Annotated in this window: 55 protein-coding genes (2 of these 55 only partly in view); 22 read left to right on the top strand and 33 right to left on the bottom strand. The window is 68.6% G+C overall.

Going from position 1 to position 56191, the window contains the following annotated elements:
* From CUR96_RS13175 to CUR96_RS13165, 3 genes are all read right to left on the bottom strand, one after another.
* Positions 1–97, bottom strand: partial view of a lipase maturation factor family protein gene (locus CUR96_RS13175; protein ID WP_102193744.1) — the 5' portion only. 1370 nt of this gene lie to the left of the window's left edge; only the first 97 of its 1467 coding nucleotides appear in the window; its start codon is at positions 95–97; its stop codon lies off the left edge, out of view.
* A 97-nt stretch (positions 98–194) separates the two neighbouring features.
* Positions 195–2702 carry an ABC transporter permease gene (locus tag CUR96_RS13170; protein ID WP_102194009.1) on the bottom strand — a complete coding sequence of 836 codons (2508 nt, stop codon included), beginning with the start codon at positions 2700–2702 and terminating at the stop codon, positions 195–197.
* Positions 2702–3472, bottom strand: a complete 771-nt coding sequence (locus tag CUR96_RS13165; RefSeq protein ID WP_102193743.1) for an ABC transporter ATP-binding protein — start codon at positions 3470–3472, stop codon at positions 2702–2704. Before CUR96_RS13165 ends, CUR96_RS13170 begins: the two co-directional genes overlap by 1 nt.
* A 108-nt stretch (positions 3473–3580) precedes the next feature.
* On the opposite strand from CUR96_RS13165, the gene CUR96_RS13160 reads away from it, so the two are divergent.
* Both CUR96_RS13160 and CUR96_RS13155 read left to right on the top strand, forming a co-directional pair.
* Positions 3581–4813, top strand: a complete 1233-nt coding sequence (locus tag CUR96_RS13160) for a sensor histidine kinase (protein WP_180969029.1) — start codon at positions 3581–3583, stop codon at positions 4811–4813.
* The gene (locus CUR96_RS13155) at positions 4801–5439 is read left to right on the top strand and encodes a response regulator (RefSeq protein WP_102193741.1); all 639 of its coding nucleotides are present in this window, start codon (positions 4801–4803) and stop codon (positions 5437–5439) included. Before CUR96_RS13160 ends, CUR96_RS13155 begins: the two co-directional genes overlap by 13 nt.
* 32 nt (positions 5440–5471) lie before the next feature.
* Here the strand turns inward: CUR96_RS13155 and CUR96_RS13150 are convergent, their stop codons facing one another.
* The 5 genes from CUR96_RS13150 to CUR96_RS13130 all read right to left on the bottom strand — a co-directional run bounded on the left by CUR96_RS13150 (position 5472) and on the right by CUR96_RS13130 (position 11293).
* A complete protein-coding gene (locus CUR96_RS13150) occupies positions 5472–6398 on the bottom strand; it encodes a glycine betaine ABC transporter substrate-binding protein (protein WP_102193740.1) in 927 nt (308 codons plus the stop codon).
* Positions 6391–7341, bottom strand: coding sequence for an ABC transporter permease (locus tag CUR96_RS13145; RefSeq protein WP_102193739.1), 951 nt, complete (start codon positions 7339–7341; stop codon positions 6391–6393). Before CUR96_RS13145 ends, CUR96_RS13150 begins: the two co-directional genes overlap by 8 nt.
* Positions 7338–8654, bottom strand: a complete 1317-nt coding sequence (locus CUR96_RS13140) for a quaternary amine ABC transporter ATP-binding protein (protein WP_102193738.1) — start codon at positions 8652–8654, stop codon at positions 7338–7340. Before CUR96_RS13140 ends, CUR96_RS13145 begins: the two co-directional genes overlap by 4 nt.
* A gap of 348 nt (positions 8655–9002) precedes the next feature.
* Positions 9003–10217: a class I SAM-dependent methyltransferase gene (locus tag CUR96_RS18625; protein ID WP_180969028.1), complete on the bottom strand. Its 1215-nt coding sequence runs from the start codon at positions 10215–10217 to the stop codon at positions 9003–9005.
* Positions 10218–10246: 29 nt separating this feature from the next.
* A complete protein-coding gene (locus tag CUR96_RS13130) occupies positions 10247–11293 on the bottom strand; it encodes a LacI family DNA-binding transcriptional regulator (protein ID WP_102194007.1) in 1047 nt (348 codons plus the stop codon).
* A 426-nt stretch (positions 11294–11719) separates the two neighbouring features.
* Here CUR96_RS13130 and CUR96_RS13120 point away from each other — a divergent pair, with 426 nt between their 5' ends.
* The 4 genes from CUR96_RS13120 to CUR96_RS13105 all read left to right on the top strand — a co-directional run bounded on the left by CUR96_RS13120 (position 11720) and on the right by CUR96_RS13105 (position 14652).
* On the top strand, positions 11720–12100 hold the full coding sequence (locus CUR96_RS13120) for a GntR family transcriptional regulator (RefSeq protein WP_102193736.1): 381 nt from the start codon (positions 11720–11722) through the stop codon (positions 12098–12100).
* Positions 12097–12990 carry an ABC transporter ATP-binding protein gene (locus CUR96_RS13115; protein WP_102193735.1) on the top strand — a complete coding sequence of 298 codons (894 nt, stop codon included), beginning with the start codon at positions 12097–12099 and terminating at the stop codon, positions 12988–12990. The genes CUR96_RS13120 and CUR96_RS13115 overlap by 4 nt, the downstream gene beginning before the upstream one ends.
* Complete coding sequence (locus tag CUR96_RS13110) at positions 12990–13676, top strand: hypothetical protein (protein WP_102193734.1); 687 nt, start codon at positions 12990–12992, stop codon at positions 13674–13676. Before CUR96_RS13115 ends, CUR96_RS13110 begins: the two co-directional genes overlap by 1 nt.
* A gap of 175 nt (positions 13677–13851) precedes the next feature.
* Complete coding sequence (locus CUR96_RS13105) at positions 13852–14652, top strand: MerR family transcriptional regulator (RefSeq protein ID WP_102193733.1); 801 nt, start codon at positions 13852–13854, stop codon at positions 14650–14652.
* Between the two features lie 194 nt (positions 14653–14846).
* Here CUR96_RS13105 and CUR96_RS13100 read toward each other — a convergent pair whose 3' ends face one another.
* Positions 14847–15458 (bottom strand): hypothetical protein, encoded by a 612-nt coding sequence (locus tag CUR96_RS13100; protein WP_102193732.1) that lies wholly within the window; start codon positions 15456–15458, stop codon positions 14847–14849.
* Positions 15459–15752: 294 nt separating this feature from the next.
* On the opposite strand from CUR96_RS13100, the gene CUR96_RS13095 reads away from it, so the two are divergent.
* Positions 15753–16298 (top strand): hypothetical protein, encoded by a 546-nt coding sequence (locus CUR96_RS13095; protein WP_102193731.1) that lies wholly within the window; start codon positions 15753–15755, stop codon positions 16296–16298.
* Positions 16299–16302: 4 nt separating this feature from the next.
* On the opposite strand, the gene CUR96_RS13090 is transcribed toward CUR96_RS13095, so the two are convergent.
* From CUR96_RS13090 to CUR96_RS13060, 7 genes are all read right to left on the bottom strand, one after another.
* Positions 16303–18831 (bottom strand): LuxR C-terminal-related transcriptional regulator, encoded by a 2529-nt coding sequence (locus CUR96_RS13090; protein WP_180969027.1) that lies wholly within the window; start codon positions 18829–18831, stop codon positions 16303–16305.
* 74 nt (positions 18832–18905) lie between these two features.
* Positions 18906–19682, bottom strand: coding sequence for a DeoR/GlpR family DNA-binding transcription regulator (locus CUR96_RS13085; RefSeq protein WP_102193729.1), 777 nt, complete (start codon positions 19680–19682; stop codon positions 18906–18908).
* A 34-nt stretch (positions 19683–19716) separates the two neighbouring features.
* On the bottom strand, positions 19717–20571 hold the full coding sequence (locus CUR96_RS13080) for a class II fructose-bisphosphate aldolase (RefSeq protein ID WP_102193728.1): 855 nt from the start codon (positions 20569–20571) through the stop codon (positions 19717–19719).
* Positions 20568–21596, bottom strand: coding sequence for a 1-phosphofructokinase family hexose kinase (locus CUR96_RS13075; RefSeq protein WP_102193727.1), 1029 nt, complete (start codon positions 21594–21596; stop codon positions 20568–20570). The genes CUR96_RS13080 and CUR96_RS13075 overlap by 4 nt, the downstream gene beginning before the upstream one ends.
* Positions 21593–22579: an ROK family protein gene (locus CUR96_RS13070; RefSeq protein ID WP_102194006.1), complete on the bottom strand. Its 987-nt coding sequence runs from the start codon at positions 22577–22579 to the stop codon at positions 21593–21595. The genes CUR96_RS13075 and CUR96_RS13070 overlap by 4 nt, the downstream gene beginning before the upstream one ends.
* A 12-nt stretch (positions 22580–22591) precedes the next feature.
* Positions 22592–23488: an SIS domain-containing protein gene (locus CUR96_RS13065; RefSeq protein WP_102193726.1), complete on the bottom strand. Its 897-nt coding sequence runs from the start codon at positions 23486–23488 to the stop codon at positions 22592–22594.
* Positions 23489–23594: 106 nt separating this feature from the next.
* On the bottom strand, positions 23595–24569 hold the full coding sequence (locus CUR96_RS13060; protein WP_180969026.1) for an N-acetylglucosamine kinase: 975 nt from the start codon (positions 24567–24569) through the stop codon (positions 23595–23597).
* A gap of 185 nt (positions 24570–24754) precedes the next feature.
* On the opposite strand from CUR96_RS13060, the gene CUR96_RS13055 reads away from it, so the two are divergent.
* From CUR96_RS13055 to CUR96_RS13040, 4 genes are all read left to right on the top strand, one after another.
* Positions 24755–25504: a sugar isomerase domain-containing protein gene (locus CUR96_RS13055; protein WP_102193724.1), complete on the top strand. Its 750-nt coding sequence runs from the start codon at positions 24755–24757 to the stop codon at positions 25502–25504.
* 61 nt (positions 25505–25565) lie between these two features.
* A complete protein-coding gene (gene ngcE / locus CUR96_RS13050; RefSeq protein ID WP_102193723.1) occupies positions 25566–26981 on the top strand; it encodes an N-acetylglucosamine/diacetylchitobiose ABC transporter substrate-binding protein in 1416 nt (471 codons plus the stop codon).
* 26 nt (positions 26982–27007) lie between these two features.
* Positions 27008–27997, top strand: coding sequence for a carbohydrate ABC transporter permease (locus CUR96_RS13045; RefSeq protein ID WP_102193722.1), 990 nt, complete (start codon positions 27008–27010; stop codon positions 27995–27997).
* Positions 27994–28908 carry a carbohydrate ABC transporter permease gene (locus tag CUR96_RS13040; RefSeq protein ID WP_102193721.1) on the top strand — a complete coding sequence of 305 codons (915 nt, stop codon included), beginning with the start codon at positions 27994–27996 and terminating at the stop codon, positions 28906–28908. Before CUR96_RS13045 ends, CUR96_RS13040 begins: the two co-directional genes overlap by 4 nt.
* Positions 28909–28962: 54 nt before the next feature.
* Here the strand turns inward: CUR96_RS13040 and CUR96_RS13035 are convergent, their stop codons facing one another.
* From CUR96_RS13035 to CUR96_RS13020, 4 genes are all read right to left on the bottom strand, one after another.
* On the bottom strand, positions 28963–29532 hold the full coding sequence (locus CUR96_RS13035) for a dihydrofolate reductase family protein (protein WP_102193720.1): 570 nt from the start codon (positions 29530–29532) through the stop codon (positions 28963–28965).
* A complete protein-coding gene (locus CUR96_RS13030) occupies positions 29532–30023 on the bottom strand; it encodes an SRPBCC family protein (RefSeq protein WP_102193719.1) in 492 nt (163 codons plus the stop codon). Before CUR96_RS13030 ends, CUR96_RS13035 begins: the two co-directional genes overlap by 1 nt.
* Positions 30016–30354, bottom strand: a complete 339-nt coding sequence (locus CUR96_RS13025) for an ArsR/SmtB family transcription factor (protein WP_102193718.1) — start codon at positions 30352–30354, stop codon at positions 30016–30018. Before CUR96_RS13025 ends, CUR96_RS13030 begins: the two co-directional genes overlap by 8 nt.
* A 100-nt stretch (positions 30355–30454) precedes the next feature.
* The gene (locus CUR96_RS13020) at positions 30455–30754 is read right to left on the bottom strand and encodes a chorismate mutase (RefSeq protein ID WP_102193717.1); all 300 of its coding nucleotides are present in this window, start codon (positions 30752–30754) and stop codon (positions 30455–30457) included.
* A 62-nt stretch (positions 30755–30816) separates the two neighbouring features.
* On the opposite strand from CUR96_RS13020, the gene CUR96_RS13015 reads away from it, so the two are divergent.
* Complete coding sequence (locus tag CUR96_RS13015; RefSeq protein ID WP_219721986.1) at positions 30817–32025, top strand: AI-2E family transporter; 1209 nt, start codon at positions 30817–30819, stop codon at positions 32023–32025.
* Here CUR96_RS13015 and CUR96_RS13010 read toward each other — a convergent pair.
* The 8 genes from CUR96_RS13010 to CUR96_RS12975 form a co-directional block, all read right to left on the bottom strand.
* A complete protein-coding gene (locus CUR96_RS13010) occupies positions 32022–32387 on the bottom strand; it encodes a hypothetical protein (protein ID WP_102193716.1) in 366 nt (121 codons plus the stop codon). The two genes, CUR96_RS13015 and CUR96_RS13010, sit on opposite strands and share 4 nt — an antisense overlap.
* A gap of 101 nt (positions 32388–32488) precedes the next feature.
* Entirely contained in the window at positions 32489–33409 is a 921-nt protein-coding gene (locus CUR96_RS13005; RefSeq protein ID WP_102193715.1) for a glycine betaine ABC transporter substrate-binding protein, read from the bottom strand.
* Between the two features lie 50 nt (positions 33410–33459).
* A complete protein-coding gene (locus tag CUR96_RS13000; RefSeq protein ID WP_102194004.1) occupies positions 33460–34185 on the bottom strand; it encodes an ABC transporter permease in 726 nt (241 codons plus the stop codon).
* The gene (locus tag CUR96_RS12995; RefSeq protein WP_102193714.1) at positions 34182–34862 is read right to left on the bottom strand and encodes an ABC transporter permease; all 681 of its coding nucleotides are present in this window, start codon (positions 34860–34862) and stop codon (positions 34182–34184) included. Before CUR96_RS12995 ends, CUR96_RS13000 begins: the two co-directional genes overlap by 4 nt.
* Positions 34859–35689, bottom strand: a complete 831-nt coding sequence (locus CUR96_RS12990) for an ABC transporter ATP-binding protein (RefSeq protein ID WP_102193713.1) — start codon at positions 35687–35689, stop codon at positions 34859–34861. The genes CUR96_RS12995 and CUR96_RS12990 overlap by 4 nt, the downstream gene beginning before the upstream one ends.
* A 206-nt stretch (positions 35690–35895) precedes the next feature.
* Positions 35896–37320 (bottom strand): dihydrolipoyl dehydrogenase family protein, encoded by a 1425-nt coding sequence (locus tag CUR96_RS12985; RefSeq protein WP_102193712.1) that lies wholly within the window; start codon positions 37318–37320, stop codon positions 35896–35898.
* Positions 37321–37526: 206 nt separating this feature from the next.
* Positions 37527–38630 (bottom strand): lactonase family protein, encoded by a 1104-nt coding sequence (locus CUR96_RS12980; protein WP_102193711.1) that lies wholly within the window; start codon positions 38628–38630, stop codon positions 37527–37529.
* Positions 38631–38641: 11 nt separating this feature from the next.
* A complete protein-coding gene (locus CUR96_RS12975; RefSeq protein WP_102193710.1) occupies positions 38642–39928 on the bottom strand; it encodes an adenylosuccinate synthase in 1287 nt (428 codons plus the stop codon).
* A gap of 203 nt (positions 39929–40131) precedes the next feature.
* On the opposite strand from CUR96_RS12975, the gene CUR96_RS12970 reads away from it, so the two are divergent.
* Positions 40132–41061 (top strand): DMT family transporter, encoded by a 930-nt coding sequence (locus CUR96_RS12970; RefSeq protein ID WP_102193709.1) that lies wholly within the window; start codon positions 40132–40134, stop codon positions 41059–41061.
* A gap of 12 nt (positions 41062–41073) precedes the next feature.
* Here CUR96_RS12970 and CUR96_RS12965 read toward each other — a convergent pair whose 3' ends face one another.
* The 4 genes from CUR96_RS12965 to CUR96_RS12950 all read right to left on the bottom strand — a co-directional run bounded on the left by CUR96_RS12965 (position 41074) and on the right by CUR96_RS12950 (position 46072).
* On the bottom strand, positions 41074–42501 hold the full coding sequence (locus CUR96_RS12965) for a mechanosensitive ion channel family protein (RefSeq protein ID WP_102193708.1): 1428 nt from the start codon (positions 42499–42501) through the stop codon (positions 41074–41076).
* A gap of 1 nt (position 42502) precedes the next feature.
* On the bottom strand, positions 42503–44659 hold the full coding sequence (locus CUR96_RS12960; RefSeq protein WP_102193707.1) for an adenylate/guanylate cyclase domain-containing protein: 2157 nt from the start codon (positions 44657–44659) through the stop codon (positions 42503–42505).
* Between the two features lie 100 nt (positions 44660–44759).
* On the bottom strand, positions 44760–45548 hold the full coding sequence (locus CUR96_RS12955; protein ID WP_102193706.1) for an alpha/beta fold hydrolase: 789 nt from the start codon (positions 45546–45548) through the stop codon (positions 44760–44762).
* Entirely contained in the window at positions 45545–46072 is a 528-nt protein-coding gene (locus CUR96_RS12950) for a PadR family transcriptional regulator (RefSeq protein ID WP_102193705.1), read from the bottom strand. Before CUR96_RS12950 ends, CUR96_RS12955 begins: the two co-directional genes overlap by 4 nt.
* 167 nt (positions 46073–46239) lie before the next feature.
* On the opposite strand from CUR96_RS12950, the gene CUR96_RS12945 reads away from it, so the two are divergent.
* From CUR96_RS12945 to manA, 9 genes are all read left to right on the top strand, one after another.
* Positions 46240–47367, top strand: a complete 1128-nt coding sequence (locus CUR96_RS12945) for an AAA family ATPase (protein WP_245861251.1) — start codon at positions 46240–46242, stop codon at positions 47365–47367.
* A gap of 5 nt (positions 47368–47372) precedes the next feature.
* The gene (locus CUR96_RS12940) at positions 47373–48278 is read left to right on the top strand and encodes a DUF58 domain-containing protein (RefSeq protein WP_102193704.1); all 906 of its coding nucleotides are present in this window, start codon (positions 47373–47375) and stop codon (positions 48276–48278) included.
* The gene (locus CUR96_RS12935; protein ID WP_102193703.1) at positions 48265–48756 is read left to right on the top strand and encodes a hypothetical protein; all 492 of its coding nucleotides are present in this window, start codon (positions 48265–48267) and stop codon (positions 48754–48756) included. The genes CUR96_RS12940 and CUR96_RS12935 overlap by 14 nt, the downstream gene beginning before the upstream one ends.
* Positions 48747–49733 (top strand): VWA domain-containing protein, encoded by a 987-nt coding sequence (locus tag CUR96_RS12930; RefSeq protein WP_245861249.1) that lies wholly within the window; start codon positions 48747–48749, stop codon positions 49731–49733. Before CUR96_RS12935 ends, CUR96_RS12930 begins: the two co-directional genes overlap by 10 nt.
* On the top strand, positions 49730–50743 hold the full coding sequence (locus CUR96_RS12925; protein ID WP_102193702.1) for a vWA domain-containing protein: 1014 nt from the start codon (positions 49730–49732) through the stop codon (positions 50741–50743). Before CUR96_RS12930 ends, CUR96_RS12925 begins: the two co-directional genes overlap by 4 nt.
* A complete protein-coding gene (locus CUR96_RS12920; protein WP_102193701.1) occupies positions 50740–51504 on the top strand; it encodes a tetratricopeptide repeat protein in 765 nt (254 codons plus the stop codon). Before CUR96_RS12925 ends, CUR96_RS12920 begins: the two co-directional genes overlap by 4 nt.
* The gene (locus CUR96_RS12915) at positions 51498–52607 is read left to right on the top strand and encodes a hypothetical protein (protein ID WP_102193700.1); all 1110 of its coding nucleotides are present in this window, start codon (positions 51498–51500) and stop codon (positions 52605–52607) included. The genes CUR96_RS12920 and CUR96_RS12915 overlap by 7 nt, the downstream gene beginning before the upstream one ends.
* A 262-nt stretch (positions 52608–52869) precedes the next feature.
* Positions 52870–53814: an N-acetylglucosamine kinase gene (locus CUR96_RS12910; RefSeq protein WP_102193699.1), complete on the top strand. Its 945-nt coding sequence runs from the start codon at positions 52870–52872 to the stop codon at positions 53812–53814.
* Positions 53811–54962, top strand: coding sequence for a mannose-6-phosphate isomerase, class I (gene manA, locus CUR96_RS12905; RefSeq protein WP_219721985.1), 1152 nt, complete (start codon positions 53811–53813; stop codon positions 54960–54962). Before CUR96_RS12910 ends, manA begins: the two co-directional genes overlap by 4 nt.
* Positions 54963–55004: 42 nt before the next feature.
* Here the strand turns inward: manA and CUR96_RS12900 are convergent, their stop codons facing one another.
* On the bottom strand, positions 55005–56191 hold the 3' portion of the coding sequence (locus CUR96_RS12900) for an HNH endonuclease signature motif containing protein (RefSeq protein ID WP_180969025.1). 238 nt of this gene lie beyond the right edge of the window; 1187 of the gene's 1425 nt are visible here — the last part of the coding sequence; its start codon lies off the right edge, out of view — the gene reads right to left on this strand; it ends in the stop codon at positions 55005–55007.

The raw sequence follows: 56191 nt of genomic DNA, 5'->3' as shown, positions 1-56191 counted from the left end.
TCAGCGTGGAAACGAACGCGACGAGGTACAGCGCGGCGATGCCCCGCTGGAGCACCTCGCGCGCGAACCCGAAATCGACAGCGGCGAACCCGTCCACGGCGCCAGGCTACGCGTCGGGGCGCGGAAGGCGCGAGGGGGTTGCGCGGAGGGCGCCGCGGCCGGAGCCACGACGCCCTCCGATGGTTCCGGGAGCGCTACTGCCGCGAACCGATCTCCTCCACCGGGCGCATGCGCATCGCCGAGCGGGTCGCCACGGCCAGCGACACGAGAGCCAGCGCACACATCGAGCCGATCACGATCACCGAGGGCAGCAGCGGCAGCGCCGGGATGGGCTGCCCGGTGATGCCCATGCTCATGCCGACCAGCGGCGGCACGGCGATCGCGACACCGAACACCAGCGCGAGGACCGCGAGGATCAGCGCCTCGGTTCGCATCATGCCTCGCACCTGACGACGGGATGCTCCGATGAGCTGCAGGAGCGCGAACTCCCGCGAGCGCTCCCCGGTCGCCATCATCAGCGTGTTCACCACGGCGATCGCGATGTACCCGAGGATCACGATCAGTGCCACGGCGTTCACCCATCCCTGCTGCGAGCGCACCTGGGCGCCGGCCGCTTCGGCGCCGCTTCCGCCGGTCACGGCGAAACCTGCATCCGTCAACGCGGTCCGCACCGCCTCGACGTCGCCGTCGACGTCGACCAGGGCGAACCCGCTCAGCCCGCCGGTGGTGTGCGGGCGAACCGCGTCGCCCGCCATCGTCACATCCCCGAACCCCAGACCGCGTTCGTAGATCGCGACGACCTCCGCCTCGAGGGGCGCCCCGTCGCCGAAGTGCCCCACGAGCGTGTCTCCGACGTCGAGCCCGAGCGTCTGTCGCGCATCGGTGCTGAGAGCGACCTCGCCGGCACCGGCGAGCTCGTCGAGCGAGCCCTCCTGCACCCGGAGATCCATGGTGGCCGGTGCGGTCCGGGGGTCGATCCCCTGCAGCACGAAGTCCGAGCTGGTGATCTGGTCGTCGCCGAACTCGGGATGATCCAGAACCGCCTGGCTCACGGTGACCGGGTTCACCGCGACGACACCGGACTGCGCGGCGATCGCCTCGATGCCGGCCTCCGACAGCCCGCCCGGCGCACCCAGCCGCAGCTCGGCGATCACGCCGGCTTGGGTCTGCGCGTTCGCCTCGCCGGCGATCATCGCCGGGGCTCCGAGCTGCACGAGTCCCAGCGAGATGCCGAGCGCGATGGGCGTGATGGCCGACGCGAACCGCCGTGCATTCACGGTGCCGTTCGCCGATGCGAGGAAGCCGCCGGCCGACGTGCGCCGCAGGACCACTCCGATACCGCGCACCGTGTGGGTCACCAGCACGGGTCCGAGCAGCGCCAGCGCGATGATCAGGATGATCGACGCACCCGCCGCTGCGCCCGCGGCGCTCTGGCCGCGGATGACCAGGGGAACCGTCGAGATCGACAACCCGGCGGCGGCGAACACGATGCCCGTGATCGTGCGGCCGAGGCTGATCGTCGCCGGCCCGGTGGCGGCCTCGCGCAACGCCTCGATCGGATCGATGCGCGCCGGACGACTGGCGGCGATGCGCGCCGCACCCCACGCCGCGCCGAGAACGAGCAGCACCGCGACCGCCGCGGGGATCGGGCTGACCGCGAGCGCGAAGTCGCCGGGGATGACGCCGGCCTGCACGAAGGCGCTCTGCAGCGTCGTGGCGAAGAAGTAGCCCGGCACGATGCCGATCGCTGCGGCGAGCGCCGAGACGGTGAGCACCTCACGGGCGACGAGCCGATGCACCTGCGCCGAACTCGCCCCGACGGCACGGAGCAGCGCGAAATCGCGACGGCGCGACTGCACCGAGAGCGAGAGCGTGCCCGAGACGATGAACATCGCCACCAGCAGGCAGGTGCCGGCGAACGCCGAGCCGATGGCCACGAGCGACGACCGGGCGGCGCCGGAGTCGAGGAACTCGACGTCACCACGACCATCGCCCGTGCGCGCGGCGAGTTCGGGGAACCGCTCGGAGATCGTCTGCGCGAGCGTCTGGGGCGAGGTGCCTTCGGCGGCGAAGACTCCCAGGGCCTGGGCTGCGCCGCCGTGGGGATCGAGCTGCGCGATCCGCGCTTCACTGAGGAACACGTGCCCGATACGGATGATCTCGGCCGGCGCATCCGCGACGCCGACGACCCGGTACTCCGCCGGGTCTCCGCCGTGCGAGAGCGTCAGCACATCGCCGAGCGCACCGGTGTCCGGCCCCGTCACCACGACCTCGTCACGTGCTGTCGGCGCCCTCCCCTCGCCGATCTCGTACCCGGTCAGCGCCGATGACGACCAGGGGTGAGCCTGCACCGGTCCGTCATCCGCGACCAACCCGACCGTGACGTCGGCGACCACGGCGTCGACGCCGGGCAGCGCAGACAGGTACGATGCCGCATCCGCCGGCAGCGGCGCTCGCTCGAGAAGCGGCACCGGAAGATCCTCGACCACGGCGACCGATTGACTGCCGCCGACGATCACGTCGGCGTTCGTGTATCTCTCCGGTGCGAGGCCCCCGCGCATCCCGGATTCGACGAGCACCCCGAGACCGGTGATGAGCGCCGTCGCGACGAGGATCGACACGGCGACGCCGATGAAGCTCCCCGGGCTGTGCCGCAGGTCTGCGCGTACCAGGCGGCCGAAGCCGAACGGTGCGCCGGCCATCACCATTCCCCCAGAGCGCTCATGCGGTCGGTGATCTGCGAGACGGTCGCCCCGTCGAGGTGTCCGGCGAACGCACCGTCGGCGAGGAAGATCACCCGATCGGCATGCGAGGCGACGACGGGGTCGTGCGTGACCACGACGACCGTCTGATCCAGTTCGCGCGCCGTGTGCGCGAGCAGATCCAGCACCTGCTTCCCCGAACGGGAATCGAGGGCGCCCGTCGGCTCGTCTCCGAAGACGACGTGGGGCCTGGTGACGAGGGCGCGCGCGATCGCCACCCGCTGCTGCTGACCGCCGGACAGTTCCGACGGACGACGGAGGCGGCGGTCGGCGAGGCCGACGGAGTCGAGGAGGAAGTCCAGCCATCGCCGCTCCACGGTTCGGCCGGCGAGCAGCAGTGGCAGCGTGATGTTCTCCTCGACCGTCAACGCGGGGAGGAGGTTGTAGGCCTGGAAGACGAAGCCCACGTGGTCGCGGCGGAACGTCGTCAGTGCCTTCTTCCGCATGCCGGAGATCTCGGTGCCGCCGAGGCGCACCGTGCCCGTGCTCGGGGTGTCGAGCCCCGCGGCGCAGTGCAGCAGGGTGCTCTTGCCGGAACCGGACGGCCCCATGATCGCCGTGAAGGTGCCGCGCCCGAGGGTGAGGCTGACGCCACGGAGTGCGGTGACGGCGTTCGGGCCGGAGCCGTACTTCTTGACGACGGATTCGAGACGCAGCGCCTCGGTGGATTGCGGCATCGCAGGGGCGGCGCCGGGAAGAAGTGAAGTCATGCTTCGACGTTAGGGAGCGTGCCGTCGACGGCCCATCCAGCAGGGCACCGGATGAATGGTGGTGCTGGCTATACCGTGCGCCGGCAGACGCTGCGGCAGACTTGCATGATGACTGGACGATTGCGGCGCTGGCTGCGCGACTGGCGCTTCATCGCCGTCGAAGCCGCCGCATCCGTCGTCTCCGTCATCCTCTTCTGCCTCGGCCTCGTCCTGGTGCCGCTCATGCTGATCACGGGCGGTGTGCTCCTGACGCCGGAGGCGGTGAAGGCGCTGCGGTGGTGGAGCGACATCGCGCGCCGCCGTATCGGCCGGCGCCGGGCAGAGACGATCCGCGGCTCCGCGGCTGTGCTTCCGCCCGGCTCGACCATCGATGCCCGGCTGCGGTTCGCGTTCTCGCGCGAAGCCGGCCGTGACGCGCTCTGGCTGAGCGTGCACGCGCTTCCGGTGCTGTTCCTGTCGCTCGTGACGGTGCTGATCCCGTTCGGCATCGTCAACTCGCTGGTGGTCATGTTCTACTGGCCGCTCGCCCCCGCCGACGATCCGGCCACCTCGCCGTATCCGGTGACGTCGTGGGAACTGGCAGCGACCATGCCGCTCGTCGCCCTCGCCTACGCCGTCATCTCGTGGTGGCTGATCCCGGCGGTCGCGCGGCTGCTCAGCTGGATCTCGGCCAGACTGCTCAACGCGCCCCCGAACACGGTGCTCGCCGAACGCGTGGATGCGCTGACCCTCAGTCGCGCCGCGGCCCTCGACGCCCATGCGGCCGAGTTGCGTCGCATCGAGCGCGACCTCCATGACGGAGCGCAGAACCGGCTCGTCAGTGTCGTCATGATGCTCGGCATCGCCGAACGGGCGCTCGAGACGGGAACAGGTGAGGCTCTCGGGCCGATCCTGCGGGCGCAGGATGCCGCCTCCGATGCACTGGCAGGGCTGCGTCGTACGGTGCACGACATCTACCCGCCCATCCTCGACGAGCTGGGGCTCGAGGGCGCGCTCGGGTCCCTCGCCGGGCGCAGCGTCGTGCCGTGCACCCTCGAACTCGACGACGTCCGCCGGGTACCCGCCGCCGTCGAATCGGCGAGCTACTTCATCGTCGCCGAGGCGCTCACGAACGTGAACAAGTACAGTTCCGCGGCGCACGTCGTCGTGCGAGTGGCGCTCGACCGGGATCGGCTGCAGATCATCGTCGAAGACGACGGTGTGGGCGGAGCCGTGGAACGGCCCGGTGGCGGCTTCGCCGGCATCCGTCGTCGGATCGCGGCATTCGAGGGCACGATGGATCTCACGAGTCCCGCTGGCGGACCGACGACCTTGAAGACGGAGCTGCCATGCGGATCGTGATCGCCGAAGACGACACTCTGCTGCGCGAGGGGCTCGCACTGCTCCTGCGCAGCGAGGGTTTCGAGGTCATCGCCACGGTGGACAACGGGGACGACTTCCTCGCGCATCTCGATGAGGCGGATGCGGCGGTGCTCGACGTGCGGATGCCGCCGACGTTCACCAGTGAGGGCCTCAAGGCCGCAGCCGAGGCCCGGCGCAGGCGACCGGGGTTCCCGGTGCTGGTGCTGTCGGCCTACGTGGAGGACCGGTATGCCGGCGAGCTGCTCGCCGAAGGCGCCGATGGCCTGGGCTACCTGCTGAAGGAACGGGTCGGCAAGGTGGCTTCCTTCGTCGACGCGCTGCGCCGGGTGTCAGCGGGCGGGACCGTGATGGACCCCGAGGTCATCTCGCAGCTGATGAGCCGGCGCCGCGCCGACGACCCGGTGCAGTCCCTCACGCCGCGCGAGCGCGAGGTGCTCGCTCTGATGGCCGAGGGGCTCGACAACACCACGATCGCCGGACGTCTCTTCGTCACCGAGACGGCCGTGAGCAAGCACATCGGCAACATCTTCGCCAAGCTCGGTCTCGCCTCCAGCGACAGCGGCCATCGCCGTGTGCTGGCCGTGCTCGCGTATCTGCGGAGCTGAGGGATCCTTCCTCAGCTCCGCAGATCGGGGTGTCAGTCGCTGACGACCCACTCGAACTGGTCGCCGTACTCGTCGAGCCAGGCGTCGACGGCATCCGCTTCCTTGCCCTCGCCGAACTCGTTGACCACGAGGTCCTCGAGTGCGCCGTACTGCTCGTCGTCGAGCTTGATCTTCTCGATCAGCTCAGCGGCCTCGGGGAACTCTTCGGCGAAGCCTGTTGCGCCGAGGAAGTGGAGCCCTTCGGCCTCACCCATCGCGCCCTTCGGGTCTTCGAGGTCCTTGATCGGGAAGGCGTCGTTCGCCCAGAAGGGACGCCACAGCGTGACGACGATGTCCTCCTGCTTCTCGGTCGCCGCCTTCAGCTCGGTGAGCATGGCCGCAGTCGACGAGGTCACGAGCGTGTACTCGCCGTCGAGGCCGTATGCCGAGATCATCTCGCCCGCCTGCGCCGTGAGCCCTGCACCCGGCTCGATGCCGATGATCTTGCCGTCGAAGTCGCCGCCTCGGCCGGCGAGGTCCTCGATCGAGTCGATGTCCGAGTACTCGGGAACCGCGATCGTGAGCTTGGCGTTGTCGTAGTACGTGCCGAGATCCTCGATCGAGTCGCCGTACTTCTCGATGTACTCGGCGTGGGTGAGCTCCGGCCAGGCCGACGGGTAGAGGTCGACGTCTCCCTGGGCGAGCCCCGCGTACAGGGGACCCGCCTCGGTGAGCGTCTTCATCTCGACGTCGTAGCCGAGCTTCTCGAGCTGATCCTGCATCAGGTACGCGGTGCTGAGCCCGTCGGTCCAGCTCGGGAGGTACCCCAGCGTGATCGTGCCCTTGTCGCCGGTCGCGTCGGTCGTGCCGCCACCGGTGAGGGCGCTGGTGCCGCCGGCGCCGTCGGTCGCGCACCCGGCCAGAGCGAGGGATGCCGCGGCGCCGAGCGCCGCGATGCTGATGAGTCTGTTCTTACGCATTCTGCAGCTCCTTCTCTTCGACGTGCACCGCAGGCGCGTCGGCCAGCAGAGCGGATGCCGCGGTCGCGCGCTGCGCGGAGCGCCGCCGGGCGAGCATCCCGAGCAGCGAGCCCGGGTTCCTGCCCAGCGATCCGAGCGCAGCGGTGACGCGATCGAGGAAGACGGCGATGAGCACGACGCCCAGCCCCGCCTCGACGCCCTTGGCGATGTTCACGGTCGAGATCGCTTCGACGACCATCTTGCCGAGGCCGTCGGCGCCCGCCATTCCGGCGATCACGGCCATCGACAGGGCGAGCATGATGACCTGGTTGACGCCGGCGAGGATCGTCGGCATCGCGAGCGGGAGCTGGATGCCGCGCAGGATCTGTCCCGGCTTCGCGCCGAACGCCTGACCCGCCTCGACGGTCTCCGAGTCCACACCGCGGATGCCGAGCTCGGTGAGCCGGACGCCCGGGGGAAGGGCGAAGATGACCGTCGCGACGAGTCCGGGGACCACGCCGATGCTGAAGAACACGATCGCGGGGATCAGGTACACGAAGGCGGGCATCGTCTGCATGAAGTCGAGGATCGGCTTCAGCACGGTGCGCACGGTCGAGTTGCGCGCAGACCAGATGCCGAGCGGAATCGCGATGAGTACCGCGACCACTGCAGCGACGAGCACCAGGGCGAGCGTCTGCATGGCCGGAACCCAGAGGCCCATCGCGACGATGAGCCCGAAGGAGATCACCGTTCCGATGGCCAACTGCCACGATCGCACCAGCCACGCGATGAGCGCCGCGACGATGATGACGACGAAGAAGTACGGCAGCAGGAGCAGGTACGTGAGCCCCTCGACGAGGAAGGTCACGACGAAGGAGACGACGTCGAGAAGACCGTCGAGGTTGTCCTTGATCCAGTCGACGGCGGATTCGACCCAGGTGCCGATCGGGAGATGGAAGTTCATCGGGCCACCTCCTCGTTCGCGGACGGGGCTCCGGCGGCGGTCGCCGGCTCAGCTGTCCAGCCGTCATCGAGCACGGCGTCGATCTCGGCCTGCGGCATCGGGAACAGCGGGAGCGTGAGCTCGCCGGTCGCTCCGGGCCCAGGGCCGAGGGCGGCGAGCAGGGTGACGCGGGGGATGACTCCGACCAGGCGCCCCTCGGCGTTCGTCACCGCGAGCGGCACCGGAGACTCGACCGACGGAATGAAGAGGTTCATCAGGACCTCGTCCTCCTGCACGGCCTGCGGCACGGGTTTGATGATCGATTCGAGCGTCGTCACTCCCTTGCGGACGAGCTTGACGGCATCCCGGTCGGTGACGATGCCGACCAGCTGCCGGTCGCGATCCACGACGTACGTCGCGGACATGTAGGCATCCCGCATCTGGCGTAGCGCCGTGCGCGGACCGGCGGTCGCCGCGACGACGGGGCGCGGGCGCTCCATCACGTTCGCGGCCGTGAGCACACGGGCACGGTCGACGTCCTGCACGAACTGCTCGACATAGTCGTTCGCCGGGTCGGTGAGGATGTCTTCTGGGGTGCCGATCTGCACGATGCGGCCGTCGCGCATCACGGCGATCCGGTCGCCGAGGAACATGGCCTCGTTGAGGTCGTGGGTGATGAACACGATGGTCTTCTGCAGCTTCTGCTGCAGTTCGAGCAGCTGCTCCTGCATCTCGCGGCGGATCAGGGGATCGAGGGCGCTGAAGGCTTCGTCCATGAGCAGGATGTCGCTGTCGGCGGCGAGGGCGCGGGCGATGCCGACGCGCTGCTGCATGCCACCGGACAGTTCACTGGGAAGCTTGTCGCCCTGGCCGGCCAGGCCGACGAGGGTCAGGATCTCCTCGGCCTTCGCCAGCCGCTCGACCCTGGGCATTCCCTTGAGCTCGAGCGGGTAGGCGACGTTCGCGGCCACGGTGCGGTGCGGCAGCAGGGCGAAATGCTGGAAGACCATCGAGATGCGGTCGCGACGGATCTCACGCAGACGCGACGTCGGGATGCCGGTGATGGCGTCGCCGTTCACGATGACGGATCCGTCTGTGGCCTCGTGCAGGCCGTTGAGCATACGGATGATGGTGGACTTGCCGGAGCCGGACAGACCCATGATCACGAAGATCTCACCGCGGTTCACGGTGAAGCTCGCGTCGATGACGGCGGCGGTTCCCACGTCCGCGATGTCGGAACGGCTCTCGCCGGATTTCAGCCGGCGGACGGCCTGGTTCGGATTCTTCCCGAACACTTTGAACAGATGGCGCGCTTCAAGTGCGGTTTCGGACACGTTTCCCCTGCGGCTCGCTGATGTGCGAGCCTGCTTCGGTCACGCCCGGGTGACGTTCACATGGCCGTTTCGACAGTGCTGCACTGGCGGCGCGGGCGGCAGATTTCGGATCCACCGCAAAGAACATCGACCGTACGCCCGCGCCTCTTCGTAGTACAGAATTCGAAAGAAGGACGCGGCCGCGGACTGGTCTGGGACCGTTCGGCCCACAGTCCAACGTAACTAAATGGCCGATCAGGGGCAAATCCTGGTCGCGAGAAGGGTGTGTAAAGGGCAGGTGAGCGCGCGAAACGCGGGATTCTGAGTCCGGTCGGATCCGCGGCCGGATCGGGCGGAATCGGAGCCGGGTCAGCGACGAACGCTGCGCGTCACCGTGAACTTCGGAGTGCGGTGGACCTGCTCGGTCGGACCGACGATCTTCGTGAGCTCGCCCTTGTATCCGAGGGACGAGTTGTACACGGTCCAGAGCTCGCCGCCGGGTCGGAGCAGACGGGCGGACGCTTCGAACAGGCGCGTCGCAGCGCCGGTGTGGACGCTGTTGCCGAGGTGGAACGGCGGGTTGAGCAGCACGATGTCGGCGCTGGCGTCGGCGAGCTCGGAGCCGGCGTCGTCGTGGGTCACGGTCACGCGGTCCTCGATTCCGTTCGCGGAGACCGTCGCTCGTGCCGATGCGACGGCCGCGGCCGAGCGGTCGGTGGCGATCACGCGGGCGTCGGGGTGGGCGAGCGCGTAGGCGACGGCGAGCGCGCCGGTGCCGCAGCCGAGGTCGATGACGGTCGGTGCTTCCCGCGAGGTGTTCACAACTCCGGAGAAATCCGCCGATTCGGTCGGTTCCGGCGCTATTTCGACCCGATTCGGGTCGTTCTTCCGGAGTTGTGAACGCGCGAGCAGGGGCAACTGCTCCAGCAGCACCCGCGTGCCGATGTCGAGGCGGGCTCCGGCGAAGGCGCCACCGTGGGCGATGAGGATGAGCCCGTCGTGGTCGGCACGCACCGGGAACGGCGATTCTGCCGGAACCTCGCGCGGCTCGCTCGCGACGATGAGCCGTGACTTCCGCTCGGCGCGCTCAGCCTGCACCTGCGCGAAACTGCGGCCGAGCACGTCGTTCTGCGCCAGCGTCATGTGCTTGACGCGGCCTCCGGCGAGCAGCACGACGTCGAGAGCAGCCCAGCGCGCCACGGCATCCGCGAACTCCTCGAGTTCGGCGAGTGCCTTCGGCAACTGCAGGAGCACCAGCCGGGCACCGCTCAGCAGTGAACCGTCGAGTTCGTGCCCATGGAAGCCGTCGAGCCCCGTCTCCCCCGCGTTGCGCTCGAGCGCGCGCCGGCCGGTGGCGAGGTCCTGATGAACGCGGATGCCGCGGAGCCCGGCACCCGCCAACGCGAGCGTGATCGCGCCGTAGCCGTCACCGATCACGACGATCTCCGCGCCGCCGATCCTGCGTTCCGCGGCGAGCGCGAGCGCCCGGTCCACGAGCAACTCGTCGGTGGCGTCCCACGCCTGCAGGTTCTCCGCCTCGACATCGGGCCAGCGGCGCAAGCGGCTGTAGGGGAATTCCGGCACCAGCCCACTGTACGCGGCGCCTCGCCGACCTACTCGACCGGAGCCGGAGGGCGCGTGGAGTCGCGGGTCACCAGCCGGGTCGTGAGCACCTGAGAGGCAGGCATGGGGTCGTTCCGCATCATCGCGAGCAGGGCCGCCGCCGCCGCTTCGCCCTTCGCGTCGATGTCCTGATGCACCGTGGTCAGCGCCGGCGAAACGCGTGCGGCGAGCGGACTGTCGTCGAATCCGACGATCGACAGGTCTTCCGGCACGCGGATGCCTCTGGCTCTGGCCTGCTCCATCACTTCGAGCGCGCCGAGGTCGGACCACGCCAGCACAGCCGTCGGCGCTGCATCGAGCATCCGACCGATCCGCGACTTCAGGATCTCGTCGATCGCCAGGCTCGGCGTACCGACGATGCGCGGGGTGATGCCCGCCTCAGTCAGCGCGCGAATCCAGCCGTCCAGACGTCCGGCGGCGGTCGACGACGCCGTGGCCATCACGCTCTCCGACGGCGGCTCGTCGTCCGCATCGACCGTGGGCACGACGATCGCGATGTCGGAATGCCCCAGTTCGCTCAGGTGCTGCGCCGCTTCGTAGGCGCCCGCGCTGTTGTCGAGCGAAATGCTCGGCATTCCGGTGACCGGCGCCCCTTCGACCGTCACGATCGGCAGGCGGCGCTCCGTCAAGGCCGTGACCGCTTTCGTCCTCGGCGTGCAGGAGTAGATGATCGCACCGTCCATCGCGACGTCCCTGGCGGGAACGACACCGTCGTGGGAGGAGGAATGCAGCAGGACGAGCGAGTAGCCCGCATCGCCGAGTGATCCGGCCACTGCGCGGACGAAACCGACCGCGACCTCGTCCGTGAACGCATCACGGGGCGAGTTGGTCAGCACCATGCCGACGACTCCCGTGCGGCCCGAGGCCAGCGCGCGCGCCGCGGGATCGGGACCGGAGTAGCCCAGCTCCTGCGCGGCATCCAGAATCCTGGCTCGAAGATCGGCGGAGAGCTGATCCGGGCGTGAGAACGCGTTCGAAACCGTCATCCGGCTCACGCCGACATGCTCGGCTATCGTCTGCAGCGTCACGCGCGCCATCACGTCCACCTCCGCCATCATTCTGCCCGACCGTTTCCCTATGCGCGGTCGGAGACGACGGTGGCGCAGCTCGGGCGAGGCGGCTCGATGAGTTCGGCAATACGTCGCAGTCCGCGAGCGAGCGCCTCTCGGACCCGCCGCATCGCGACCGCGCGGCGTTGCGCCGCGTACCGGCGATCCCGGGCAGTCAAAGCCTCCCGTCGCTGCTGGTCGTGAGGGTCGAGCGTCTCTGCGAGGCGCTCCGCCGAGACAAGCGCGGAGATCGTCGAGTGGTCCATTATCGTTCCCTTCTGTATCGGTATAGAACGACGTTACTGTACCGGTACAGAATCGTCAAGGGCGACCTGGGTGCTGATCGGGTTGACACGCATCCAGGTTCTATGGTTACCTACTCGAGTAAGTAACCCACTAACCCGCGGAGGACACGTGATCGAAGAAGGCAAACCCCTCTTCCTCCAGATCGCCGAACAGATCGAGGACTCGATCCTCGACGGTTCGCTCGCCGAGGAGGCCCAGGCGCCCTCGACGAACGAGCTCGCCGCGTTCTACCGCATCAACCCCGCAACCGCAGCGAAGGGAGTCGCCGTGCTCACCGACAAGGGAGTGATCTACAAGCGCCGAGGCATCGGCATGTTCGTCGCCGAGGGAGCACGCACTCTGCTGCTCGGCGAACGGCGAGAGGCCTTCGCCGACCGCTTCATCGACCCGCTCCTCGCCGAAGCGCGCACGCTCGGCCTCGACGTCTCCGACCTCGCCACTCTGCTGCAGGAGCGTTCCACCACCACAGAAGGGAAGAACCCCGCATGACCACCGTCATCGAGGTGCAGAACCTCACCAAGCGATACAAGGACAAGCGCGCGCTCGACAACGTCTCGCTCACCGTCGAGGGCGGTGCGATCTACGGCCTCCTCGGCCGCAACGGCGCCGGCAAGACGACGCTGATGTCGATCCTCACGGCGCAGAACTTCGCCAGCTCCGGATCGGTGAAGGTGTTCGGTCAGCACCCGTACGAGAACACGCACGTGCTGAGCCGGCTCTGCTTCGTGCGCGAGAGCCAGAAGTACCCCGAGGACGCGACTCCGAAGGTGGCGATCGGCTCGGCCGCTTTGTTCTTCCCGAACTGGGACCAGGACTTCGCCGACCAGCTCATCGAGGACTTCCAGTTGCCGATGAAGCAGCGGATCAAGAAGCTCTCTCGAGGGCAGCTCTCCGCCGTCGGCGTGATCATCGGCCTCGCATCGCGGGCCGAGATCACCTTCTTCGACGAGCCGTACCTCGGCCTCGACGCGGTCGCCCGGCAGATCTTCTATGACCGCCTGCTCGCGGACTACTCTGAGTATCCGCGCACCATCATCCTGTCGTCGCACCTGATCGACGAGGTCTCCAACCTCATCGAGAAGGTGATCGTCATCGACAACGGACGCATCATCCTCGACGAGGACACGGATGCCGTGCGCGACCGCGCCGTCACGATCGTCGGCGAAGCCGCGAAGGTCGACGCCTGGTCGGCCGGCCGCGAGGTGCTGCACCGTGAAGCGCTCGGCCGGGTGGCATCCGTCACCGTCCTCGGCGCGCTGTCCGCCGAAGAACGAGCCGCGGTGAGCGATGAAGGTCTCGACCTCGCGCCCGTCTCGCTCCAGCAACTGATCGTGCGCCTGACCCAGTCGGGCGCGACCATCTCCGAGGGGGTCCGCTGATGCTTCGCACTCTGAAAGTCATCCGCCTGCAGCTCATCAACAAGCAGACGTACATCTGGGTTCCGCTGATGATCGTCGGCGGCTCGCTGCTCATCTCGATCCTCATCTCCGCGATGATCCCGATCGACGAGCCCAAGTACGGCGGCGGCAGCCAGGCTCCGCTCTGGTACTTCCTGTTCGTCGGCATCCAAGCCCTGACGATGACGTTCCCGTTCTCGCAGGCGCTGAGCATCACCCGCCGGGAGTTCTACCTCGGCACGCTGATCACCGCGGCGCTCACCAGCGCGATCCTCGGTGCGATCTTCATCGTCGGCGGCCTGATCGAACTGGCGACCAACGGCTGGGGCGTCAACGGGTGGTTCTTCCACCTGCCGTGGGTCTGGGAAGCGGGGCCGCTCGCGGCTGGATTCGTGTACGCCACCCTGGCCCTGTTCATCTTCATCATCGGATTCACCTGCGCGACGATCTACAAGAGCTGGGGAACGATGGTGCTCACCCTCATCGGGCTGGGGCTCGGGCTGATCCTGGTCGGGCTGGTGTACCTCACCACCAAGCTCGAGCTCTGGGGAACCGTGTGGACCGGCATCCTCGATCTGGGCGCCCTGGGCCTCGCGCTCTGGGGACTCGTGGCGATCGCGATCATGGCCGGGATCTCGTTCCTCGCCTTCCGGAGGGCGATCCCCTAGGCGGGGGCTGTTCACAACTCCTCAATTTCGGATGCTCCGGGCGAGAACTGCGCATCACCGCGCAGATCGCCCGGAGCATCCGTCGCGTTTCTGAGGAGTTGTGAACGGGGCTCGCGAGATACGTGGCCTGCGGGAGACTTGACACTGACACTGTGGAAGGCGGGAGAACTGAGACATGTTGTCAATCGGAGCCTTCGCGCAGATCGGCCAGGTGACCCATCGGATGCTTCGGCACTGGGACACCGCCGGGCTGCTCGTTCCCGACCATGTCGACGAGTTCACCGGCTATCGCTCCTACGACCCCTCGCAGCTGGAACGGCTGCACCGGATCGTCGCGCTGCGCCATCTGGGCTTCGGCCTCGATGACATCGCGCTGATCCTCGAGCAGGGGATCGACGCCGACCGGATCGCGGTGCTGCTGCGCGTCCGCCAGGCGGAGGTCGAGGAGGAGCACCGGGTCGCAGCGAACCGGCTCGTCGACGTGGAACGCAGGCTCCACCTCATCGAGAAGGAGAAACGCATGTCACCCATCGAGATCATCCAGAAGCCGCTGCCGGCGGTGCGGCTCGCCGCGCACACGGCATCCGTCGCGCACGCAGAAGTCGGAGACGCCGTCGGGCCGCTGTTCGCGAGCATTGAAGACGTACTCGGCGACGAGTGCGGAGCGCTGTCCACTCCGATCGCCCAGTACCGCCTGACCGACGACGGCATGGAGATCACCGCCGGCTACGCCTACAACGGCGATCGGCGAGAGGGTTTCGGCATCGTCGACCTCCCTGCCGTGGAGGTCGCGATCTGCGGCGTGCATCTCGGGGCGATGGACCGCATCCGGGAGAGCTGGGACGCCGTGCACGCCGAGATCCTCGCTCGCGGTTACGTGCCGAACGGGCCGTGCCGTGAGCTCTACGTGCGGGCGGTGTCGGAGGACCAGTCCGATTGGGTCACCGAGCTGCAGCAGCCGGTCGCACGTCCCTGACGTCGGCATCCGCTCCCGAGCGCGTGCCATCTGCAGGACGGATGCACACCTATCGGGCGACACGCCGTCGGATGCTCCGACAACTGTGACATCGTCCTGCAGAACGCACCGTCCCGCCCGGCGCGCCGCCCGAACGCGAAAGAAGGAACCCCCGATGATCCGGGGGTTCCTTCCTTGCGTGACGCCTGTGCGGTTTACGGCACGCGCGAGCCGGAGGTCTTCTCGCTCAGGAACTCCGAGGAGAGCGAGGTGTTCACGTAGGTCGGGGTCAGCGCACCACCCGCAGACGGGTAGAGCCAGACGACGGGCAGCGGGACGATGTTCGCCGCTCCGTTGAGGATGCCGACGTAGGTGTACTGCACCGATCCGCTCGTGGTCTCAGCCGGGGCGGGGCCGACCCGCACCCAGCCGTTGAGGGTGCGCTCCTCGAGCCGGTAGCTCGTCGGGTCGGCGACGCCGTTGCCTGCGCCCCACTGGATCGTCACGGTCACCACGCCGGAGCGGAAGGTGCCCGCGGGCTGTGCATCGCCGGTGTCCGGGTTGAAGGACTCGAAGCCGACGTTCTGGCCGGAGTTGAGCTGCACGCGGTTCGGCTGCGTCAGCGTCCACGTCTGCACCGAGGTGCCGCCCTGCCACACGGAGAGACCGCCACCGGGCGCCGGCTGCGGCTCGGCGCCGCTCGCCGCGGCGAGCGGCGTCGCGACGGCCACCGCGATCACCGGCACCGACCATGCGGCCGCCTTGATCAGCGTGCGGCGCGTCGGCGTGGAGATCGACGTGGATGCAAAGGGGGAGTGCTCGTTCACGTGTGACTTTCTTGTTCGGGGCGAGGCATCAGGATGTGTCCTCACGGGAAACGGCACGACGAGGACCGGCCCACGGGCCGCGCGACGTTCTGCGCGCAGCTCGCGGACTGTGATGACGTGTCGTGCTCGCGTTCGGGCACGGTGTCGTGTCGCCATCGACATCGGGGATCTGCCACGGCATGGCGGACGACCGACCGGGCGCGATGAGCCTATGGCGGACGGGATCGCCGCTCCCGCCCCCCGCGTTTTCCTCACCCCGGACCTTCACCCCGCACGCCGCCGTAAGCTCGACGGGTGTCCGCCGCCCCTCGCCCCGCCCTCGCGGCATCCACCCCGACGAGGGCGCTTCTCGTCTCGGCGGCTCTCGCCGCAGTGCAGACCGGCATGTTCTTGGCGCTGCTCCCGGTGCTGGCTGCCGCCGCCCCGGCGGCGCCGCCCCTCTATGCGCTCCTCGCCTCGGCCAACACGGCGATGCCTCTGCTCGCCCGCATCCTGACCCGCGCCACAGGCACTGCGACGATCACCGCCGGAATCACGGCGATCATGGTCGTCGCCTTCTCACCCATCGGCCTGCTGTCAGCGGTACCGCTGCTGACAGCCGGCATCGTCTTCGATCTCGTGACGTGGAAGGGTCCGGTGTCGACGCGCCGTCTCACCGTCGGCGCCGCTGCCGTGGCGGTGGCTCTGTTCGCGATCTCGTTGGCGGCGTTCTCTCCCGAGCACCTCACGCCCTTCGTGCTGACGGCGACCCTGGCCGGAAGACTGATCGGGGAGAGCGTGGTGGCCGTGCTCGTGAGCACGATCGCGCGGATGCTGCGAAGGGCCGGCGTCGGCCGCTAGGCGCTCAGCCGTCGCTGTCGAGAAGTCGCAGTTCGTGGCTGCGGGAGATCGCGGAGGCCCGATCCGGCACGTCGAGCTTCCGGTAGAGGCTGCGCAGCTGCGTCTTGATCGTGTTCACCGAGACGCCGAGCTCATCGGCGATGCCCGGGAGCGGTTCGCTGGAGTGCAGGGCTCGGAGAACCACACGCTCACGCCCCGAGAGACGGGGACGCCGACGGCGCGGCGGAAAGATGCTCGACTCGGGCGCGGTCCCGCCTTCGCGCGTGCCGAGCAACTCGCCGACTGCGATCAGGTCGTCCGGCGGAAGATACGTGAGCGGTGTGCGGAGCCGTCGGTCGTCGAGCACGGCGTCGAGCACACGCAGGGGCCGCGATGCCGCGTCGGGTCCTGCTGTCCTGATCGTCGCCGCCGCCGTGATGGCAGCGGCCTCGGCGCGCAGCCGCGCATTCGGTGCCACGGAATCCGTGCGCGAGAGCAGGCGCAGGGCATCGAACGGGCGACCGTCCGCCAGAGCGATACGGGCCGCCAGCACGACGCTCTCGTAGCCGTCGCCGGCAGCATCCTGTTCCCAGATGTGCTTCGCCCGGGCGTCGGAACCGCGTGCGAGATGCAGGTGGATGCGGGAGGCAGCCAATCGCTGCCTAGCCACGGTCCGCGACGCCTCCTTCCCTCGTGCGGCGACGAGGGACTCCAGCCGTTCGAGCCCGGCCTCCGGAGCATGCCCCTCCAGAAGCACCCGCGTCTCGACCGAGGCCATGACCAGCCAATGCTCGCTGGTCTCGCGGTGCGGATCGAAAGCGCTCACGTGTGCCGACGCCGCCGCGACATCTCCGTCTTCGAGCGCGAGAAGCGCTTCAGCGACGCGGTAGAAGGTGCCTTGATAACCGTTCAGGAGCCGCGCGTCCCAGTCGCCCTCGCGGATGATTCGTGCGTACTGCTCCGCCTCGGGCATGTTCCCGTCGAGTGCGTGCGCGCCGGCGATCAGGGCCACGCTGTGGAAAGCGCTCGGCGAGTTGCGTGCGGACGCGAGAGCAGCGGCGAACGCCCACGCCTCGATCGCGGACCGTACGTGCCCTGCGTAGAAAAGGCAGAGCCCCAGCTGCGTGCAGACCCGCGGGATCGCGTTCCGGTAGGGCTCCCAGTCGCTCTCGGGCATCTCGGTGAGGAGTCTCAGCGCCCGCACGGCGACCTCGCTGGATCGTCGGTTCCAGCCGACGAGCCGCAGAGCGACGCTCTGCGCCGTCCAGATGTACAGGCGCTCCAAGGTGGAGACGGCACCCCGCGGCGAGTCCGCTGACGCGATCGCGGCCCGGAGCAGCTGCAGGCCCCGCAGGCGCCTCACCTTCGTGCCCAAGTAGCAGATCGCCAGCAGCATCACGAGCAGAGGCTGATCCTTGAGTCGCGCCGATGGCAACGACCCCAGCGTCTCGATCACCGCTCGACCATGCCGCTCGAGCAACTCGTACCAGCCGACGAGCACGACGTGCGCCGCCAGCGCGAGGTCGTCCGCATCGACGGCGAGCCGCAGAGCGTCGTGAGGGGCACCTCGCCGTAGTGCCTCCCGCGCTGCCGTCGAGCGCAACTCCGGCAATTCCGTCGAGAACGAGCGGCGCATCTCGTGCTGCAGGAACGAACGGAGCGGGGGCGCGAAGGAGAACAGGCCGGCATCGGACCAGGTGCCGAACCCGAGGGAGGCCGCCTCATCGAGAATCGCCTCGCCGCGCGGATCGCTGCTGAGCGCCACGGACGTGCCGTGATCGATGGCGTCGTCGGTGCTCATCCGCGCCAGTGCAGCCAGGAATCCATCGTCGCGGGCGGCCTCAGCGAACTGCAGATGGAGATAGTCGTCAACGACGTCCATCGCGGCGGGGGTGAACGCGATCCGCTGCTTCGGGCGGTGCGACTCGGCGATCGCGCGGAGGGCCACCGGCAGTCCGCCGGTCGCACGATGCAGACGTTCAGCCGCGCCGTGGTCCACCTCGAGGAAACGCGCGATCTCCCCGAGATCGAACATCAGGTCGTCCGGACCGATGATCGTCCTGTCGACATACAGCGCAGCGGCGGGGCTCTCGAAGAACGTCACCCGATCGGCGGCGACGACGAGCCTGATGTGCGGTGCGTGCACGAGAGCTCTCACGAGTTCCTGCGCATCGCGCGGCGAGACCCCGCCGGCATCGTCGAGGACGATCACACGGGCGGGCGAGTTAGCCAGTAGCTCGGAGAGGGCGGGCCAGGTTCCTTCGCCGGTGTCAACGGCGGCACCCGAGCGGATGCCGGCCCCGGCCATCCGCCGCGATATGCGCGCGGCCAGATCCGAGGCGCCGGTGTCGCGGGCGCCTGCACGAATCCACATCGCGTCGCCGTCACGGCGCCGATCCCACGCGGCGATGGCCGTGGTCTTGCCGGCACCGTGCACCGCGCGAACGACGGTGAGCTGTGCCGCGGTGTCGAAGAGCGCGTGAATCCTCGGCCGATCCAGCGCGGCTGCCGAGAGATGCGGCCTGCCCCCGCCTTCCGGCACGTCGATCGTCACGATCGCCCCCTTCCCCGAACCCCGTAGCCAGAGTATTGCCATCCCGGGGCACCGTGGCGTTCCGCGGCGAGCGGCTACCCCGCGAGCAGCACCTCGTAGCCGGCGGCGCGCAGCGTCGCGACCTCCTCGGCATCCGCTCCGGCATCCGTGAACACGGTCGGGAACAGGTCCACCCCGCCGACAGCGGCGAAGGCGGTGATGCCGAGCTTGCTTCCGTCCGTGACGACCACGACGCGGCTGGCGCGCTCGGCCATCAGCCGGTTCACTGCGGCCTCGCGTTCGTCGTGCGTCGTCGCGCCGCCCTCGGCATCCAATCCGTTGACGCCGATGAACGCGATGTCGAGGCGTACACCGCGCAGCAACTGCTCGACGAACGGGCCGACGAGCTCGTAGCTGCGCGAGTGGATGACTCCGCCGGTGACGACGACCTTGATGTCGGGGCGGGTGGCGAGTTGCGCGGCGATGTTCACCGCGTTCGTCACCACCGTGATCCCCTGCGCGGCGAGGTCGTCTCTCGCGGCGAGCGCCGCCGCGATCGCCGTCGTGGTCGTGCCGCCGGAGAGGCCGACGACGGTGCCGGGTGCGACGAGGGCGGCCGCGGCCTGCGCGATGCTCTCCTTCTCCTGCGTGCGCAGGTGGCTCTTGTACCGGATCGGCAGTTCGTAGGCGACGGTCTGCGCCACCGCTCCGCCGTGCGTGCGGGTGAGCAGGCGCTGCTCGGCGAGGCTGTCGAGGTCTCGCCGAGTCGTCGCCGGTGACGCGTCGAAGCGCTCGACGAGCTCGTCGACGCTGACCTCGCCGGTCGCCGCGAGCAGGTCGAGGATCGCGTTCAGGCGCGCTGCGCGCTTCATGCCGGTGCTCCAGAGATCTCGTGTGCAGGGCGGATCATGATGCGGCTCCGGCGTCCTGCAGGGCGAACAGTCTGAGCATACGGGCCGCCTCACCCGCCAGCGCCTCGCGGGCGGGTGCGAGGTACTTGCGCGAGTCGACGAGCCGCTCGTCGGCGGCGAGCCGTTCTCTGATCGCGCTCGTGAAGAATCCGTTCAGATGCGTGGACACGTTGATCTTCGTCATCCCGGCGCGCACGGCGTCGGCGATCACGGCATCCGACACTCCCGACGAGCCGTGGAGCACCAGGGGAACCGGCAGTGCAGCACGCAGACGGGCGATCAGGTCGAGGTCGAGGGAAGCCGTCCTGGCAGTCATCGCGTGCGACGAGCCGACCGCCACCGCGAGGGCGTCGACGCCGGTCGCCGCCACGAAGGCACGCGCCTCGTCCGGGTCGGTGCGCACCCCCGGCGCGTGGGCGCCGTCCTTGCCGCCGACCTCTCCCAGCTCGCCCTCGATGTAGACGCCGGCGGCGTGGGCCCGCTTCGCGACCGCGGCGGTCAAGGCGACGTTGTCCTCGTACGGCAGGGCCCCGCCGTCGAACATCACCGAGCCGAAACCGAGGTCGATCGCCTCGGCCACGAGTTCCGGATGCTCGGCGTGATCGAGGTGCACGGCGACCGGGGTCGTCGCCCGCCGGGCGACCGCGAGGGTGGCGAGCGCGATCGGCTCGAAGCCCCCGTGGTAGTCGGCGCAGTTCTGCGAGATCTGCAGGATCACCGGCAGCTGCGCGCGCTCCGACGCGTGGACCAGCGCTTCGGCGGTCTCGAGGTGGATCACGTTGAACGCGCCGATGCCGGTGCCGGCGACGGCCGCGGCGGAGACGAGTTCGCGGGCGGAGACCAGGGTCATGCGGGGTCCTTCGGTTCGTACAGTGGCTCCGGATCTGGCGAAGCGACATGGTCCGCACGAGACACCACGCCGGACGTGGTGTCTCGTGCAGCGGCTGTCGGTTCGAACCCCGGACGGATCTCGACAGCTCGCTCGAGATCGGGCCAGTGCTCATGGATCTCACCGGCGAGGGGCATCAGCACGGCGGCCGCCGACCACGCCGTCGCCCGCCGGAGGATCTCCTCCGGATCGGTGACGCCGGCGTCGAGCAGCGCGGCGCACGCGGCGACGGCGGCGTCGCCCGCGCCGGTCGGATTCCCGGCCAGTGACTCGGGAAGCCGGGCGTGCAGGATGTCCGATCCGGATGCGGTGATGGCCAGCATCCCGTCCGCTCCGCGCGACAGCAGCACCAGGGATGCTCCGCGCTCGACAAGCACGCGAGCTCCCTCGATCGGGTCGGCGATGCCGGTGGCTTCGACCAGCTCCTCGGCGTTGGGCTTGAGGACGGATGCTCCGGCATCCGCCGCCTGCAGCAGTGCGGGGCCGGAGGTGTCCACGATCACGGGGATTCCGGCGTCCTTGCCGAGTCCGATGAGGAGCGGCAACAGCGTGCGCGGCGCACCGGGCGGGAGGCTGCCCGAGATGACGAGCACGCCGGCGCCGGGGAGCGCATCGACGATCTCCCCGACCAGCGCCGCCCACTCCGCGTCTGTCGGGTTGAGCCCGCGCTCATTGATGACGGTCGTGTCGCCCCGCTGCCCGTCGACGAGCGCGATGCTGCGACGGGTCGCCCCCGCCACGGGCACCAGCCGATGCGGTACTCCGCTCGCCCGCAGCTCGGCGGCGAACTCGGCGCCGGTGGCTCCGCCGGCTGTGCTGACGGCCCGCACGTCGGCACCCTGAGCGTGCGCCACCCTGGCCACGTTGATCCCCTTGCCGCCCGCGCGGGTGGCTGCGGCATCCGTCCGATGTGTTTCGCCGACATGGATGCTGTCGACGTGCCACGTGAGATCGAGGGCGGGGTTCGGGGTGACGGTGAGGATCATGCGAGCTCCCTGGCACGCAGCGCGGCGCCGAGGATCCCCGCATCGCCGGAGAGTTCAGCGGGGACCAGTTCGGGGATGCGGTGGAAGCTGAGGCGCGCGGCGAGACGGCTGCGCAGTTCGCCGAACAGCGCGCCGCCGGCGCGGGAGAGACCGCCGCCGATGACGATCGCCTCGGGGGCGACGACGGCGGTGATCTGAGCCAATGACATCGTCAGGGCGCCGAGCGCCGAGTCCCAGATCGCCGCGGCGACCTCATCACCGGCCGCGGCACGGGCGATGACCCCCTTCGCGCCGTCGGGGTCGACGCCGGTCTCCTCGCGATAGCGGCGTGCGATGGCGCCAGCCGAGGCGACGGCCTCCAGACAGCCGCGGGCGCCGCACGCGCACAGCGGACCGTCGGCGACGGGCGAGTGACCGATCTCGCCGGCGTAGCCGCCCGCGGTGTAGGGCGTTCCGTCGATGAGCAGGGCGCCGGCGATCCCGGTGCCGATGACGAGCACGACCGAATTCGCGTAGGCGCGGGCGCCGCCGAGGCGGTGCTCCGCCCAGCTCGCAGCGCGCACGTCGTGGTCGAAGGCCACGGGGAGCGCGAGCCGCGCTGCGGCCAGATCGCGCAGCGGCGAGTCGTGCCAGCCGAGGTTGCTGGCGAAGACGCCGAGCCCGGCATCCGCGTCGACGATCCCGGGGACCACCAGCCCGGCCGCCTGCGGCACCACCTCGGGGTGAGCGGCACGGAGCTCGGCCGCGAGCACGCCGAGGCGCTCGATCAGGACCTCGGTGCGATCACCGTCAGCGATCGGGGTGGGCGTTCGCCGGAGGCCCCGGGCGATGCCGTCCGCGCCGAACAGGGCCGACTTGATGTCGGTACCGCCCACGTCGAAGGCCAGCACGGGCGCTCCGCCGCCCAGCGAGCGCACGTCGGCCAGCGCCTCGCCGGAGGCTTCGCGCACGATGTCCGGCTCCGCATCCCCGGGCGTGATCATCATCCGGTCCGTTCAGGCGTCCAGGATGACCGAGCGGCTGAGGTTCCGCGGCTGGTCCGGGTCGAGGCCACGGGCGACTGCACGATCGAGTGCGACGCGATGCAGGCGCACGAGGTCGGCCATCGGGTCGATCGGGTTCTGCTCGAAGCGGGCCCCGGTCGCCTCGACCTGTGCGGCCAGTCCCTCCGGCGGTGTGCCGAACTGCCACGTCACCCGGCCGGGCGCGGCGATCGCGATCGGTCCGTGGCGGTACTCCATCGACGGATACGACTCCGTCCAGGACTGCGAGGACTCCCGCATCTTCAGCGCAGCCTCGTTCGCGAGACCCACGGTCCAGCCGCGTCCGAGGAACGTGTACTGCTCGGCGTCGCGCAGCGCGGCATCGTCGGTCGATGCCAGCACGGCGTGGGCGTCGGCGATCGCCTGGCTGAGGTCCTCGTCGAGCGAGGCGCGGAAGAGGGCCAGCGCTGTGGTCGCGAACCGCGTCTGCACCACGGACTTCTCGTCGGCGAAGGGCAGCAGCACGGCATCGTCGACGAGCGAGACCAGCGGCGACGCGGGGTCGCCGATGACGCCGATCGTGGGAACACGCCCGCGGAGGCGCTCGACCAGTTCGAGCACCTCGGTCGTCGTGCCGGATCGGGTCAGTGCGACGACGGCGTCGTATCCGCGGTCGACGAACGACTCCGATGCGGCGAACGCATCCGTCTCGCCGAACCCGGCCCTCTCGCGCAGCGCCGCGAACGACTGCGCCATGAACCAGGACGTCCCGCATCCGATGACCGCGATGCGTGCGCCCTTGGCCGGCAGTGCTCGCTGCGCCTCGCGCAGGTCGGCGGCGCGTGCCCACGTCTCGGGCTGAGAGGTCAGCTCTTCGCGCATGTGCGCGCCGGGCAGCGAATCGATCATCAGAGACCCTTCGTCAGAAAGTGCAAATTTGTGATTGTTTTAAGTCATATTCGATCATATAGTAGCGCTCCATGAGAAGGCTACCGGGTTTCGACGCCATCGGCGATCAGCGGAATTGCGCGATCGTGTCGGTGAGAGCGGCGAGCGTCGCGCTCGTCGTCGACACCCCATCGGCGCGGATCGCGAGCAGACCCGCACCGACGGTTCCATCGTCGACCCGACGCAGGTCGAGTTCGGTCGCACTGTTGCCCAGCCTCAGGATGAACGCATCGCGCACCGGGCCGGAACGCGACAGGACGCCACCGCCGACGATCAGCGGCCCCGGCCCGCTCAGTGCCGCCGCGAGCGAGTCGGCGAGGTGCTCACCCGCCCGCCGCAGGATCCTGAGGGCCACGGGATCGTCGGTCGCGAAGGCGAGCGGCGCCAGCGAGGCCAGTTCGATCGGCGGCAGGGCGTACAGCGCATCGACGACGCGCTCGAGCGCCTGCGGGCGCCCTTCCGCCCCCATCGCCGGCGAGGAGATGCCGAGATGATCCAGCAGTCGCTGCGTCATCGCGGTCTCGGGCCCCGTGCCGTCGAGATCCTGCACCACGGCCCTCACCACACGGCGGCCGATCCAGAATCCGCTGCCCCGGTCGCCGAGCAGCCAGCCGAGCCCGTCACGAGCCGACTCGATCCGGCCCCCCGAGATCCTCACCACGCACGCGCCGGTGCCCGACACGATCGCATAGCCGAAGTCATCGGCCGTGCCGCTGAAGTACGTCGCGAGCAGATCGGACTCGAAGGTGAGGCGACCGATGAAACCCTCCGCGACGAGACGGTCGTGGAGGCGCTGCACTCCGGGGCCGGATGCCCGTTGCCCCGCCATCGCCGCAGTGATCACCCGGATGCCGTCCCATCGCACTCCGGCCGACGAGATCGCTCCCCGCACGGCTTCCAGCACACCGTCAGCGGCGCGCTCCGCACCCGCGGAGACGGGGTTGCCCCGCCCACCGACGCCGTAGCCGACGCACTCCCCCTGAGCCGTGGTCAGCACCGCCCTGGTCGACGTTCCTCCGGCATCCAGACCCAGCATCAACATGTCGTGACCCATTTGTTATGCGTCCTAACTTGACCTTCATGTGCCGTGAGCATAGCTTCAAGCCAACGGAAATATCCGGGGGCGAAATCTGGAGGCAATGGTGCCACGCAGCATGGGCGTCGGCAATGGCGGGGCCTGCGACCCGACGACATGTCAGTGAAGCAGTTCCAACGAGGAGGCCCACGATGAGCGATGCGTCCCACCTGTTCCGCGAGGTGCAGACCCGCCTCGAGGTCCTGACCGAGCGGGCCGAAGCCGGTGCTTTCGACGGTGCGATCGACCTGGTGGTCGCCGCCCTCGATGCCGGCGGCGTGATCCATGCCTTCGGCACCGGTCACTCCGAAGCCTTCGCCATGGAGGTCTCCGGGCGCGCGGGCGGACTCATCCCGACCAACCGCTTCGCGCTCCGCGACATCGTGATGCACGGCGATCGCGATGTCGACGTGCTCACCGGCGCACTGGAGCGCGAACCGTGGGTGGTCGACGAGCTCATGGCCACGGTGCCGGTCGGCGACAGTGACGTCTTCATGATCGCCTCGAACTCCGGCGTGAACGGATCCATCGTCGGCGCCGCGCTGTGGGCGAAGGAGCGGGGGCACAGCGTCATCGCGGTGACCAGCCTGCAGCACACCGCACGCGTGCAGCCGAAGCATCCGTCCGGCAAGCGGCTCAGCGAGGTCGCCGACATCGTCATCGACAACCTCGCCCCGTACGGCGATACGACGCTCGAAGTGGCCGACGGAATCGGCGCCGGAGCCGTCTCGTCGATCACCGCCGCGTACATCGCCCAGCTGCTCACTCTCGGGGTGGCACGCACGATCGCCGACCGAGGCGAGACGCCCCCCATGTACATCTCCGCCAACATTCCCGGCGGCGACGACCACAACTCCGTCCTCGAAGACCGCTACCGCGGTCGCATCCGACGGGGCGCCTGAGCGCGCACCCGGCCATCACCCACCGATCACACCCGATCACACCACAACGAAAGGTACGAAGATGGAAATCCAGACCACCTCCATCAGCCGCCGCAACCTGCTGCGCGGTGCAGCCGCGACGGCGCTGCTGCTTCCCTTCGGCATGTCCCTCGCATCCTGCGCCGCACCCGGCGGGGGCGGCACCGCGGGCCCCAAGGGCGAGATCACCGCCGACAACCCGTTCGGCGTCGCCGCGAACACGACCGTCGACGCGGTCATCTTCAACGGCGGCTACGGCGTCGACTACGTCGAGAACGCCGCCAAGCTGATGGAGAAGAGCAAGGGCCTCGACGGCGTCACCGTCAAGGTCTCGCCCTCGACGAAGATCGCCACCGAACTGCAGCCGCGCTTCGTCGGCGGCACCCCGCCGGACCTGATCGACAACTCCGGCGCGAACTCGATCGGCTGGAACACGATCATCGACCAGCTCGAAGACCTCACCTCGGTGATCGACTCCGAGAACCTCGAGGGGGAGAAGATCCGCGACACGCTCTACGGCGGCGTCGAGGCTCCCGGAACCTTCGACGGCAAGTTCGTCGCGTTGAACTACGTCATGACCGTGTACGGCCTGTGGTACTCGTCGAGCCTGTTCGAGGAGAACGGCTGGACCGTGCCGACGAGCTGGCAGGACCTCAAGGCGCTCGGCGAGGCCGCGAAGGCGCAGGGCAAGTTCCTGTTCCTCTGGGGCAAGGAAGCCGCGACCTATTACCAGACGATGGTCGTCGACTCGGCCGTCATCCAGGGCGGCGACGACGTGCGCCTGCCGCTGGAGAACCTCGAAGAGGGATGCTGGTCGAACCCGGTCATCCAGGAGATCCTGACGATCTTCCACGACCTGATCGCGTCGGGTTACGTCAAGCCGGGCGGCTCGGGCACGCAATTCACCGAGGCCCAGTCGCAGTGGAGCAACAAGCAGGAGGCGCTGCTGTACCCGTCGGGCTCGTGGATCGAGAACGAGATGAAGTCGCAGACGAAGGACGGCTTCGCGATGAAGGGCATCGCCGAGCTGCCGCTCGACGGCAGCCAGACGACGCCGGCCGGCACGATGCGCGCCGAGGCCGGCGAGCCGTTCGTGGTCCCGTCCAAGGCGAAGAACCCGGCCGGCGGCAAGGAGCTGCTGCGCACGATGCTGTCGAAGGAGTCGGCGACCGCATTCGCGAAGGAGAAGCTCGCTCCGACCATCGTCAAGGGCACGGTTCCCGAAGACGGCTTCGGCTCGACCGCGCTCGTCTCGCAGTCGGAACTGCTGGCGACCGCCGGTGAGAACGTCTTCACGATCAAGTCGTTCAACCTCTACGGCATGAACAGCGACCAGCTGCCGATCTGGAACTCGTTCCTCGACGGCAAGATGACGGTCGCCGAGATCACCCAGCAGCTGCAGGACCTCACGGACAAGATCCGCGAGGACGACTCCGTCAACAAGATCGAGATCAAGTGACCTCAGCTCCAGGTCTTGACACGGCGATGAACACCGCCGCTGTCATCACTTCCCCGACGGGGCGGCGCAAGCCGCCCCGTCTCGGGCAGCGCCGGCTGACCTTCGACTACGTCTCCTTCCTGCTGGTGTTCCTCGTTCTGCCGGTGGCGATCTTCCTGATCTTCGTGATCTCGCCGTTCGTGCAGGCCGTGTACTACTCGATGACCAATTGGACCGGGTTCTCGCCCGAGATGGACTTCGTCGGGCTTCTGAACTTCGGGCGCCTGTTCTCCGACTCGACGTTCCTGCAGGCCATGGGCAACAACATCGTCCTGGCGATCGTCGTGCCGCTGATCACCCTGTCGATCGCGCTGGTCTTCGCCGGCATGATCACCGTCGGCGGTCCCACGAGCGGCCAGGTCCGTGGCCTCGGCGGCTCGAGCTTCTACCGCGTCGTCTCGTTCTTCCCGTACGTGATCCCCGCGATCGTCATCGGCATCCTCTGGGCGCTGATCTACTCGCCGGAGGGTCTGCTCAACGGCATCCTCGATGCCGCAGGTCTGCAGATGAGCGGCTTCGCCTGGCTCGGCGACGAGCGCACCGCCATGGGCGCCTCGATCTTCGTGATCGTCTGGGGCATGGTCGGCTTCTACATGGTGCTGTTCATCGCCGCGATCAAGGGCATCCCCGCCGAGACCTACGAGGCCGCCCGCATCGACGGCGCCGGCCGATTCCGCACCATGATCTCGATCACGCTGCCGCTGATCCGCGACAACGTGCAGACCGCCTACATCTACATCGGCATCATGGCTCTCGACGCGTTCGTCTACATGGCGGCGCTGAACGCCACCGGCGGCCCCGGCAACTCCACCCTGGTGATGTCGCAGTACCTGTACCGCACCGCATTCGAGAAGAGCCAGTTCGGCCTGGCCAGCGCGATGGGTGTCGTGCTCGCCGTGATCACGCTGCTGTTCGCGGCCGTCGTGTTCCTGGTCAACAGGCTCACCGGTGGCAAGGACGACGGGGGACGCGAATGAGCGACAAGACGCAGACCCTGATCTCCATCGATCCGAAGCGCACGCGCAAGAACACGCTGCCGATCCGCAAGGTCAAAACCACGGGCGGTGACAAGGTCGTCGGCACGATCTCGCACGTCGTCCTCGCGATCTGGTCGATCATCGTGATCGCACCGCTGCTGTGGACGCTGTTCAGCTCGTTCAAGACCACGTCGGAGATCTTCGAATCGCCGTTCACGCTGCCGTCGTCGTGGGATCTCACGAACTACATCAACGCGTGGACGAAGTACAACTTCGGCCAGATGTTCCTGAACACCATCATCGTGGTCGGCGTCTCGCTGTTCCTCGTAATGCTGCTCGGGGCCATGTGCGCCTATGTGCTCGCGCGCTTCTCCGTGCCCGGGAGCAGGGTGATCTACTACCTGATGCTCGCGGGTCTCACCTTCCCGGTGTTCCTCGCGATCGTCCCGCTGTTCTTCGTCCTGCAGGGGATCGGGCTGCTGGGCACGCTCCCGGGCCTGATCATCACCTACGTGGCCTTCGCCCTGCCGTTCACGGTGTTCTTCCTCTACTCGTTCTTCAAGTCATTGCCCTACGAGATCCAGGAAGCCGCCTACGTCGACGGTGCGAGCGAGTGGCGCACGTTCTTCCAGGTGATGCTGCCGATGGCCAAGCCCGGCCTGGCGGCGGTCGGCATCCTGAACTTCCTCGGCCTGTGGAACCAGTTCCTGCTGCCCGTCGCGTTGAACCCGAACTCGTCGCAGTACGTCCTGTCGCAGGGAATGGCGGCGTTCGCGTCGGCAGCGGGCTACGAGGTCGACCAGGGTGCGCTGTTCGCCGCGGTGATCATCACGATCGTCCCGGTGCTGCTGGTGTACATCTTCTTCCAGCGTCAGCTGCAGGGATCGGTGTCGCAGGGCACCTCGAAGTAGCTCCGGCGCAGGAAGGTCCCGGAACGCGGTCGCGTTCCGGGACCTTCCGCATTCTCAGGCGGATGCTGCCAGCCGGTAGGTCATCCCCACGTGACCGCTCGGATGCGACACCGCCCGGACGAGTTCGAGACGGCGCTGACCCAGTGCCGCCGGCGTGAACGAACGCCCCTCGCCTATGAGCGCCGGCACCACCCGGAGACGCAGCTCGTCGACGAGCCCGGCCTCGAACAGGGCATCGGCGAGGGTGAGGCTGCCCCAGACGATGATGCGGTCGTATCGTTCCTTCAGCGCCGCGACCGTCTCCGCGGCGTCGCCCTGGAGGATGTCGATCGACCCCTCACCCCACGGCGCCTCGGCCAGGCTGTTCGAGATGACGAACTTCGGCAGGCGATCGATCGGCTCGGCGACGACCTCGACCGCAGGGTCAGCCGTCGGCCAGTACCCCGCGAACATCCGGTAGGTGTTCGCGCCCAGCAGGATCGCGTCGACGTCCCGGAGGAACTCCAGCTGGTCGTCGTCGTTCGCGTTGCCGACATCGGCCGCATCCATGAACCCGATGCCGCCGTCGGCTTCCGCGGCGTACCCGTCGACGCTCACGATCTGCTCGACGGTGAGGATGCCCATCAGAACGCCTCCGCGTCGCGGCTCGCCGGAGCTTCGATGCGCTCGTCGAGCATGTCGAACGCCGAGTCCCAGCCGTCGTAGACGAACTCATCGCCCGGTGCACCGTCGAAGCCCTGCAGATGGAATGTCATCAGCGTCTCTTCGCCGTCGGCACCGTGCGTCGCAAGGTGGACGGTGATGACCGGGGCGGATTCGTCAGGATCGCCCTGAGATCCCCAGGTGAAGACGAGTCGCTCCGGCGGCGTGATCTCGCGGTAAACCCCGGTGGTGGGATACTCCGTGCCATCCGGCGCGATCATCGTGTAGCGGTACCGGCCGCCCGGTCGCGCGTCGATCTCGACGCTCTCCCGAGGGAGATCCACGCCTCGCGGATGCCACCAGAAGATCGCCTCGGCGGGGTCGGTCCAGGCTCGCCACACGAGGTCTCGTGGCGCGGCGAAGATGCGAGTGATCGTGAACTGCTTCTGGGTGGTCGCCGTCTGCTCAGGCATCCGTCTTTCCTTTCAGTTCCCGGAGTCGCTCGTCGAGCGCATCGAAGCGCGCGTTCCATTCGGCGCGGTGCCGCTCGACCCATGCCATCGCCTCGTCGAGGGGCTCCGTGCGGAGCGTGCACCGTCGCCACTGCGCATCGACGGTGCGTTCGATGAGACCCGCGCGCTCGAGCACCTTGAGATGCTGCGAGATCGCGGGCCGGCTCATCGCGAACGGGTCAGCCAGCTCTCCGACCGTCGTCGAACCTCCGCTGAGGCGCGAGATCATCGCGCGCCTGGTCGGATCGGCAAGCGCCTGGAAGACGAGACTGAGGTCGTCCACTACGTCCATGTAAGCGATTCCTTAATTAGTGAATGGCTTAACTATGCGTGGACGCGGCGATGCTGTCAACCCCCTGCACGCACGCACGCTGCAGCAGCCGAGCAGTTCGTCAGCGGCCTTCGGCGGCCTCGGTGTGGTGACGGATGACCTCGGCGACGACGAAGTTGAACCATTTCTCGGCGAACTCGGGGTCGAGGTGCGCCTCTTCGGCGAGCGCACGCAGGCGCGCGGTCTGCTGCTCTTCGCGATTCGGGTCGGATGCCGGCATCTCATGCTCGGCCTTGAGGTGGCCGACCTGCTGCGTGGCGCGGAACCGCTCGGCCAGCATGAAGATGAGCGCGGCGTCGATGTTGTCGATCGTGGCACGCAGGCGAAGCAGTTCTTCCTTCGGGTCACCGGCTGCTGTCATGCCCCTACTCTAGGAGGTTCCCCGGCCATCGATCCGAGCTGTGACACCGATATCGTGAGGGCATGAGCAACGACGAATCGGCGGCATCCGAGGTCATCGACGACCCACCGCCCGCCGAACCGCCGCCGGCGGTCGAGGCGGCCGCCGGACCGGCAGCCGTCGAGGCGGAAGTTCGGAGCCGCTCGCAGGCGGTCGTCGAGCCGATGACACCGAGCCGTTCGTTCTGGACGCGCATCGACCGGCCGTTCGTGTTCGGATTCCTGGTGACGCTGGGCGGGCTCGCGGCCCTGCTGCTGGGACTCGCTCTTTCGAACCTCGCGACCGTGCTCATCTACATCGCTCTGGCGCTCTTCGCAGCCCTGGGCCTCGATCCTGCCGTCCGGTTCCTCGAGCGCCGCGGGCTGTCCCGCGCCGTCGCCGTGCTCATCGTGATCCTCGGGCTCGTCGGAATCGTCGCCCTCATCCTGTGGATGGTCCTCCCGATCGTCATCGATCAGATCGCGAGCTTCGTGCGTTCCGTGCCGGGGATGATCCGGGAGTTCACTGCGACCGACCTCTATGCGACGCTCGACAGGCAGTTCGGCGACCAGTTCCAGACGCTGGTGGCCGATGTCCAGAAGTTCCTCTCCGACCCCGGCAACATCGCGGCGATCGGTGGTGGCGCCCTGCAGATCGGCGCGTCGATCGCGACGGGAATCTCCGGCGTGATCGTGGTGCTGGTGCTCACCCTGTACTTCGTCGCCACGCTCCCCGGCATGAAGAGGGGCCTGCTCCGGCTGGTGGCGGCCCGCGACCGGACCCGCGCCGGCGACATCACCGACCTGATCACGGATTCGGTCGGCGGCTATGTGATGGGGATGGTCGTGCTGGCCTTCTTCAACGCGATGATCGCGCTCGTGCTGTATGTCTCACTCGGGCTGCCGTTCCCGCCGCTGATGGCGACGGTCGCCTTCTGCATCACCCTGATCCCGCTGGTCGGCTCCGTGATGTTCTGGGTCATCGGCACCGGCCTCGCCCTGTTCACCGATCCGGTGGCCGCACTGATCTTCGGGATCGTCTACCTCGTCTACATGCAGATCGAGGCGTATGTGATCACTCCGCGCGTGATGAACCGGGCGATCGCCATCCCCGGTTCGCTCGTGGTCATCGGCGCTCTCGCCGGAGGCACGCTGCTCGGCCTGCTCGGCGCCCTCGTCGCGGTGCCGGTCGCGGCATCCATCCTCATCATCATCAAGCAGGTGTGGGTTCCGCGGCAGGACGCGAGGATCTAGAGCGCCTGGTCCACGACACCGACGAATCGGGTTCCGACGCCCTCGAAGTAGCCGCGGTGCTGGCCGGCAGCCGGCTTCGGAAGTTCGCCGGAGGAATGATGGCGGCAGCTGACGTAGGTGAACTCGGGCCACCATTTCTTGGGCCTGGCCGTCTCGGTGTATCCGCACACCTCGCAGGTCAGGGTGACCCACACAGGGCGCGCGCCCTTCTTGCGGTTCGACCGGGACTGGACGAGCCACGCGGGCGGATCCTGTTCGAGGGCCGTAAGCTCGGCCTCGCTCGCACCGTCGCCGAATCCGTGGCGGTCGGCCATCTCCAGGGAGATGTCGAGCCGCTGGGCGAGATCTCGCTTGGAGATCATGCCGATCTATCCGTTGCCATGGGGTCCATTCTCTCAGGCCGCGCGCCGCGCATGCAGAGGGGGCCTTCCGATGGTCGTCGGAAGGCCCCCTTTCAGCTCTATCAGAGCAGGTCGTTGTCCTTGAGCCACTGGGTCGCGATCAGCTCGCTCGAGATCTCCTCGACCGTGCTCTGCACGTTCAGCGCGACCAGGTCGTCGGCGCCGAGGGCGGCGCTGACGGCATTGATCACGTCGGCGATGTCGCCGGCGATGTCGCTCGACGCGATCGGGACGACGTTCGAGGCGAGGATCATGTTCTCCGGGTCCTCGAGGGCGACGATCTGCTCGGTCTCGAAGGCGGGGTCGGCCGTGTAGATGTCGGCCACCTGGACGTCGCCGGCCAGCAGCGACTCCAGCGTGGTCGGACCGGTGGCCGAGAAGCCCACGTCGACGCCGTAGACCTGCTTGGCGCCGGCCGGCCCGTACGGGCGCTGCTCGAACTCCGGGGCGGCGCCGATCGTGACCGGCGTGGTGACCTTGGCGAGGTCTTCGATCGTCTTGAGGCCGTTGTCGTCGGCGAAGCTCTTCAGAACCGTGTACGTGTCCTGATCGGATGCCTCGGAGTAGTCGAGCGCCGTCAGGCCATCCGGCAGCACCTCTTTCAATGCGGCGTACACGTCTTCGGGGCTCGTCGCCGTGGCATCCGCATCGAGGAACTCCAGCAGGTTGCCGGTGTACTCCGGGAAGAGATCGATCGCGCCGGATTCGATCTCGGGCATGTACGCGTCACGCTGGCCGACGTTGAACTGCCGCTCGACCTCGAAGCCGGCGTTCTCGAGCGCCTGAGCGTAGATCTCGGCGATGATCTCGTTCGAGTAGTAGGCCTGCGAGCCGATGACGATGGTGTCGGTGTCGCCCGAGCCGGGGTCGGCCTCGGTGGGGGTGTCCAGCGGATTGCTGCTGGAGCAGCCGGCCAGGACGAGGGATGCGGCGAGCGCGACGCCGCCGAGGAGGGCGAATCGTGACTTTCGTGCGGTGAACATGGTGTTCCTCTCTGAGGCGATGGGATGCGGTCCGTCGACGTGCTCGGGACCTACGTGGTTGCGGGACTGGTGCGGCGGGCGGTTCGGGGTGTGCGCCGGCGCAGCTTCGCGACGCGTACCCCCGCAGGGACGGCAGCCCGCTGTGCGCTCGCGAGGATCAGATCGACGAGGAGCGCGAGCGTCGCGACGAGGATCGCGCCGCCGAGCACCTGATCGAACCGGCGCAGGGGGATGCCCTGGATGATCGGCCAGCCGAGTCCGCCGAGGTTGACGTAGGCGGCGATCGTGACCGTCGCGATGACCTGGAGCAGTGCCGCGCGCAGCCCGCCGACCAGGAGCGGCAGCCCGAGCGGCACCTCGACCTTCCAGAACACCTGCCATTCGGTCATGCCCATCGACCTCGCCGCGTCGATCACGCGGCGGTCGATGGCTTCGAATCCGGTGTAGGCGCCGGCGAGCAGCGAGGGGATGGCCAGCAGCACGAAGGTGATGACGGCGGCCGCCGGGATCTGCAGCACGCCCAGGAGGAGCACGAGCAGCACCATCAGGCCGAACGAGGGTATGGCGCGCGCGGCGCCCGAGATCGCGACGGCGATCTCGCGGCCCCGGCCGGTGTGCCCGATGAGCCAGCCCGCCGGTACCGCGATAAGTGCCGCGATGAGCACCGAGATCACCGTGTAGAAGAGGTGCTGGCCGAGCAGCGTCGGCAGCGAGTACGACCCCTCCCAGCGGTCCGGGGAGAACAGCCAGGCGAAGGCGTCTGCGAAGAGGTTCATGCGGCGGCCCTCACCGTCATCGCACGGCGGATGCCGACGCGGTCCGTCGCGCGCGTCCACGGCATCAGTGCGCGACCCGCGAGCAGGAGCAGCAGGTCGATGAGGAGCGCGATCACGACCACCGCCACGACGCCGGCGAGCACCTCGGCGATGATCCGGCGCTGCAGCCCGTTGGTGAACAGGTAGCCCAGGTTCGTCACCCCGATGAGGATGCCGACCGTGGCGAGCGAGATCGTGCTCACGGCCGTGACCCGCAGGCCCGCCAGGATCACCGGGCCGGCGAGGGGGAACTCCACTGCCCAGAAGCGGCGGAACGGTGCATAGCCGACGGCCGTCGCGGACTGCCGCACGGCATCGTCGACCGAGTCGAGACCGTCGGCCACCGACCGGACCATGATCGCGACCGCGTAGACCGTGAGCGCGATCACGAGGTTCGCCGGGCTGGTCGCCGAGTAGCCGAGGACGGCCGGCAGCAGGATCAGCAGTGCGAGGGACGGGATCGTGTACAGCAGACCCGTCAGCACGATGACCGGGCCGCGGACCAGCTGGTAGCGCCACGCCAGCCAGCCCAGCGGCAGCGACAGCACGAAGCCCAGCACGATCGGGATCACGCTCTGCTGCAGGTGCACCGCGGTCAGCTCGAGGATGAGCCCGAGGTTGTCGACGACCCAGTTCATGTGACGGGCTCCGGAGCATCCACGATCGCGCCCTGCGTGCGCCCCTCCGAGTCGACGACGACGGTGCCCCGCGGCGTCTGCTTGAGGCGCAGTGCGCGTCGCCCGCGTTCGACGCCGATGAACGCCGAGACGAAGTCATCCGCCGGATTCTCGATGATCTCGCTCGGGCTGCCGACCTGCACGATGCGGGCGCCCTTGTCGAGGATGACGACCTGGTCGCCGAGCAGGAAGGCCTCGTCGATGTCGTGGGTGACGAAGACGACCGTCTTGTCGAGCTCGCGCTGCAGCCGGATCGTCTCCTGCTGCAGGTCGGCGCGGACGATCGGATCGACCGCGCCGAACGGCTCGTCCATGAGCAGGATGTTCGGATCGGCGGCGAGCCCGCGGGCGACGCCGACGCGCTGCTGCTGACCTCCGGATAGCTGACTCGGATACCGGTCGGCGAGGCTCTGGGCGAGTCCCACCGTCTCGAGCAGTTCGCGCGCCCGCTGATGCGCGGCCGAGCGGTTGACGCCGTTCAAGCGCAGCACCGTCGCCACGTTGTCGATGACGGAGAAGTGCGGCATCAGCCCCGAGTTCTGCATCACGTAGCCGATGCGCCGGCGGAGCGCGACCGGGTCGCCGTCGAGTACGCTCTCGCCGTCGATCTCGACATCGCCCGACGTCGGCTCGACCATGCGGTTGATCATGCGCAGCAGCGTCGTCTTGCCGCAGCCGGAGGAGCCGACGAACACCGTCGTCTTGCGCGAGGGCAGCACCAGGCTGAAGTCGTCGACGGCGACGGTGCCGTCGGGGAACTTCTTCGTGACGGAACGGAACTCGATCATGGGCGCATCTCCTGGCTGTCGATCGACTCGGGTTCGAGCGTATAAGAGGTCACGGACATCCCGGCGGGATTCGTGCAGATCGGCCCGATACGACACATCCCTGCAGCCGACCGGGCACGCCGGCTAGCCCGAGGATCCCTCATCTGTTCGGAGCTGCGGCGCCGCCGGATTGGACGCCGCTCGCCCGCCGGTGTCAGCCCGCCGGATCACGCCGATTCCCGCCCGTATGTCTCGAGCAGCCGCAGCCAGACCTCGCTCATCGTGGGGTACGCGGGGACCGCGTGCCACAGGCGCGCGATCGGCACTTCGCCGACGACGGCGATGGTCGCTGCCTGAAGGAGCTCGGCGACCTCGTTCCCGACGAACGTCGCGCCCACGATCACGCCGCGCTCGGTGTCGACGATGATCCGGGCCTGCGCCTCGAAACCGTCCTCGTACAGCCTCGCGCCATCCACCCGGCCGAGGTCGTAGTCGACCACCCTGATCGAGCGGCCCGCCTCGCGCGCGGCATCCGCCGTGAGGCCGACCGATGCGACCTCCGGCGCCGAGAACGTGACCTGCGGCACTGCGGCACGATCGGCGGTGGAGACGTGACGGCCCCAGTCCGCAGTATCCACCGCTTCACCCTTCGCCCTGGCGGCGATGACATCGCCGGCGGCCCGGGCCTGGTACTTGCCCTGGTGCGTGAGCAGCGCCCGGCCGTTCACGTCGCCGACCGCGTAGAGCCAGTCGGCACCGGGGACGCGGAGCGTGTCATCGGTCTCGATCCACCGCCCCGGGGTGAGGCCGACGACCTCGAGTCCGATGTCGTCGCTGCGGGCGCTGCGGCCCGTGGCGACCAGCACCTCATCGGCCGTGACCTCGCTGCCGTCGTCGAGCGTGAGAGTGACGCCGGACGCATCCCGCCGCACGGACGTCGTGCCCGTGCCGGAGCGGACGTCGACGCCCAGCGCACGGAGGCCCGCCGCGACCCGCTCGCCCGCGAACGACTCCATCGATCCGAGCAGCGCACCGCGCGCGATCAGGGTCACCGTCGAACCGAAGCCGGCGTAGGCGGTCGCCATCTCGACCGCGACGACTCCGCCGCCGATGATGGCGAGCGAGCCGGGCACCTCCTGCGCGCTCGTCGCCTCGCGGCTCGTCCACGGAGAGGACTCGGCCAGGCCCTCGATGCCGGGGATGACGGCATCGGATCCGGTGCTGATCGCGACGGCGTGACGGGCCTTGAGCACGCGCGTCGCCCCGTCTGCGTCGGTGACGGTGACTTCGCGTTCCCCGGTGAGGCGCCCGTGCCCACGGGCGAGGTCGATGCCGGCTGAGTCCAGCCACTCCACCTGTCCGGCATCGGACCAGTTGCTGGCGAAGGAGTCGCGGCGGGCGAGCACCGCCTGCACGTCGAGCGCTCCGGTCACCGCCTCGGCCGCACCGCCCACCCGCTGCGCGGCCCGGAGCGCCTGCGCGGGACGCAGCAGCGCCTTCGACGGCATGCACGCCCAGTAGGAGCACTCACCGCCCACGAGTTCGCTCTCCACGATGATCGCCGTGAGCCCGGCCTGCACGGCTCGATCGGCGACGTTCTCGCCGACGGGCCCGCCGCCCAGGATGATCAGGTCGAATTCGTCGGTCGTCATCGTCGTTCCTCTCGTCGGCCCCAGTCTTCCTCAGAAGCAACGTCGAGTCACGGGCGGGTTGTTCCGCGGCCGTGGTTCACAACTCAGGAGTAACGGGCGCAACAGCGGAGAATCCCGCGCATTCCGGTCGATTCCCCGAAGTCTTCCTGAGTTGTGAACACGCCGCAGCCGTCGCGAACCGCGCCGAGCGTCCGCGGGCCGTCGCCTCAGCGCACAGGCAGGAAGTGCGTCGGCGTCGGCACCTGCGCCTGATGGCGGATGCCGAGGGGAGCGCCCGTGCGCTCATCGAGGTCGAGCAGGCTGATCGTGTCGGACCGCTGCCCGGCGACGAGCAGTTTTCCTTCGTGGACGAGGTGGTGACGCGGCCAGTCCACACCGGAGTCCGCGAGCGCGATGGGCTCGAGAGCCGCGCCGCCGTCGCGTACGCGGAGCGCCGCGATGGTGTTGCTGCCGCGCAGCGCCGTGTACAGGAAGGCGCCGTCGCGAGTGCGGGCGAGCTCTGCCGGGAAGTCGAACCCGACCTGGGCGATGGGCGCCGACAACGTCGACGAGACGACTCCCCAGTGACCCTCGCGCGATGCCGCGAGCGTGAACACCTCGCAGGAGTACTCGGTCACGACGTGCAGGTGTCCGCTCGGGTGCATCACCATGTGCCGCGGGCCGGTGCCCTGCGGCAGCACGATCTCGTGGTCGAGGATGAGTCCGCTCGCGGACGCGCGCCAGATGCGCACCAGATCGAAGCCGAGGTCGGTCGTGGCGATGCGCCCGTCGGGGAGGAAAGCCGAAGCGTGCGCGTGCGATTCGCGCTCCATGCCGCTCTCGGCATACGGGTCGGATGCGGCGACACCGGTGCCCGCGGGCGCGGCGTCGTCCGGGGTGGGCTCGCCGAAGAACGCGGCGCGGAGGGCGGCGGCGCGGTTGTCGGCATCCTGCACCAGCCGCCCGGCGGCATCCACGCCGATGCGCACGACCCGGCCATCGCCGTAGCAGCTGGCGATGAGCGACGCACCGCTCGGCGAGACGCCGACGTGGCAGACGTACTGGCCGACGGGCACCGGATCTCCGAGCGGAGACAGCGATGACTCGCCGGAGCGCGTGAAGGCCTGCACCGCGGCATCCCCCTCGAGCGCCGCGTAGACGACGTCGAGGGTCGGATGCTGCGCGAGCCACGACGGTGACGGCGTCTCGGTGACCGCGCCGCGATAGGCGAGCGACGTGGCCTCGCGGCCTTCATCGCCGGCCAGCAGCCCGATGCCGTCGGCCGAACCCTCCATGCCGGCGCCGTAGCCGCCCAGCCAGAACCGTGTCATGAGTGCCGAGCTCAGTCGACCAGGTCGTGACGGACGATGACCTGATCGCGCTCGGGGCCGACGCCGATCACCGAGATGCGGGTGCCGCTCATCGCCTCGAGGGCGAGCACGTAGTCCTGGGCGTTCTTCGGCAGGTCGTCGAAGGTGCGAGCCGTCGAGATGTCTTCACTCCAGCCGGGGTAGTACTCCAGGATCGGCTTCGCGTGGTGGAAGTCGGTCTGGTTCACCGGCACCTCGTCGAAGCGCGCGCCGTCGACGTCGTAGGCGACGCAGACGGGGATCTGCTCGAGGCCGGTGAGGATGTCGAGCTTCGTGAGCACGAGGTCGGTGATGCCGTTGACCCGGGTCGCATAGCGCGTGATCGGCGCGTCGTACCAGCCCACACGACGAGGACGCCCCGTGGTGGTGCCGAACTCGAAGCCGCGGGAGCGCAGCCAGTCGCCCTGCTCGTCGAAGAGCTCGGTCGGGAACGGGCCGGAGCCGACGCGGGTCGTGTAGGCCTTCACGATGCCGACGATGCGATCGAGGCTGCCGGGGCCGACGCCCGATCCGGTCGACGCTCCGCCGGCGGTCGCGGACGACGACGTCACGAACGGGTAGGTGCCGTGATCGACGTCGAGCATGGTCGCCTGACCGCCCTCGAAGACGACGACCTCGTTGCGGCCGAGCGCCTCGGCGAGGAGGTAGCCGGTGTCTGCGACCATCGGGCGCAGCCGCTCGGCGAAGGAGAGCAGGTCTTCGACGACCTCGTCGGCGGTGATCGCGCGGCGGTTGAAGATCTTCACCAGCAGGTGGTTCTTCTGGTCGAGGGCGCCCTCGACCTTCTGGCGCAGGATGTTCTCGTCGAAGAGGTCCTGCACGCGGATGCCGACGCGGTTGATCTTGTCGGCGTAGGCCGGGCCGATGCCGCGGCCGGTGGTGCCGATCATGCGCTTGCCGAGGAACCGCTCGGTGACCTTGTCGAGCGTGCGGTGGTACTGCGTGATGATGTGCGCGTTAGCGCTGACGCGCAGCCGCGAGACGTCGATGCCGCGGGCAGACAGCGCCTCGAGCTCGAAGAACAGCACCTCGAGGTCGATGACCACGCCGTTGCCGATGACCGGGGTGACGCCGGGAGAGAGGATGCCGGAGGGCAGCAGATGCAGGGCGTACTTCTCGTCGCCGACGACGACGGTGTGCCCGGCGTTGTTGCCGCCGTTGAACTTCACCACCCAGTCGGTGCGCTCACCGAGCAGATCGGTGGCCTTGCCCTTTCCTTCGTCGCCCCACTGGACGCCGACGATCACGATTCCTGGCATGGGTAACCCCCTGGGTATTGCCTCTCGCCGGGATTGCACCGGCCGATGAGCTGGCCCGATCGGGCGGTCCCATCCTATCGAAGGGGTCTGCGGATGCTGCTGGCGGCGGCTCATGCCGAAACAACGCCGGATGGCGGGAATTCGACGGCGGATGGCGTTTCAGCCGGTGGACCGATGTCGGTGGCCGCTGGGAGTATCGGAGAATGCCAGAAGCAACCGGCCGCGTCTCGGCCCCGTCGAGCGATGCAGCGCCACGATCACGTGCGTCGCTGGTCCTCATCGCCGCCCTCGTCACCGTCGTGCTGTGGGCGTCGGCCTTCATCGGCATCCGCGGCGCCGGCCCGCACTTCGACCCCGGGGCGCTGGCGCTGCTGCGGATGGCCGTGGGCACCTTGGCACTGGGGATCATCGCCGTCCGGCACGGCATCCATCTCCCCGCTCGACGTCACTGGCCGCTCGTTGCGGTGTGGGGCATCGGCTGGTTCTGCGTATACAACCTGGCTCTCAACAGCGCCGAGCTCACGCTCGACGCCGGCACCGCGGCGATGGTCGTGAATCTCGCGCCGCTCATGGTCGTCGTGTTCAGCGGCCTGTTCCTGCGCGAAGGATTCCCGAAACCGCTGCTGATCGGCGCTCCGATCGCCTTCCTCGGCGTGGTGCTGATCGGCATGAACTCGTCGACGAGCGCCGGCCTCGACATCACCGGACTGCTGCTCGCCCTGCTCGCCGCCGTGATGTACGCGGGGTGCACGCTGCTGCAGAAGCACCTGCTCACGTCGGGAGCGGATGCGACGACGCTGACCTGGCTCGGAGCCGTCGTCGGAACGGTCGCGTTGCTGCCATGGGTGGGTACCTTGATCAGCGATCTGCAGACGGCACCGCTGGATGCGACTCTCTGGGTGGTGTACCTGGGCATCTTCCCGACCGCGATCGCTTTCACCACCTGGGCCTACGTGCTGCAGCGCAGTTCGGCGGGCCAGACCTCGGCGACGACCTACATCGTGCCGGCGATCGCGATCCTGATGTCGTGGATGATCCTCGGCGAGGTGCCCACGCTGATGATGTTCATCGGCGGAGCCCTCTGCCTGCTCGGGGTCCTGGTCACCCGGATGCGGCGGCGCGTGCGGACCTGACTCCGCGAGAGCTCAGCGCGGCGAGAGCGTGTTGCCCGAGACCCCGGCACGCGCCAAGGCGTCTTCGGCCTGCGACCTCTTCAGCTCGAGCGACGCCCCGATCTCCGCGGCGAGCCGCGGCCGCACGCGCACGAGGTCGTCCACGACCGCGAGCGGCAGCACCAGCACCGTGAGGATCTCACTCGCGGTCGTCACGACCCGGGTGCGCTCGCGGGTGAGCGCGCTCTGGCCGATGAGCTCGCCGGGCTCGCTGACGCCGACGTCGATGCGTGCGTCGCCGACCTCGACACGCAGCGACGCGCGACCGGAGACGATGATCCGCACTTCGTCGGGAACGACCCCCGCTGGCAGCACGACCTCCGCGACGCCGTAGCGCTCCAGCCTGGCCGCTTCGAGAACGCCCTCGCGATCCTCCTCGCGCAGGTGCAGCGTCGGACCGACGGCATCCAGAGCCTGGGCCAGCCGAGCCGGCTCGGCGACCGGGTCCGTGGCGTCTCCATCCAGGGCGAAACCCCGGCGTCGCGCCGCGTACCAGAGCCACGAGAGGTACACGGTCAGCGCCTGCGGGGCATCGGGCGGGGCGGTGACCGGAATCGACACCGTGTACGCCGCAGCACCCGAGTACTCGACACCCGCCCGCTCGCCGACTGCTCGCATCGGCAGGCCGTCGGCGAGTTCGACCAGCAGCGACATCACCTCGTGCGGCGGGTCGTCCGTGGAGAACTTCAGCGACGCCGTCGCCCAGTACGGTCCCGCCGGCTCGCTCATGTTCGTGAACGACGCACCTGACAGCGTCGCGTTGGGCACGATCTGGATGCCGCCACCGGTCTCGATGTGCACGGCGCGCCAGTTCACCTCGACGACGCGCCCCTTGACGCCGCCGGTGTCGAGCCAGTCACCGATCTTGAACGGCTGCTCGAACAGCAGGAGCAACCCCGAGATCACGCCGCCGACCGCGTTCTGAAGTGCGAGACCGATGACGAGCGACCCGACCCCGAGGGCGGCGAAGAGGCCGCCGACGTCGGCCCCCCAGACCCAGGAGAAGAGAACGGCGAGACCGACCACGACGAGGATGAGGCGGGCGATCTCGACGAAGATCGTCGGGATGCGCTGCCGCCAGGTGCCCGCTCGTGCGTTGGCGAAGAGGGCGACGTTGAACGACGACAGCACGAGCAGGATCACCAGGAAGCCGAAAACCGTCGCGACGACCCGCACCCACACGGCGTCGGCCGGGGACTGGATCGCGAAGGCGAGAAGGGCGAACAACGCGCCGACCGGGACCACCCAGTTGCGCATGAGGGTCAGGGGGCCCGCGAGCGCATGCTGACGACGACGGAGGAATCCGATCAGCTCGGTGAGGACGACGAGCAGGACCGGAACCCCGACGGCGAGTGCGATCACCCACCATCCCCAGCCGTCCGCGAACGCCTCGTCGAGCATCTCAGGCCACCTTCCAGACGGTCTCGGTGCGTCCCTGCGACTCGACGGTGCCCGCCTCGACGTAGGTGTAGCCCTCGCGGGTGCGGTCGTAGACGGTCTGGCTGACGTAGACGCCCGGCTCGCCGGTCACCGATCTGACCCGATAGGCCAGGCTCACGGCATCCCCCCACAGGTCGTAGGCGAGACTCGTGCGGCCGACGAGACCGCTGGTCACCGTGCCGGTGTCGACGCCCGCACGCAAGCCGATCGATGTGCCGTTCTGCGCGTTGAACCGCTCGATCACATCGACCAGGCTTCTCGCGAACTCCACGCTGCGCCGCACATTGTCGACGCGCGGCACCGACAGACCCGAAGACGCCAGGTACCCGCCGCGGAGGGTGCGCACCTTCTCCACTCCCGTCTTCTGCGCAGCCTCGTCGAATCCGCGCATGAGCGCGTTCAGGTAGCCGATCTCCTCCTCGCCGGTGAGATTGCTGGCGAGCTCATCGAATCCGGTGAGCTCTGCGAAGACGACCGATACGTTCTCGTGAGCCTCGGCGATCGCCTCGTCACCCTGCTTGTACCGGGCGGCGACGCTCTCGGGCATCAGGGTGTGCAGCAGCTTCTCGTTCTCGATCCGCTGCTCGTCGATGAGCTCCTGCTTGATCCGCAGGCTCGACGCCATGTCGTTGAAGGCGTTGCCGAGGTCGCCGAACTCGTCGCGCGAACCCTGCGGCACCTGCACCGCGAGATCGCCGGCGGCCACGCGACGCACAGCCTCGACGAGTCGGTGGATCGGTCTCGTGAACACCTGCGCGAGCAGCAGCGAGAGGAGGGAGACCCCGAGGAGGATGCCGAGCAGCGAGAGCAGCACGTTGCGCGTGAACTCCGCGACCGGCGCGAACGCCTCGGCCGTGTCGATGCGCGCGATGATCACCCAGTCGAGGCCGTCGATCGCCAGCGGGGCGTAGGCGGTGACGCTCTCACCGCCGATGTAGTCGCGTCCAACGAACGTTCCGCTGCGACCGGCCTGAGCCTCCTCCACGGCCATCGTCTGCACGGGCTGCAGCAGGACCGTTCCCTTGACCTGGCCGATGCGCTCCGCGACCGACGGCGCGACACCGCCGCCGGCGATGAGCCGTTCGACGTAGGCTTCCGGGTCTTCTTCGAGCCGGCGCGAGGTGCTGCGCATGAGGTCGTCGCGACCGACCAGGTAGACCTCCCCGGTGTCGCCGAGACCCTGGCTCTTCCAGCCCTCGTCGCCCGTCATCACGTCGTTGACGGCATCGAGGGAGACCTGGAAGGCGATGGCTCCGGTGATGCGGCTGTCGTTGCCCACCGGCGAGACCACCCACATCGTGGGCATGTTCATCGAGGGGATCCAGCGCTCGAAGTCGGTCATGCCGAGCGCATCGACCGAGTTCGTCGCGATGGTGTCGCGGTAGGTCTGGGCGAAGGCGGTGTCGCGGTAGGGGCCGGTGTTAAGGTTCGTTCCGAGGTCGACGCCCTTGTACGCCGAGAAGACCACGTCGCCTTCGAGGTTGAGAAGCAGGGCGTCCTCATACCCTGCCTCGTCGATCAGACGCGTGAAGTAGTCGCCGTAGCGTTCGGCTCCCGCGGAGTACGACGATCCGTCTCCTGCATCGTTCGCACGCAGCAGCGAGTCGTAGTCGGCGTCGAAGTCGAGGTTCCGTGTCGTGTACTGCAGCTGCAGGTAGCGGCCGGCGTTCGACTCGGGGATGAACGCCTCCGTCCCGTACTCCTCTCCTGCGCGCTCCTCGAGCACGGGGACGAAGGTGCTCGAGTAGTACTCCTCAAGCTGAGCTTGCTGCTCATCGGTGATCACCGTCTGCTGCAGTTCGTCGAAGGCCGCGTTCATCGTCGTCGACAGAGTCTGCGCGCTGAGGTTGCGCGAGTGCAGCGACGCCGCCTCTTTGGCGTCGTCGACGGCCTCCAGCACCTCCGAGGCGCGCATCGACCGGATGGTGATGAGCTGGTCGATGGCCGCGTCGTTCAGCGACTGACGCCCGTTCACGAACCCGACGGCTCCGATCACGAGGGAGGACAGCAGGCTCACCGCGAGAAGCATGATCAGAAGCTTCGACTGGATGCTGAGTCCGCCGCGTCGACGCCGGATCCTCTCCCCGACGCCTGAGCCGATCTTTCCGGTGTCGCTCATGTGCCCTCCGCTGTGCGTGATCTTCCCGATGTCTCGGCCCCCACCGCCCCCAGTCAGACACTAGCCACATATCGGCGCGCCAGCCACGAAACGGGGCGGATCACCGATGCGCAGGGCGTGGCCTGGTTCGTGGTGCGGGCGGGACGACGTCGCGATCGACGAAGTCCACGATCGTCCGCGTGAACAGCTCTGCGTCCTCGATGCTCCAGATGTGATGCATCCGCGGCACCACCCACGTGCGCGTCTGCGGCATCGCGTCTCGCAGCGCAGGGAAGGCCGCGGCGACGCTGCGGGATTCCCGTTCCCCGGCGATCGCGAGCATCGGCCCGTCGTACCGGAAAGGGCCGGACGGCATCGATCCGCTGAAGATCTCGCGGTACATGCGCACTGCGGTGTCCTTCTGCACGCTCATCCCTGTTCGGACGAACAGGTCGCGCGCGTCGGACGGGATGCGGAAGGCCGCCGCCTGCGCGTTCCAGAACCAGCGCCGGTGCCAGGCGGCGAGCTGCAGTCCGGCGATCCGTCGCTCCACGGCCCCGATGCCGAGCATCGGGGCTCCGGTCACCAGGCACGAACGCACGACGTCCGGATGCCGGGCCGCCAGGTGCACGCCGATCACTCCGCCCATCGAAAGTCCGACCACGTGCGCACGTCCGCCGACGGCACGCTCCCGGATGATCCCGGCGATATCGTCGGCCGCCGCGGCCAGGCCCCGCCACGGCTCGGAGACACGCAGACCGAACCCCACGACGTCGGGCGTGATCAGATGCCGCCCGACGAGACCCTCGACCTGGGGCTCCCACATCCAGTTGCCCACGTTCCCACCGTGCAGCAGGATGATCGACTCGCCGGTGCGCGCACCGTGCTCGATCGGGTACTCAGTGCTCATCGGGTCTCCTGTGATTCCAGCATCCGCCTGGTCGAGCGGAGCCATTCGAGTTCGGCTTCGCCCTGCTGCAGCCCGGCGTCGAGTGTCGCGGTCCGGAGCACGGCGTCGAGGCTGTCGCTGAGCCGCGGGAGCGCCCGCAGCTGATCCAGACCCGCGCTGATCATCGCCGCCCGCTCGTCGAGAAGCGCCAGGATGCGGTCGAGGCCGAGAGGAGCCGCGAAGAAGAGCCGCGCGAGGAACGGCTCCTTCGGCTGCAGAGACTCCAGCGGCGCGCCGAGCCATTCCGTCAGTTCCGCGCGGCCGGCCTGCGTCAACGAGTGCACCCGGCGATCGGGCCTGCCCTGCTGCGGAATGGTCTGGGTGTCGATCGCGCCGTCGGCCTCCAGCCGGTCCAGCGTCCGGTATATCTGCGACTGGTCTGCGTGCCAGAAGTGCGCGACGGAGCGCTCGAAGGCACGTCCGAGGTCGTACCCGCTCTGCGGGGCGATGTCGAGAAGCCCGAGGATGGCGTGACGAAGTTGCATATTCATAGAGGATCACACATCTATAGGAGTATGCAACTATAGAACGAGATCGACGCGATGGGGATTTGTGCCCGTCCCCGGATGGCTTCCCCGCAAACCTCAGCGGTTACGCTGTCTGGGGGAGATGACCGGCATCGCGCCTCCCCTGCGTCAGCGAGGAGACAATCATGATCGATCCATACCCCGCCGCAGGTGCGTCCTCCGCTCCTCCGCCTCCGCCCGCCCCGCCGGCACCCCCGGCTTATGTCGCGGCGCCACCCGCTCCGTCGGCTCCGGCTCCATCGGCCCCGATCGAGCCGGGAACGCCACAGGCCCCGACCGATTCCGAGATCGCCCGCGCCGGCGAGATCCTGACGATCATCTCCGATTCGTACTCGGCGAAGATGGTCGGGCAGGAACGACTGCGGATGAGTCTGCTCGTCGCGCTCATCGCCGGCGGTCACATCCTGCTGGAGAGCGTGCCCGGGCTCGCGAAGACCACCGCCGCGAGCACGCTCGCCGACACCGTGAAAGCGCAGTTCAAGCGCATCCAGTGCACCCCCGACCTACTGCCCAGCGACATCACCGGCAACCAGATCTACGACGCGGCGACCGGATCGTTCCGCACCGTCCTCGGACCGGTGCACGCGAACTTCGTGCTGCTCGACGAGATCAACCGCTCCAGCGCGAAGACGCAGAGCGCGATGCTCGAGGCGATGCAGGAGCACCAGACCACCATCGGCGGCGAGGTGCACCACCTGCCCAAGCCGTTCCTGGTGATCGCCACGCAGAACCCCATCGAGCAGGAGGGCACCTACGAGCTCCCCGAGGCGCAGATGGACCGGTTCCTGCTCAAGGAGATCGTGGAGTACCCGAGCCCGGCCGACGAGCTCGAGATCCTCACCCGTATCGACTCCGGCGTGCTCGATCCCGAGCGCCACGTCACGAGCGCCGTCACCCTCGACGACGTGCATCTGCTGCAGGACGTCGCGAGCCGGGTCTACGTCGACCCGGCGATCCGCAACTACATCGTCTCGATCGCCTACGTCACCAGGAACCCGGCGCCGTACATCGGCGAGGAGCGTGCGCGATTCATCAAATACGGCGCCAGCCCCCGGGCGAGCATCGCTTTCTTGCAGGCCTCCCGCGCGCTGGCCCTGCTGAACGGCCGTTCCCATGTGCTTCCCGAGGACATCAGGGCGCTGCGCCACCTCATCCTCCGGCACCGGGTTCTCCTCACGTTCGAGGCCGACGCCGAAGGCATCCGCAGCGAGGAGATCATCGACCAGATCTTCGCCGCCGTTCCGACCCCCTGAGTTCCATGCCCAGCCTGATCACGCAGGTGAAGAGCAAGCTCTTCATCCACTCGTCGCGCAAGTCGATGCATGCGCTCGACGGCGCCTACGCGTCGTTGCTGCACGGCCGCAGCCTCGATTTCGAGGACCTGCGCAAGTACGAGTACGGCGATCAGGTGCGCGACATCGACTGGCGGGCCACGGCCAAGCAGGGCACGCCGCTGGTGAAGCGCCATCGCGCCATGCGGATGCATACGGTGATGTTCGTCGTCGACACCGGCCGCTCCATGCAGGCGCTGGCATATGACGAGAAGTCCATGAAGGATCTCGCCGTCCTCGCCACCGGCGCGCTCGGCGTGCTGGCTCTGCGGCACGGCGACGACTTCACCGTCGTCTACGGCGACGCCGACCGCGTACGACGCCGCGCTCCCGGGCGCAGCGAGGGAGCGCTCGAACATGCTCTGCGCACCATCGACACCGCGATCCGCGACAGCGCCGCACCCAGTGCGCGGGATGCTCTGCTCTCCTTCGTGACACGCACGATCTCCCGGCGGATGATCGTGGTCGTCATCACGGACGAGGCGCCCATCACGGAGCAGACCGAGCGGACGCTCCGCCGCCTGCGCGTGCAGCACGACGTTCTCTGGCTCACTCTCCGCGATGCCGACCCGGTGCTCGATCATGCCACCGGGCGCATACGTTCGGATGTGGACAGCCGGTGGGAGGTCCCGGACTTCGTGCAGGGTGATCTCGACATCGTCGGTGAGCTCACAGCGCAGAGCCAGGCGGATGCCGTGCGGCTCGCGGACGTTCTCACGCGCCTCGAGATCAGTCACGCGCGGCTCGACGGGCAGGACACGGCGGTGGCGCAGCTGCTGAAGCTGCTCGCATCGCGTTCGGCATCCGGGCGGAGGTCGCATGCCCGGCTCTGACGAGTTCTACCCTCCCGCCCAGTACGGCTGGGGGTGGATGCTGCTTGCAATCGGCATCCTCGCGTTCCTGGTGTTCGCCACCTGGCTGGTGATCTTCCTCAGCCGGCCGCGCCGCAGCGTCACGATCCCCGGAGAATCCGACGCGCCTCCACTGCTCACCACCGATGTCCTCTCCCAGCTGCGCGTCGAGTATCTCGAACGCATCCAGCAGATCGAGACCGACTACCGCGAACGGCGCCTCTCCCCGCGGCACGCGAACCTCGAGCTCAGCCGGGTGGTCCGCACCTTCGTGAACGAGTACAGCGGCCTCGAAGCGCCGGTCCTCGCGCTCGACGACCTCATCGCGCGCGGCGTGCACCCCGCACTCATCGATGCGATGGGCCGGCACTACTACCCCAGCATCTTCCGTCAGGGGCCCGCGATCGACCCGCTCGCCGGTACCGAGGCGGCACGGACGGTGGTGCGCACATGGCACTAGCGAACTTCTGGATGATCGTCGTCGCGATCGCCGTGATCCTCATCGCGATCGCGATCGGACTGGTGTTGGGACTGCGCCGGGACGGACGCGGCGGCTCCGGGGAGACCGCCCGCATCGCCCGTGCGGAACGGCTGCGCACCCTGCCGACGTTCCGGCAGGCGCTGCGCCGTCGCGTGCTCGCACTCTCCGGCATCCTGATCCTCGGCACGGTCGCTACGGTGGCCGCCGGTGTGATCGCTGCCCGTCCGATGTCGTCGCAGACCATCCAGCCGGTGAACACGAGCCGCGACATCATGCTCTGCCTCGACGTCTCGGGCTCGATGAGCGAGGTCGACGTCGAGGTGCTCGCGGTCTTCGAGGAGCTGCTCTCGGACTTCGAGGGCGAGCGGATCGGCCTGACCATCTTCAACAGCTCCCCGGTGCAGATCTTCCCCCTCACCGACGACTACGACTTCATCCGCGAGCACCTCGCCAGCATCCGCGAGAGTTTCGACTACTCAGAGGAGGTGCCGGAGCACTGGGTCGGCACGCTCAACGGGGCCGGTGCCTCTCTCATCGGTGACGGCCTCGCCGCCTGCGCCCTGGGTTTCGACCACCCCGACCAGGAGCGGTCGCGCTCGGTCATCCTCGCCACCGACAACGAGGTGAACGGCGCCTCGATCGTCACCCTGGAGGAGGCGGCCGCCTACGCGAAGTCGAAGGGCGTGCGGGTGTTCGGGCTGAATCCGGTGCAGGGGAAGGATGCCGAGGTCAGTGCACAGCTCACCGAGGCGGCCGAGATGACCGGCGGCACGGCGTACGGGCTGCGTGACACGACGACGGTGGCCGACATCGTGTCGCAGGTACAGGAGCAGGAGGCGACCGAGTTGCGCGGCCAGGCCCAGGTGGTGTGGACCGACACCCCGAACCTGTGGATCGTCGTGCTGATGGTCGTCGCCCTGTCGTTCGTCGTGATGCTCTGGAGGGTGCGACTGTGATCTTCCAGCCCGTCCTGCATCCGCTGCTGCTCCTGCTGCTCTGCGCACCTGTCGCCGTCGCGGCGGTGATGGCCTTGGTCCGATCCAAGAGCAAAGCGCTCTGGGCGCTGCGCCTGGTGCTGCTGCTGGCCTGTTTCGTGATGTTCCTCCGCCCGGGAATCCCCGGTGGTGCGACCCAGACTCTGGCCACCGACACCGACATCGTGCTGGTGGTCGACACGACGGCGAGTATCGTCGCCGAGGACTGGGACGGTGAGGAGCCACGCCTCGACGGCGTGCGGGCAGACGTCCAGGCGATCGTCGACGAGTATCCCGGTGCGCGCTTCGCCCTCATCACCTTCGATGCGTCCGCGCAGCTGCGGATGCCGCTGACCACCGACACGACCGCAGTGGTCTCGTCGATGGACGTGCTCCGGCCCGAGGTCACCAGCCAGTCCCGCGGCAGCTCGATCGGCATCGCCAATCAGCTCCTCGCCGAGACGCTGAAGTCTGCGTCGGAGCGCTCCCCGGACCGTTCGCGGATGGTCTTCTACTTCGGCGACGGAGAGCAGACAGCCAGCACCTCGCCCGAGTCCTTCCGTTCCAGCAGGAAGTATGCCGATGCCGGCATGGTCTTCGGGTACGGCACCTCCGAGGGCGGGCCGATGCGTCTGACGACGGGCTCGGTCGAGGACACCGGCGCGGAGTACATCGAGTATCAGGGCGAGCCCGCGATGTCGGTCCTCGACGAGCAGACGCTGCAGACTCTCGCCGACGAGCTCGGGATCGAGTACCAGCACCGCACCGCGGATGCCGAGCCTCAGCTCCCCGACGCGCCGACGACGACCACCAGCTACTCCGAATCCGGCTCCGTCGGAAACGTCATCGAGCTGTACTGGATCGCCGCCCTCGTCGCGGTGGCGCTCCTGGGCTTCGAGCTGGCACGCGCGACGATGATGATCGCCCGGCTGCGCCGTCAGGGCGCACCGTCGCCCTCCCGGTCGTCCGACGAGCAGGGGGGTGCACGATGACCGACACCTCGCGCGCCGAAGCGGCATCCGCGCTCCTGGCATCGAATCGCCGGCGCCGCCGCATCCGCTTCTGGATCGCCCTCGGCACCCTCCCCCTCACGCTCGCCGCCCTGCTGCTCGTCGGCAAGCTGCTGAGCATGTACGCCTTCGCCCACCAGTCGATCACCTCCTATGTCGTGGGCGACCATTCCGCGGCGGAGTCCGCGGCGCGGGGTCAGGAGTTCCTCAACTGGTTCGAGCCGTACAAGGCTCCGTACAACATCGGCACGGTCCTCGGCGCTGCCGAGCAACTGCCCGACGCGCAGGCCGAGCTCGAGGAGGCGCTCCGGCTCGCCCACGGTCTGGAAGTCTGCGCCGTTCGCATCAACCTCGCGCTGGTGCTCGAGCGGAGAGGTGACGCGGCCAGGCAGGACGGCGACGGCGTCGCCGCGGAAGAGCTGTACGGCGAGGCCCTGACCGTCACCCTGGAGACGCCGGAGGAGTGCAACAGCGACGAGGCGCAGGATCAGTCTCCCGATCCGAATCGCGACATGAGCGACTCGCTCGACGAGCTGAAGGAGCGCCTGCAGCAGAAGCAGCAGGAGCAGCAGCAGCCCCCGCCCGAGGAGCAGGAGCAGCCGGAGGAACAGCAACCGGAGCCGCAGCCGTCCGAGGAGAAGCTCGAGGATCTGCAGGAGAAGCTCGAGCAGGGCACCGAGGAACGCGACCAGCAGCAGAACGGCGAGGACCCCGGCGGATCGGGAACGGACAAGCCATGGTGACCGATCACGAGAAGCAGCGCGCCAGGTACGTCGCGGGAACCGAGGGTGCTCCGCCGGTACCGCCGCCCGGCGGCTATGCGGGCGCCCGGCGAGCGCAGTCGCCGCTCTGGCCTCCGTACACGACACCCGGGCAGCCGACCGTTGTGACGACGGAGACCGTGAAGGAACCGGCGAACGCGCTCGGCTGGATCGCGCTGGTCAGCGGCATCCTCTTCGCGCTCATCCTTCTCGGCACCCTCCTCGCCGGCGGAACCGACCTGCTGTACGGGGTGAGCATGCTGGCGCTTCAGCTCGTCGTCGTCGCCGTCATCGTCGCCGCATTGGTGACGACGAGGGGGCGGCTGCTGGGCGCGGTCGCTCTCGCGATCACGCTGGTGCTGAACGTCGCGACGGTCGGTGCGATGAGTGCGCTGCAGACGTCGGCCTCCGGGAACTACGACGGCCGGAAGTCCGACGAGCAGAAACACGAAGAGGCATACCCGGGCATCAAGGACACCGACCCGAGCGAGATCCTCGGACAGGCGTCGCTCGAGGAGGTGCGCGCCGCCTCGGAGAGCCTGCTCGCCGACATCCGCGAGCGCCTCAGCGACGAGTTCGGCTACACCTGGGTGCAGGCCGGTTCCGAGGACCTCCGCCCCGAGCGCAACGGCTACGGCGGTGAATCCATGCTGGTCGAGTTCACCTCACCGGCATGGGCGACGAACGAACCGATCCAGGATTACGACGAGAAGCTCGAGGTGATGGCCGCCATCGACGAGGTCGTCACCGAGCATGGCCTGTGGGAGCTGTACTCCTTCAACGACCCGTCCTCCGGGCTCGACTCTTCGATGATCGCCAAGCTCTACGGCAGCGACGACCCGCGCACCCAGCACACCTGGGAGTACTACACCGAGAACTTCCCCGAGCCGCTGCGGTTCTACGCGAACGTCTACGACCTCTCGAACGACTCCACGGGAGACTTCCTGAAGACCCGGGAAGCGCAGAACGCGCGCACCGGCGAGCCGCTTGAGGGCCTGCAGCTCGCCGTCCTGGCGAGCCGGTTGCTCAGCGAGGCCGATCGCGAGGAGTTCGAGAAGAAGCTCGGGGAGTATCCCGGATTCTGACCGGATGTCGTCGATGGACATCGGAGCGGACATCCCGGATCTCCGGTATGCGCGAATGGATCCTCCTGGCGCTGAAACCCGCTGATCCACAGGCATCCACGGCAAAGGACAACTTCGGACAAGGGGCACCGAACGCGCTCGCGACGCGCCGCCGAGTGTCTTACGCTGTCATTCGATCAGCCTCCTTCACCCGACCGTTCGGGGCCGCAGACGAGAGAATCACGCCGATGCCCAACTCCACCCACCAGCAGGTCGTGCTCCGATGAGCGCGCTCCAACTCCTCGCGATGGACGCGGGTCAGACCGGCACCAAGGTGCGCCTGCGCTGGGCCGACGGGACCTCCCGTGACGACCTGCTTCCCGGCGTGCTGACCGATCGTCCGCTGCTGCCGCAGCTGGCGGACATCGCCGAGCGGATCGCGCACGTCGCGGGTGACGCTCCGACGGCACTGGCGATCGGCGTCTCCGGTGTGACCGATGTGCATATGGAGGCCGAAGGCCTGATCCGGCGGCCGGGACTCGCCGGCGTGCAGCGGGTGATCGTCGCCCATGACTCGGTGACCTCGTTCCTCGGCGTGCTCGGCGATCAGCACGGAGCAGTGATCGCCGTCGGCACCGGTGTGGTGACGCTCGGCGTCGGCCCCCGGTCGGCGATCCGCGTCGACGGCTGGGGAAACATCATGGGCGACGCCGGCAGCGGGTACTGGATCGGCCGCGAAGCGCTGGATGCCGTGATGCGCGCGCACGATGGGAGAGGCGCCGCGACCGCCCTCACCGCGATCGCGCAGGAGCGCTGGCCCGACCTGGAGGCCGCGTACCCGGCGCTGCAGGCGGCCCCCGACCGGGTGCGGCTCGTCGCCTCGTTCGCGGCGCCGACGGCCGAGCTCGCTGCGAGCGGCGACCCGGTGGCCCTGGCGATCTGCCGTGCCGCAGCCGCAGAGCTCGCGCTCTCGGTCACGTCCGCGTTGCGGACGACGGATGCGGCGGCGGATGCTCCGGTCGGCGCGATCGGAGGCGTGCTGCGCTCGGATCTCATCCGCGAGGCTTTCGAGGCGAAGGTACGCGAGGTGCGCCCCGAGGTGCGCTTCGTGCCGCCACTGGGCACCGGGCTCGACGGCGCCGCCGCGCTCGCAGATCTCGCGCCGCAGCATCCGCTTCGTGAGCAGTCGGCACAGGCGGTTCGAACGATGAGCGAGGTGGCCGCATGAGTGCGCTGTTCTGGGAGATCGACAACACCCCCCGCGACTACGCCTGGGGACAGATCGACGGCGTCGCTCGCGTGCGCGGCACTGCCGGCCGCGGAAACCGCGAGGCCGAGTTGTGGCTCGGTGCACACCCCTCAGCCCCCAGCGTCTTCGTCCGCGAGGCCCCGTGGCCCTCGCTCGACGAGTGGGAGCGCGCGAGCGGCAAGAGGCTGCCGTTCCTGCTGAAGATCCTGTGCGCGGCCGAGCCGTTGTCGCTGCAGGCGCACCCCAGCACCGCGCAGGCGCAGGAGGGCTTCGCCCGTGAGAACGCCCTCGGCATCCCGCTGGACGCCGCGCACCGCAACTACCGCGACCCGCACGCCAAGCCGGAACTCATCGTCGCGCTGCACGACGGCTTCGAGGCGCTCTGCGGCTTCCGCGCCGTGGCGGATCTGCAGACCGATCTCGACGCCCTCGCCGGTCTGACCGGATCCGACGAGCTGCCGGGGCTGCAGATCTGGCGCGATCTGCTCGCGGGGGAAGACGGCATCCGCCGCGCGTTCCTGTGGCTGCTATCCGGCGACGACAGGATCGCGGTGCTGGTCTCGGCCGCCGTTTCCGCCGCTGAGCACGATGATCGATTCGCCGTGCTGGGACCGATCGCAGCGGCTCACCCCGGCGACCCGGGCATCCTGGGCGCGCTGATGCTGCAGCACGTGACGCTGCGGGCCGGCGAGTCGCTGTGGCTGCCCGCCGGCAACATCCACGCCTACCTGTCCGGAGCGGGGATCGAGCTGATGGGTCCGAGTGACAACGTCCTGCGCGGCGGGCTCACGCCCAAGCACATCGACACGACGGAGCTCGGACGGGTGCTGGACGCACGTGAAGGCGGCGACCCGCGACTCGTTCCGGAGCCGCTGGGTGACGGCATCCGCGTGTTCCACCCCGGTGGAGATGAGGGCAATCCTGGGTTCGAGCTCTATGTGAGCGAGGGGTCCGGTGAGATCAGCATCCCCGGTCCGGGCATCGCACTGGTGACGGATGGTTCCTTCACTCTCGAGTCCGAGGAAGAACGCACCGAGGTTCCCCGTGGCCGAGCCGTGTTCATCGCGCGGAGTGCGACGATCCGCATCGAAGGCGGTGGGCGGCTCTTCCTGGCGACCGGGGCGTGATGCCGCGCCCCCGCGCGGAGCATGAGTCGGATGTGCCGTCGCTCAGACGCGGAGCGGCGCCCGGACAGTTCGTGGAGTTCGCCATGATCGGTCGGCGTCCCACCAGGCGGGCCCACGGATCTGGGGCACTCCGTTGGCCATGCGGATCTCCCACCCAGAGCGGTCGAGGGATCGATGATGCCACCAGCACAACGGCACCCCGTTGTCGGTGTGGGTCGGACCGCCGCGGGCGTACTCGGTCACATGGTGAATCTCGCACCAGGACGCCGGCACATGGCATCCGGGAATGAGGCACTCCTTGTCCCGGGCGATGATCGCGCGGCGCTGATGCACCGTGAACACCCGGTCGGTCACGGTGATCCCGATGATCCGGCCTTCCTCGAACAGCACCCGCTGGATGGTGCCGGTGCAGGCGGTGTGCGCGGCGATGCTGAGCGGGACGGCGGTGTCGGCACCGGGGATGGTGGCCCATCCGGTGCCGGCGGCGTAGTCCTGGGCGTCGACATTGACGACGAGTGTCGGGGCGGCACCGCCCAGTGACGGCATCTCGTCATGGCGGGCCGCGATGCCGAGTGCCGCCGCGAGTGCGTCGTGGCGCTTCTGCCCGGCTGTGCGGGGGTCGATCACGTTACGCGGATCGGAGTTGAACCGGTCTTCATGGATTTCGTCATCCTCCGACCGGAACGCGACGCCGGGCGCGGGCGGACCGCCGACTTTCGGATTGTTCTGCGCGTCGATGATGAGCTGCAGTTGCGCGGCCGTGTCGGGGAGGATGTTGCCGCGCAACGGATGCACGCCGTCGCGGATGCGGCCGATGGTCAGATACCGCCGGTGCTGGGCGTTGCGGTCAGTGGGCTCGGCGCCGTCGGGGTCGAGCACCATCGCGAGGTACTGCGATGCCTGCCGCAGATCATCCGGGGTCGCGGAGGGTGCCGCATCCTGCGCATCCGCATCAGTGGCACCCTCGTGCGGATCGGCCACGCGGCATCCCCGCGCGCATTCCGCGAGGTAGTCGTCGGCGCGGAGTCTGTCCTCCAGTCCGATCCGGTCGCCGGCCTGATCGAGCGCCCCGGTCGCGGCGAGCATCCCCGCGACGCCGATCACCCCATCCAACATCGCGTCGCGCAACGCAGGCCAGCGAGCCGGCAGGCGCTCACCGGACACGAGGCTGATCTCCCGCTCCACCGCCTTTGCGGCCTTCGTGACGCGCGCTGCTCCCGGTGCGTCGG

This window comes from Microbacterium aurantiacum (genome assembly GCF_002872075.1).
GTDB classification, from domain to species: domain Bacteria; phylum Actinomycetota; class Actinomycetes; order Actinomycetales; family Microbacteriaceae; genus Microbacterium; species Microbacterium aurantiacum_A.
Note: the sequence above shows the minus strand (reverse complement) of the source record. Positions and strands in the feature narration are given on the sequence as shown.

Excerpts from the sequence above, each read along its gene's own strand:
- CUR96_RS12990 (WP_102193713.1), bottom strand. The coding sequence starts at position 35,689 with ATGATCGAGTTCCGTTCCGTCACGAAGAAGTTCCCCGACGGCACCGTC.
- CUR96_RS12960 (WP_102193707.1), bottom strand. The coding sequence starts at position 44,659 with ATGAGCGACACCGGAAAGATCGGCTCAGGCGTCGGGGAGAGGATCCGG.
- CUR96_RS12965 (WP_102193708.1), bottom strand. The coding sequence starts at position 42,501 with ATGCTCGACGAGGCGTTCGCGGACGGCTGGGGATGGTGGGTGATCGCA.
- CUR96_RS13160 (WP_180969029.1), top strand. The coding sequence starts at position 3,581 with ATGACTGGACGATTGCGGCGCTGGCTGCGCGACTGGCGCTTCATCGCC.
- CUR96_RS13030 (WP_102193719.1), bottom strand. The coding sequence starts at position 30,023 with ATGCCTGAGCAGACGGCGACCACCCAGAAGCAGTTCACGATCACTCGC.
- manA (WP_219721985.1), top strand. The coding sequence starts at position 53,811 with ATGAGTGCGCTGTTCTGGGAGATCGACAACACCCCCCGCGACTACGCC.
- CUR96_RS12940 (WP_102193704.1), top strand. The coding sequence starts at position 47,373 with ATGCCCAGCCTGATCACGCAGGTGAAGAGCAAGCTCTTCATCCACTCG.
- CUR96_RS12955 (WP_102193706.1), bottom strand. The coding sequence starts at position 45,548 with ATGAGCACTGAGTACCCGATCGAGCACGGTGCGCGCACCGGCGAGTCG.
- CUR96_RS12935 (WP_102193703.1), top strand. The coding sequence starts at position 48,265 with ATGCCCGGCTCTGACGAGTTCTACCCTCCCGCCCAGTACGGCTGGGGG.
- CUR96_RS12945 (WP_245861251.1), top strand. The coding sequence starts at position 46,240 with ATGATCGATCCATACCCCGCCGCAGGTGCGTCCTCCGCTCCTCCGCCT.
- CUR96_RS13045 (WP_102193722.1), top strand. The coding sequence starts at position 27,008 with ATGAACACCGCCGCTGTCATCACTTCCCCGACGGGGCGGCGCAAGCCG.
- CUR96_RS13005 (WP_102193715.1), bottom strand. The coding sequence starts at position 33,409 with ATGTTCACCGCACGAAAGTCACGATTCGCCCTCCTCGGCGGCGTCGCG.
- CUR96_RS12915 (WP_102193700.1), top strand. The coding sequence starts at position 51,498 with ATGGTGACCGATCACGAGAAGCAGCGCGCCAGGTACGTCGCGGGAACC.
- CUR96_RS13065 (WP_102193726.1), bottom strand. The coding sequence starts at position 23,488 with ATGATCGATTCGCTGCCCGGCGCGCACATGCGCGAAGAGCTGACCTCT.
- CUR96_RS13150 (WP_102193740.1), bottom strand. The coding sequence starts at position 6,398 with ATGCGTAAGAACAGACTCATCAGCATCGCGGCGCTCGGCGCCGCGGCA.
- CUR96_RS13010 (WP_102193716.1), bottom strand. The coding sequence starts at position 32,387 with ATGATCTCCAAGCGAGATCTCGCCCAGCGGCTCGACATCTCCCTGGAG.
- CUR96_RS13020 (WP_102193717.1), bottom strand. The coding sequence starts at position 30,754 with ATGACAGCAGCCGGTGACCCGAAGGAAGAACTGCTTCGCCTGCGTGCC.
- CUR96_RS13015 (WP_219721986.1), top strand. The coding sequence starts at position 30,817 with ATGAGCAACGACGAATCGGCGGCATCCGAGGTCATCGACGACCCACCG.
- CUR96_RS13085 (WP_102193729.1), bottom strand. The coding sequence starts at position 19,682 with ATGAAGCGCGCAGCGCGCCTGAACGCGATCCTCGACCTGCTCGCGGCG.
- CUR96_RS13070 (WP_102194006.1), bottom strand. The coding sequence starts at position 22,579 with ATGATCACGCCCGGGGATGCGGAGCCGGACATCGTGCGCGAAGCCTCC.
- CUR96_RS13170 (WP_102194009.1), bottom strand. The coding sequence starts at position 2,702 with ATGGCCGGCGCACCGTTCGGCTTCGGCCGCCTGGTACGCGCAGACCTG.
- CUR96_RS12920 (WP_102193701.1), top strand. The coding sequence starts at position 50,740 with ATGACCGACACCTCGCGCGCCGAAGCGGCATCCGCGCTCCTGGCATCG.
- CUR96_RS13115 (WP_102193735.1), top strand. The coding sequence starts at position 12,097 with ATGACCACCGTCATCGAGGTGCAGAACCTCACCAAGCGATACAAGGAC.
- ngcE (WP_102193723.1), top strand. The coding sequence starts at position 25,566 with ATGGAAATCCAGACCACCTCCATCAGCCGCCGCAACCTGCTGCGCGGT.
- CUR96_RS13075 (WP_102193727.1), bottom strand. The coding sequence starts at position 21,596 with ATGATCCTCACCGTCACCCCGAACCCCGCCCTCGATCTCACGTGGCAC.
- CUR96_RS13110 (WP_102193734.1), top strand. The coding sequence starts at position 12,990 with ATGCTTCGCACTCTGAAAGTCATCCGCCTGCAGCTCATCAACAAGCAG.
- CUR96_RS12930 (WP_245861249.1), top strand. The coding sequence starts at position 48,747 with ATGGCACTAGCGAACTTCTGGATGATCGTCGTCGCGATCGCCGTGATC.
- CUR96_RS12995 (WP_102193714.1), bottom strand. The coding sequence starts at position 34,862 with ATGAACTGGGTCGTCGACAACCTCGGGCTCATCCTCGAGCTGACCGCG.
- CUR96_RS13000 (WP_102194004.1), bottom strand. The coding sequence starts at position 34,185 with ATGAACCTCTTCGCAGACGCCTTCGCCTGGCTGTTCTCCCCGGACCGC.
- CUR96_RS13080 (WP_102193728.1), bottom strand. The coding sequence starts at position 20,571 with ATGACCCTGGTCTCCGCCCGCGAACTCGTCTCCGCCGCGGCCGTCGCC.
- CUR96_RS12975 (WP_102193710.1), bottom strand. The coding sequence starts at position 39,928 with ATGCCAGGAATCGTGATCGTCGGCGTCCAGTGGGGCGACGAAGGAAAG.
- CUR96_RS12950 (WP_102193705.1), bottom strand. The coding sequence starts at position 46,072 with ATGCAACTTCGTCACGCCATCCTCGGGCTTCTCGACATCGCCCCGCAG.
- CUR96_RS13055 (WP_102193724.1), top strand. The coding sequence starts at position 24,755 with ATGAGCGATGCGTCCCACCTGTTCCGCGAGGTGCAGACCCGCCTCGAG.
- CUR96_RS13155 (WP_102193741.1), top strand. The coding sequence starts at position 4,801 with ATGCGGATCGTGATCGCCGAAGACGACACTCTGCTGCGCGAGGGGCTC.
- CUR96_RS13145 (WP_102193739.1), bottom strand. The coding sequence starts at position 7,341 with ATGAACTTCCATCTCCCGATCGGCACCTGGGTCGAATCCGCCGTCGAC.
- CUR96_RS13040 (WP_102193721.1), top strand. The coding sequence starts at position 27,994 with ATGAGCGACAAGACGCAGACCCTGATCTCCATCGATCCGAAGCGCACG.
- CUR96_RS12910 (WP_102193699.1), top strand. The coding sequence starts at position 52,870 with ATGAGCGCGCTCCAACTCCTCGCGATGGACGCGGGTCAGACCGGCACC.
- CUR96_RS13165 (WP_102193743.1), bottom strand. The coding sequence starts at position 3,472 with ATGACTTCACTTCTTCCCGGCGCCGCCCCTGCGATGCCGCAATCCACC.
- CUR96_RS13060 (WP_180969026.1), bottom strand. The coding sequence starts at position 24,569 with ATGTTGATGCTGGGTCTGGATGCCGGAGGAACGTCGACCAGGGCGGTG.
- CUR96_RS12970 (WP_102193709.1), top strand. The coding sequence starts at position 40,132 with ATGCCAGAAGCAACCGGCCGCGTCTCGGCCCCGTCGAGCGATGCAGCG.
- CUR96_RS13130 (WP_102194007.1), bottom strand. The coding sequence starts at position 11,293 with ATGGCGCGCGTGACGCTGCAGACGATAGCCGAGCATGTCGGCGTGAGC.
- CUR96_RS13035 (WP_102193720.1), bottom strand. The coding sequence starts at position 29,532 with ATGGGCATCCTCACCGTCGAGCAGATCGTGAGCGTCGACGGGTACGCC.
- CUR96_RS12985 (WP_102193712.1), bottom strand. The coding sequence starts at position 37,320 with ATGACGACCGACGAATTCGACCTGATCATCCTGGGCGGCGGGCCCGTC.
- CUR96_RS12980 (WP_102193711.1), bottom strand. The coding sequence starts at position 38,630 with ATGACACGGTTCTGGCTGGGCGGCTACGGCGCCGGCATGGAGGGTTCG.
- CUR96_RS13105 (WP_102193733.1), top strand. The coding sequence starts at position 13,852 with ATGTTGTCAATCGGAGCCTTCGCGCAGATCGGCCAGGTGACCCATCGG.
- CUR96_RS13025 (WP_102193718.1), bottom strand. The coding sequence starts at position 30,354 with ATGGACGTAGTGGACGACCTCAGTCTCGTCTTCCAGGCGCTTGCCGAT.